The sequence below is a fragment of the Vibrio genomosp. F6 genome (genome assembly GCF_005146325.1).
Lineage (GTDB): Bacteria > Pseudomonadota > Gammaproteobacteria > Enterobacterales > Vibrionaceae > Vibrio > Vibrio cortegadensis.
The window spans coordinates 1-57277 of the sequence record NZ_SYUT01000037.1 but is presented as its reverse complement, the minus strand read 5'-3'; the positions used below and the strand labels follow the sequence as shown (position 1 = coordinate 57277).

Here is a 57277-nt window from a genome sequence, read left to right as displayed (position 1 = left end):
TATGTATGTATGTATGTATAAAATAATATTATAGATACATCACCATTTGTAATTTAATCTATTTCGAACAATAGTATATATTCGTCAATTTCCCACTAAACTAATTTACCATGTCACTTATAAATTTAAAGACTACATTATTAATAATATCTATCTCAGCTTTATTATCAGGTTGTGGAAGCGAAGATAGCCCCTCCCCCCCTTCATCTAACCCTGATATGTCAGATGTAAATAATGATATCGACCTTGACCCAGATCATACCACTGATTCTATTGCTTTTCCATATTCAGGTGAGTGTAAAGCACAAGAGCTTATTGAGAATATTTCAACTATAAATTCTCAGGTTGCAAATGGGACTTATGACTGTATGCGTACTTGGTTTTCACCTTCAAAAAATCAAGTTGAACAGTTATTTACCACGCAGGTTTTACATCAAATCAATCAATCGCTTTTGCAAGTTACCAATAATTACCAAGGAAAAGAAGAACAAGCAGAACATATCTATTATCTTGGTGAGTTTATCAAGGCCGCTTACAAAAATCGGCATGATACTTTTTCTAGAGAGCTAGAGCCATTCCCTGATAGTACTGCGATTGCAATCTCAAGTACTATTAAACAATTTCTACGTTCTTCTTTTGCTCTGACAAAAGGACAGATACAACAAGAAGCATTAGGTTCTATGATAATTGTTATCGATAGTACTCGGCAACTCTCAGTGGCTGCTCCCGAAGTATTTTCGATGCTAGATAGTTTCACTCAAGATCTGAGTGAAAGTTATTATTATAGAAAAGCTATCAATAATATTTTTATTTCGATGGCTGGCCACTCCCAAAACAAATCATTTTATGGTGTCGTAGAATCCGATCCAGTATACATAAATAAGCTACAATCATTCATTTTAAATAATTCTTGGGCAATAGGAACTGACTCTGAAGCTCTACTTGGAAATGCCGCACGTGAACTATCAAGACTAGTTAAAACTCATGATGTGATTACAAAAAAAATTGTAATAGATACACTTCAAATTCTTTTACAAGATTACCCATTAGGTGGAAAGTCAGATCGTGTTTGGGTCGGAATCGCAGAGATGGTTAATGCTTATGCTCCTGAGTATAATTCACAATTAGGCTTAGAAAATTCCACAGATAGATTAATGAAAATTGTCATGCCTTTTAGTTATGACTGTCAAGGACCTGCTCAAATTATTGCTCAAGAAATGACAGATAAACAAGCCCAAAAAAGTTGCCAAATCCTAAAAGATGTAGAAACAGATTTTCATATTGTTGCCGCAACTGGCTATCAACCTGTCGCAGATGATTACAGTGAAAATGTCGACGTCATTGCTTTTAAAACGAAAGATGAGTACTCAACCTACTCTAGTTTTTTATTCGGTAATTCAACCAATAATGGGGGGCAGTTCCTCGAACGCGACCCATCAAAGTATGGGAATACTCCTCGATTTGTTGCTTATCAAAATGGATGGGGAGATGAATTTTCCATATTGAATTTAGAACATGAATATGTTCACTATCTAGATGGCCGTTTTAATCAATATGGTGATTTCAGAACCACAATGAAAGAAGGAAGTATTGTGTGGTGGCTGGAAGGCTTCGCGGAATACATGCATTATAAAGACAGCTATTATGCTGCACTATCTTTAGGAAAACAAAAAACTTATTCCCTACTTGATGTTTTTACTACGAGCTATAATGATGATACCAACAGGATTTATCGTTGGGGCTACCTCGCCGTAAGGTTTATGCTTGAAGAGCACCCAGCTGAAGCCACTCAGTTAATGAACCTCGCTCGCTTAGGCCAATACAAAGATTGGGTAACCCTACTAAACCAACTAGGCCCTTTATACAATGATGAGTTCCAAACTTGGTTAGATATAGTTACCGAAAACATTAACGATACTGATACATCAACACCTAAGCCTGCTGCGGATCCAATTTTAATGAATTTAAATAGTAGTCTCGAAGTTAGTGGGGAGCAGCACTCAGAAAAACTATATTACTTAAAGATTCCTGAAGGTTTAACAAGTCTTGAGCTATCAATTACAGGGCGCGGTGATGCCGATATGTATGCATGCTACGGCAAAACATGTCATTACTATGATTATGAGTGGACAAATTTCACAACAGGAAGCAATGAAATAATAGCCATACCAAAAGATGCCAATGGCTATATTAAGTCAGGAAATTACTATATAAGCATTAGTGGGCGTGAGTCTTTTAACGTAAACCTAGAAGCCACGTCCTTTTAGTCCCCCCCTGGTACGAGTTCGAAAAATATTTTCGGACTCGTCATTACTATATAGTCAAGATAATGTTATCTAGATAGCATTATCTTGACTAAAAACCATTACCTTAAGGCCTAAAGCTGGATTTATATCCAAAAACTCCGGTGGATTATTCAACCTAGTGCTGTGCTTAATTAATGGAGCCTCTTCCTTCATAGAATTAATTAAAAAATCAGGGCTGACCGCTGGCGAGTTAACACAAGCTAAAACTTGCCCATTTTCGGTCAATAATTCAGGTAAACGTCGTAATATTTTTTTATAATCTTTTGTTAATGCGAAGCTTCCTTTCTGAAAAGATGGTGGATCAATTACGATTAATTCGTATGGCCCTGCCTTTTTTATTTTTCCCCACGACTTAAAAATATCATGACCTAAGAAGCTAACCTTGCTTGTGTCATGTCCATTTACTCGGTGATTTTCACGTCCTTTATTCAGTGAGCCTTTTGCCATATCTACATTAACCACTTTATTTGCACCACCAGCAATAGCCGCGACTGAGAAGCCACAGGTATATGAAAATAAATTTAATACCTTCTTCTCTTCAGCATTATTTCTTACCCAGTCACGCCCAAAACGCATGTCTAGAAACAAACCAAAGTTCTGGTTTCTGCCTATATCTAGCTGGTATTTTAAACCGCTTTCAATAACCACTGGATTTGCGTTTAATTCACCAAAGATCACCTCAGATGGAGCACCGTCACTATAACGGTGTTGAATTAGAATCGACTTACCTTCTCTTTTATTCCAAATTTCACTCTTTGTTAAAGCAAGTAAACCAGATTTCAGCGCATTAAAAAATTTGTCTTCAACTGGTTTAAAAATGTTCACTACCATCTGGCCTTGTAGCCAATCACATGTCAGTTGCTCTAATCCTTCCCAGTGCTGCCCTCGCCCATGAAAAATACGTCGGATTTCATCAGGGGCGGTATGAAGTTGTTGCTCTATATGTTCAAAAAATACGGGTAGTGCGATTGTTTGCATCTGAAAATCTCTATTACTTATCATTTAGTCGTTAACTTAGGCCAGTTCATCGTCCAAGGCGTCAGCCACTCATCTATATTGCTACTTGTCGGTTGTTCATGCCACTTGGCTCCAAGGTTTATCTGCTCTCTAGGATCGCAAAGGCATTCAAACTCTTCTTGCTGGTATTTGAAACGAATAGCAAAAGCGTGTAAATAACCACGGTCTGATGGCTCACCACAATTATAAATAGGGTCACCAACAATCGCAGAACCTACAGATTTTAATGCCACTCTTATTTGATGGGTACGCCCTGTATACGGCTTACAAAGGAATAACCGCTCACCTGGTAGGGCCGCTTGCGATAAGAATTGAGTGATTGCAGGGTTAACCTGAGTAGTCATTAGCTTCCATGAAGATCGTCTAGAGCGCTCCATATCCCCTTTTACCAACCCCTGTTTCTTCTTCGGTTTTTTGGCTCCGATTGCTAAGTAGTATTTTTCCACTTCGCGATTGGCAAATGCTTGAGATAACGCACTTGCGGCCGTGTGGTGTTTTGCTAATAGAAGAATACCAGAGGTCATTTTGTCTAGGCGGTGGACCAGATAGAGTTTGTCGTCTCCAGTCACTTTAGCCACTTCTTGGAGCAGCATGGTATCACCGTCATCTTTGTGGACGCTGACGTTAGGGTGTTTGTTAATGATTACAAAGTCGGAATGACTAAAGAGTATGTCGAACATGACTGCGCTCCTATAATAGGCGCTTGATTATAGCGATTCCTTGCAGAGATACCACACGAAAAAGCCCCGCAATGGCGAGGCTTTCATTAGAAGTATCGTGTATAAATGGACGCTTTATGCAAAGAAGACCATCAGCATCAGTACTGGGCATACAACACGAACATATAGTGGCCATACTTTCCAGAATAAGCCGCTTTCAATTTCTGGGTAACCTTGCTTAAGCTCTTCTAATACACTGTTACGGTGCCAAATCCAGCCCGCAATCAGCGTTATGAATAGGCCGATAATCGGTTGTGCGTACACAGTCGTTAGCTGAATTACAAAGCCGAACAGATCGCCAAAGTTTAAAACAATCACTGACGATACCACTGTTATTACGGTACCAATCCACGCCACTGCGACTGTTCTGCTCTGTTTAAGCTCCTCAGTCGCACATGCAACTGGCACTTCAAGCATTGAAATAGATGATGTTAAAGCCGCAATAATCATTAGCAGGAAGAACACAAGACTAACAAAGATACCCATTGTGCCCATTGTATCGAACATCGCTGGTAGAACTGCAAACACGAGTGTATCTGAACTTAGTAATGCGCCTGATTCTGAGAAAATTTCTACGCCATTGTTTTTCGCCACAAACATTGCAGGAAGAATCAGCAACCCAGCACCAAATGCAACACCAGTATCAACCAATGCAACCTGCGCTGCGGTTTTAGGTAAGTTCGTATCTTTTTTCAGGTAAGAGCCGTATACCATCATGGTACAAACACCAAGTGATAATGAGAAGAAGGCTTGACCCATTGCACTAACGACAAGATCAGCACTGAAATGTGAGAAATCAGGAACAAGGTACATTTTCAGACCTTCGACAGCACCATCTTGCGTAAAGATGTAGATGATCATCAATCCGAACAGACCAAAAAGCACAGGCATTAAACGAGTTGACCAACGTTCGATACCATCAGCAACGCCACTACGTACTACATACATAGTTAGCAGCATAAATATAACCATCAAAATCAGGTTTCGAGCCGTACCAAAACCCGTTAGCCAATCCGCAGCGTCATTCATACCAAGCAGGTCAAGACCGCTTCCGGCAAAAGAACCAATTAACCAACCAGCAACGATGGCATAAAAGCTTAAAATTAAAGATACCGCTGTCATGCCAGCTAAGCCGACAGCAATCGCACCTGCTTTACCTTTTGGCCATACTGCTTTTAATGATGCAATTGGGTTAGATTGACCGTAACGACCGATAGTCAGTTCAGCGACCAGCATCGGAAATGCAAGCAAGAACACCATCAATAGATAAACAATTAAAAATACCGCGCCACCATTGCTCGCAGCTTGTGTGGGAAATCCCCAAATATTACCTAAACCAACAGCGGAACCCGCTGCGGCCATTATAAAACCAAACTTCGAAGAGAATTGGCCTCTAGAACTACTCGCCATAATAAATGTACCAAAGTTGTGTGTGCGTATTAAGGCGCCTATAGGGTGGTGTAAATTTTAATTTACACTCTAATAAAAATGGATTGGCGCTTGATGTCTAGCAAGTAAACCAGTTTGAGATTAAAATTGGAAGTCCGAACAGTATATTTTTCGGATTACACTCAAGTTTTCACTTTTAAATGTTGGTTTTTTAATCAATCTTTCTTTTTACCTCGCCATTTAACACTTTTCTAACAACAATCCACTGGTAAGAGGTTTCATATCTTCTTGCAATTTTGATCGCATAGAAAATTCCCATTCAAGTAGTTTCGCATTACTATCAGAACTATCTAAACCTACAGAACTTATCTCATGGAACAGCTTTATCATTATCTTACGATCATTGGCGTTGTCCTTTACTGGGTGCTTGTCGCAGGTGTGACCTTGCGTGTGGTTCTAAAACGGAGAGCAGTGAGTGTTTCGTTATCTTGGTTGATGATTATTTACATCATTCCTATTGTTGGTGTGTTCTGTTATTTCCTTTTTGGGGAGCTTAATTTAGGCAGAACACGGGCAGAGCGAGCTCATAAAATGTTCACCCCTTTTGGTAATTGGTTTAATCAGTTAAACGACTGCCAAGCTCACCTTCCTGAGCACATGAGCGTTCATATCACCAAAATTGATGAGCTATGTAATAACCGAATGGGGATCCCAGCTTTGAGTGGTAACTCACTTTCATTGCAAGACTCCCCCGACAAAATATTACGCTCGATAATTCAAGATATTGAAAACGCTCAATCAAGTATTCGGATGGTTTTCTACATTTGGCATCCCGGAGGGTTAGCAGATTCTGTCGCCTCTGCATTGATACAGGCATCTAAGCGAGGGGTGAATGTAAAGCTGTTACTGGATTCAGCCGGAAGCCCGCGATTTTTCCGAAGTCATTGGTTCGGCATGATGAAATCTTCTGGTATTGAGGTAAAGCAAGCACTTGCAGTAAGCCCTATGCGTATATTTTTGCGTCGCTTAGATTTACGTCAACACAGAAAAATTATTGTTATCGATGATAGCATTGCCTATACAGGCTCAATGAACCTGGTTGACCCTGAACATTTCAAACAAGATTCAGGCGTCGGTCAGTGGATTGACATTATGGTGAGGGTCACAGGCCCAACGGTCAATGTTCTTTCCGCGATTCATTGCTGGGATTGGGAAGTGGAGACTGGTGAACGAGTCTTTCCTCAATTACCTGAGTGTACAATTAATACCAATGAGAGCCTTCACCCTATCCAAGTCGTGCCTTCCGGGCCGGGGATGCCTGAAAACCTCATTTTACAAGTCCTCAGTATCGCCATGCATCAAGCCAATGAATCTATTCGAATCACTACACCCTATTTTGTTCCCAGTGCTGATCTATTAGAAACGCTAAAAATGACGGCTCAGCGGGGCGTGAACGTTGAGTTAATCATTCCGCACAAAAACGATTCACTGATGGTCAAGTGGGCATCTCGTGCTTTTTATAGCGAACTATTAGAAGCCGGAGTGAAGATATATGAATTTTATGGCGGTCTATTGCACACCAAATCTGTGGTGATTGATGAGAAGTTTTGCTTAGTCGGAACAGTAAACGTTGATATGCGCAGCTTGTGGCTCAATTTTGAAGTCACTCTCGCTGTGGATGATGAGGCGTTTACTAAAGAACTGTATTGGTTACAGCAGACTTATATTGATAGTTCGCACAGCATATTATTACCGGAATGGAACAAACGATCTGTTTACAACCGCTTTTTTGAACGTGCATTTTATTTATTCAACCCATTGCTCTAATTTCAATTGGTAATAACGCATAACGAATCGTAGCTTGCATTATTCAACCTCAACGTGCTTTATATAAGCATTAACATCACTATGTAAGCTCTCACAGCATTGACTCTGACAAGGAATTCAAATGGCAGAAAAGAAAAAAACTCAATTGATTACCGCTGGCCGCGACAAAAAGTGGACCAATGGCGTGGTAAATCCTCCTATTCAGCGCGCATCTACGATTGTGTTTGATACCGTAGCCGAGAAAAACCACGCAACGATCAATCGAGCGAATAAGACTCTGTTTTATGGTCGCCGTGGCACCAATACTCACTTTGCTTTTCAAGATGCCATGGTTGATGTTGAAGGTGGAGCCGGCTGCGCCCTATTCCCTTGCGGCACCGCTGCTATTTCAAATGCCATTTTATCTTTTGTTGAAACCGGTGATCATATTTTGATGGTAGACACCTGTTACGAACCGACTCGAGATTTCTGTAATACAATAATGAAAAAAATGGGGGTCGAAACCACGTATTACGATCCTCAAATAGGCGAAGATATAAGAACATTGATCAGGCCGAATACCAAAGTTCTGTTCACCGAATCTCCAGGCTCCATCACCATGGAAGTTCAAGATGTTCCGACCCTCGCTCGAATTGCTCATGAGCACGATATTGTCGTTATGCTGGACAATACCTGGGCCGCTGGTGTCAATTTCTCACCATTTGATCATGGTGTCGATATCTCAATTCAAGCCGCAACAAAATACATTGTTGGTCACTCCGATGTCATGCTTGGTACTGCTGTCGCTAATGAGAAATGTTGGGACCAACTTCGAGAGCAGAGTTACCTCATGGGACAATGCGTATCCCCTGATGATGCATACCTCGGACTAAGAGGTATCCGAACTCTTGATGTGCGGATGCGCCAACATGCTAAAAATAGCCTTAAGGTCGCTCAATGGCTTGCAACACGCCCTGAAGTCGATCATGTCCGTCATCCCGCTCTGGAAACATGCCCAGGGCACGAATTCTATGAGCGCGATTTTACTGGTGGAAACGGATTGTTTTCTTTTGTATTGAAAACATCTTACCCACGAGCAACCACCGCGTTACTCGATGGCATGACTCATTTCAGCATGGGTTATTCATGGGGAGGATTCGAAAGTCTGATTTTGGCGAATGAACCTAAAAGTTTCGATAGCTTAAGAACCATTGCGAACCCAAATTTTTCAGGCACACTCATTCGTTTGCACATAGGTTTAGAAGATGTTGAGGACCTCATTGCCGATCTAGAATCAGGGCTTGAACGCTACAACGCTCTTATATCTTAACTCTCTTACATCTTAACCCATTGATATAATATATTTAATTGCGTAAGTGTTGCATTTGAAATCAACACTTACCTTTCTCTATTGTATTCTCATCAGACTGTATTCCTAGCGAGCATCCAAATGATACTTGGGACATGTCACTAAATGATCATTGACCATTCCAGTCGCCTGCATAAATGCATAACAAATGGTCTCACCGACAAATTTAAACCCTTTCTTTTTAAGAAACTTACTCATCGCTTTTGATTGTTCTGTGAACGCTGGAACCTCATCTTGAGAACGCCACTGATTGACGATTGGCTTTCCATCGACAAATTGCCATAACGCTATCTCAAGAGATCCATACTCTTGCTGCAAAGCCAACGCCGCTCTCGCATTACTGTAAACGGATGCAATTTTTCCTTTATGGCGAACCACATCAAAATTTTCAATAATGTAGGGCACATGATCTTCATCGTATTGAGCCAATTTCTCAATGTTATAAGCTTCAAAGGCAGCACGATACCCTTCACGCTTTTTCAGAATCGTAATCCAACTCAACCCTGCTTGCGCCCCTTCTAAGGTAATAAATTCAAATAGCTTGATGTCATCATAAACAGGGACACCCCATTCGGCATCATGATACTCACGGTCTAATTCATGAGTCATCGCCCAAGGGCAAGTATGATCTTCTATATCACTCATATCGTCACCTAACATGATTTAAATTCTTGTTTTATTGTGCACATATACACATGGATAAATATCAAAAAAATGCCTTTAAATGGGTCATTTAAAGGCATAGTCATATAGTAGCGCACCTACTTAGCCAGTGATCTTAATTCGATGAAATAATCGATAGAAAACAGGTACCGCAATCAATGTTAATACCGTTGCAAATCCCAAACCGAACATGATCGTCACCGCCATTGGCTTAAAGAATGTATCCGGCAGCAGCGGAATCATCCCTAAAATAGTGGTTATCGCGGCCATACAAACAGGGCGAACACGGCTTAAAGCGGCATCAACTACCGCGAGATAAGGATCTTTCCCTGAGTGCATTTCAATCTCAATTTGATCGAGTAAAACAATACCGTTTTTCAGCAACATTCCGGATAAGCTTAAGAACCCAAGCAGCGCCATAAAGCCAAATGGTGTATCGAGTAATAGTAGTCCCGTACTTACCCCAATCACTGCCAGAGGAACGGTCAACCATACGATCAGTGGCTCTTTTACAGAATTGAATAAGAATACCGTAATCAAGAACATGAATAGGTAGCCCATTGGCATGGTTTGAAATAGCGAAGCTTGTGCGTCACTAGAGGACTCATACTCTCCTCCCCACTCCAATGAATAGCCCGCGGGCATCTCAATGGCTTCGATTTGTGGTTGCAGCCGCTTCTGTAACGTTGAAGCCGTTTCTTCTCCTAAAATATCGGGATCTGCCATCACCGTTAGCATACGCTTACGATTCTTACGCACAATCAGTGGGTCTTCCCAGCGCATTTCATAACCTTGAGTGATCTGTTGCAGTGGTATGAATTCGCTTAACACTGGGCTCCAAATTTTCATCCCCTCAATGTTTCTGATATCCACCCGTTCATCTTCAGGTAAACGCGCGATAATCGGCATCAGCGTTGTGCCATCACGGTACACACCCACTGATTTACCCGAGAACGACATCATTAAGAATTCATCAACATCAGATTTACTGATCCCGTAACGACGAGCTTGGCTCTCATTAAATTGCGGCTCAAGAACTTTTGTACGTTCACGCCAGTCATGACGAATATTATGCGCACCGCTATCGGCATACATAACATCCATTACCTGCTCTGCCAGTTTACGTAATATTGTCGGATCAGAACCAACTAAACGTGCTTCAATTTTCGCGCCGCCACCGGGACCTAGCTCTACCTGCTTCAACTTAAAGTTAATTTCAGGGAACTGAGATTGTATATGCTCTCTGAAGCGAGCCATTAAGGGTGCCAACACCTCATAACTCTTCACTCTAGTCACAATTTCACCGTATGCGGCATAACTTTTTTCCGAAGCATAAGTCAGCATAAAACGTTGCAGACCTTTACCCGCCGTTGTAGTGACATGAGACACTTCATCTTGCTCTGCTAACCAAGCTTCCAAAACCTTCAATTTTGTATTCGTCGCTCGAATGTCAGTCCCTTCCGGCATCCAAATATCAACCATAAACATCGGAGTAGTTGATGAAGGGAAAAAGGATTGTTTAACCTGTGTAAAGCCATACAAACTCGCAGCTAAGCCAATGACTAACACAGCAACCGTGAGCCACGCTTTATGCATACAAAATTCAAGAAAGTTCTTATAAACAACAAACACCATGCCGTTATATGGGTCAGAATCCTCTCCCTGTTCTGGTGTTTTCTGGCCTTTAAAAAAGATATCGGCAAAGAATGGCGTTAATGATATGGCAGTGAACCAACTTAACATCAATGAGATAAGCAAAACGGTAAACAGTGTTCCACAGTATTCACCTGTAGAATCCTGTGACAAACCAATCGGAGCAAACGCGGTTACGGCGATCACTGTCGCCCCCAATAATGGCCACTTGGTTTGAGTCACGATATCGGTTGCCGCTTGTAATCGAGTTCGTCCTTTTTGCGTACCAATGAGTATCCCTTCTACCACCACAATGGCATTATCCACCAGCATCCCAAGGGCGATAACCAACGCACCTAACGAGATCCTTTGCAGATCGATTTTGAAATACTGCATAAAGACAAACGTACCCAGAACCGTAAGCAACAGTATCAAACCGATCAATAGACCAGAGCGAAGCCCCATAAAGAAGAGCAGAACAATAATAACGATTGCAACGGCTTGCCCAAGACTGATCACAAAACCACTAACGGATTTGTCGACTTCTTTAGGTTGGCTGTAAATTTCACCAATCTCAATCCCTACAGGCTGTTGGAATTTCAGTTCCGCAAGACGACGGTCGAAAGCTTTACCAATTTCAACCACGTTCACTCCAGCAGTAAACGAAACACCAACATTCAGTGCCAACTTTCCGTTGAAATTAATGATATTGCTTGGCACTTCCACATAACCACGCTTCACTTCGGCAACATCGCGTAAGTAGATTAGCCCATCACTGCCGCCATCCGTTAAAATTAAGTCGCCTAACTGGTCTACATCGTCAAATTCACCCGTGGGATGGATACGAATGTACTCATCACCGATGCGGATAGCACCAGCATCGGACACGACATTTTGTGTCGAAAGCAGATTAAAAACAGTGTTTGGTGATAACCCAAGTGAGCTAATTTTCTTCATTGAGATTTCAATAAAGACTTGTTCTTGCTGTTGACCTGACACCGAAACTTTACTCACACCATCAACCAGCTCCAACTCACGTCGTAAATAATCGATATAATCAAGCAGCTCTTTGTAACTGTAGCCTTCACCACTTACCGCCAATAAAATCCCATACACATCACCAAAATCATCAATCACACTTGGGTCATTCACGCCCGGCGGAAGTTGTGATTTGAGATCATTCACTTTACGACGTAATTCATCCCATATTTGCGGAAGATCATCCGGACCATAGCTATTTTTCATGCTTACCGTTATCTGTGATAAGCCGCGACTGGAGAGCGAATTGACTTCATCTACATACGACAACTGCTGGATGGCTTTTTCAAGCGGATAAGTCACCTCTTCTTCCACTTGCTGAGGTGTTGCGCCAGGGTAGGATGTCACGACCATTGCATCTTTAATGGTAAAGGCGGGATCTTCTAAACGTCCAAGTTCAAAAAATGCGGCGACACCACCAATGAGGAAAATCAAAGAGAGCATCCAGCTAATCACTTTATTACGAATAAAATAAGCCGCAACGCCAGTGACATCAGAATCATCTTGTAGTGAAGATGATTGAGGCTTAGGCATGTTTTTTTCTGTTAGATTGCTCATTGATTCACCTCTTGCTGTATCACTTTAACCGCCATTCCATCTCGCAATCGGCTGATACCAGCCATCACTATCTGATCTGAGCCTATTAATCCATCCGTGACTTGAATATGATCTTGGATTGCCTTACCTGTCACCACCTTCTGTTTTCTCACCGTAGAGTCTTCATTTAAAACCCAAACATACATATTTTCACGCTGTAATCCCCCAGCATTGAATATGGCTTCTATCGGAATATTCACCCCTGCGTTCAGGTCGATTTCAATCGACTCCCCTTTTGTTGTCACTTCTACAGCCATGCCATCTAAAATGAACTCTTCTTGAGGCATTGGGAGTGTCAAAGTAACGGTATATGACGCCGTTTTTGGATCAGGTTCCGTGGTGAACTCTTTGATTGAAGCCAAATATTCATTACCACTTGGAACTCGTACAGTGGCTCTCACCTTGGCCAATTTCTCAGGATCAGGTTGCTTCACATAGATTTGGTCTGGAAGTAGTATCATCACCTCCACATCCTTAACGCTATGAATATTAACCACCTGTTGGCCTACTTGAATATTTTCAAATTGATCCACGTTCACTCGTGAAATCATGCCATCAATAGGAGCGCGTAATTTTGTAAATGACAATCGGAGCTTTGCTAACTCAAATTCAGATAATGCGATTTGTCTTTGCGCCGCAAGCTCATCAAATTGTGACTTCGCTAAAAGCCCCTTTTTGACCAAAGGTTTTGAACGTTCAAACTGACTGTTTGCTACCGAGTATTTTGCGCTCGCATTATCGACATCTAACTGATAATCCGTCGGATCAATTTCAGCTAAAATATCGCCTTTTTTTACTCGGTCTCCTTCACGAACATTAAGCTTATTTATTTCTCCTGAAACTCGAAAACTTAAATGCGCTCGTTCGGCAGCATTTGCGACAGCAGGGAAGTACAGGTTATCTTGCATTTCATGGCTACCCGCATCGACCACCTTCACAAGTGGCGTACTAACGACGTCAACCGTTGTGGGTTCTCCACAACCATAAAGTAGTGGCAGCGTGCATAACGCGAATGTCTTGATCAAAATTTTCATATTATAGACCTCGCTCCTTGATCCATTCTCGAACTTTAATGCCCGCTTCAATCTGACTCACTCCAGACGTCACTATCTGATCACCGTCAGTTAAACCAGAAAGTACTTGCCTCTTTTCATTCAACGTTACTTGTACTTTTTCAACAATCCCCTCATCGGAAACACGCCAAACACACGTTTCTCCTTGTTCTTCAAAAATGGCATCTTGTGGAATTCTTGTCGCATTACCTCTCGCAGCAATAGCCGTAACGGAGCCAGACATCCCCGGCAAGATCCCAATATCTTTAGGGCGGTCCATAACCATAGTCACTTTATAAGAGCCTGTTGTTGAATCAGCTTCTGTATCAACCTCTTGAAACGTTAATGGGAAAGACCGTTCTGGGAAAGCATCAAAAACCATAGTGACACTTACTTGGTTGCCGTTAGCAAAGCGATTTAATAATTTATCAGAAATCTGAAAAACGACTTTAAGCACTTCATTGGTTTGAATATTCATCACGCCCTGTTTTGCATCGATGAACTCATTCGTTTTCGCAGGTATGATAGAAATGGTGCCTTTATAGGGCGCGATAAGTCGCGTGTAGCGTAAATTGGCTTGAGCTTGCTCTAAAAGGGCTTTGGCAGAGTTATGGTTGGCTTTTGATTGGTCAAAATCTTGTTCAGACACCACCTTATCAACACGCAACTTTTTCATACGCTGATATTGGACATCCGCAAGTTTAAAGTTGGCTTTAGCTTGCTGCTCTAAAAGGGTGTATTCATCAGGATTAAGCGTCGCAAGAAGTGCGCCTTTTTCAACGGGTTGCCCAGCAAGAACATCAATGGTTTGGAGCTGGCCCGGAACACGAAATGCTAATACCGCTTTATCACCAGCGTCACTGGTGGCAGGAAAGCTTCGTTCAAATTGTGTATTTCCAACCGAGACACGAAACAACTTAGCAGGTCGAGAGTCAGGTTCTGGAACAGGAGGAAGATCTCTTCCACAGCCCGATAGCCCCAACAAAGCTCCAAACAGGAGCAATATCGCTTTGTGCATGATTTATCATCCTTGTTAATGTTCGTAGTATTAACTATTTTTTCTACTTATTAACATAGATGAATCGACGATTGGCTTCCAGTAAATAGCTTGAGAACTATATAAAAAAGAATAAGTTGAGGAGTAGCGCACTCTTCAACTTATTTCGAAGGTTCATTTAATTACAATTGGCCGCTACAACTTATTAAATTCGCGGTTAACTTTAAAAGTGTCAGAAGTCACATATGCTTCCATGTCTCGCACTTTAGTTTCGATTTGATTAAATTCTTGCTCCAACGTTTTCAGCAGAGCATCCGCCGTTTTTCCTTGCTGCCAAGGTTTGCTTTTCAAGGTATGTTCTTGCTGAGATTTTAAGCTTTCGACATATTGCACTGGTTGTTTTTCCAGCATCAACGTCATGGCAATATAAGCTAATAACACTAAGAAACTACCACCAAGCAGAGCGGCTGAAATGACTAGGATTCGAATCAACCATACTTCTGAACCGAAATAGTTCGCCAAACCCGCACATACACCCGATATTTTCCCATTTTCAGTATCTCGGTAGAGCTCTCGCTTAGTCATAATTTCGTCTCCAATTAGGTGACTCCGCATCAAGGATACGCTCTAGCGTTTCGACTCTAGATTGCATCGACTCCGCTTTTTCAGACAAGGTTTGTAACCTTTGATAATCTTCGCTCGATAAGCCATTTTCCGATTTTCGCTTACCTCTGTAATGTAAAAACAGCCATAGCGGAGCAACAAAAATCAGAAAAACAATTAATGGGCCTGCTATAAAAAATGATGACATAATCCACTCCTAACCTTTTATTATTCAAAGCTATCTAGCTGCTTTCTTGTTTAAAGCAGCCAAGTGATGAACCGCTTTAAATTATTTGTTTTGTTGCTCAACTTGTTGCTTCAGTTTCGCTAATTCTTTCTCTATTTCATCATTAGCTTGCAACTCAGCAAACTCTTGGTCAAGTGACTTCGCAGTACCCGATTTTGCATACACATCAGCCTCCGCCTCTAACTCATCCACTTTACGCGAGTATTGCTCAAACTTTGCCATCGCTTCATGACTTCGGCTTGAATGCAGATGTTTTTGTACATCACGACGATTTGACGCCGCTTGATTACGAATAGCTAACGCTTGTTGCTTCGCTCGTGTTTCGGTAATTTTAGTCTCAAGCTTACCAATTTCATCGGTAAGTTTGGTGATGGTTTCTTCGACGAGTGTCTGCTCAGTGTGTAAACCCTTAATAATATCTTCGAGTTTCTGCTTTTCAATCAGCGCTGCACGAGCAAGATCTTCACGCTGTTTCGTTAATGCTAATGTGGCTTTTTGTTGCCAATCATTAATTTGATCGGCCATTGCTTCCACTCGACGCGCTAACTCTTTTTTATCAGCAATGGCTTTTGCTGAGTTAGTTCTCACTTCTACTAAAGTGTCTTCCATCTCTTGGATAATAAGGCGAATCATTTTTTCAGGATCTTCAGCCTTATCCAGCAATGCGCCAATGTTTGAATTTACGATATCTGCAAAACGAGAAAAAATACCCATGGTGGTTCCCCTTATTAATGTTAAATCTTCAATACACCTGTTTATGTATATTGTTATATAACCAATAACCATGCCAATATTATAGTTATTTAAAAACAATAAGTTACAAGAAAGCAAGGAATGCACCCAATCCATGCTATGATGAATTTAACCTATTGTTGGTAAATTTAGCCACACAGGAGCCAAGCTCAAATGAAACAGAACTTAATCGGTGAATCACCTGCTTTTCTCGCGGTGTTGGACAAAGTATCGAAACTGGCTCCAATCCAAAGACCAATACTGATTATTGGTGAGCGAGGAACAGGCAAAGAACTCATTGCTCAGCGACTACACTATCTCTCTAAACGCTGGGATCAACCGCTAGTTTCGCTCAATTGTTCAACATTAAGCGAAGGGTTAATTGACTCGGAACTTTTTGGACATGAGTCTGGAGCATTTACTGGGGCAAAAGGCCGTCATCAAGGCCGATTTGAACGGGCAGAAGGTGGTACTCTATTTTTAGATGAACTCGCTACTGCGCCACTTTCCGTACAAGAGAAACTTTTACGGGTAATTGAATATGGTCAGTATGAACGAGTCGGTGGCCAAAAAGTCCTGAGTGCAGATGTCAGATTGGTGTGTGCGACGAATGCCAACTTACCCCAACTCGCAAGGACTGGCGAATTTAGAGCCGATTTATTAGATAGGCTAGCCTTTGATGTTATCAATTTACCACCACTGCGAGAGCGTAAAGAGGATATATTGCTTCTGGCTGAATACTACGCGATAAAAATGTGTAGAGAACTCCAACTGGAGCTATTTTCAGGGTTCACTGAAAGCGCTGTCAATGAGTTACTCGCTTACCCTTGGCCCGGTAATGTTCGAGAACTGAAAAATGTTATCGAACGAGCGGTATATCAAAATGGGACCTCACAATATGCCATTGATGAGTTGATATTTGACCCATTCATACCTCATTGGGATAGCCAAGAATCAGATGTTATCGATGACAGTTCGACAGATGAACAGGCTTTTTCTTTCCCATTAAACTACAAGTTATGGCAAGAACAGCAAGATAAAGTACTGCTGAATCAGGTCCTCAAGCAGAGTAAATTTAATCAACGTCAAGCCGCAGAGTTACTGGGATTAAGCTATCATCAGTTAAGAGGCATGATCCGAAAATATGGGCTCAATGGCTCTTCAGGTGAGTAATCTGGCTAAAATCCCATCAAAAATAGTCGAAGTAAAACAAAACCGAATAACTGCTTGCTATATATGATTATTGTGATTGGTGCAGCTTGCTTAAAAATGGTAAATTAGTGGGATCTTGAAGTATGAGATCGTATCTCCAATAACTTCGTTCATTAAAAAATTTCTTTCTATGAAAGCACTCTTAAAACTTACCTTTGGATTATTCACTTTAAGCCTACTTTCTGGCTGTGGTGAAGAGATTGACCACAACGAAATTCGTCAGAACGGATTCGTATTTTGTGGCCAAGGTAACCCTAGTACCTTTAATCCACAACTGATCGACAGTGGCATCACTGCCGATGCACTTAGCCCACAGATATTTGATACTCTGCTTCAGCTTGATCCTGAAACACTTCAACCTACGCCAAACATCGCAACCAGTTGGACAACCAATGACGATGGCACTGAGTATACGTTTACCTTACGTAATAATGTTTGGTTCCAAACAACAGATTGGTTTACTCCTACTCGTGCTATGAATGCCAATGATGTGGTATTCAGTTTTCGACGTATTATTGATCCTAACCACCCTTTTCACCTTGTTGGTCAGAGTGCGTATCCTTGGTTCACTAGTCTTGATTTCCAAAATCTTCTTGTTGATGTACAAGCGCTCGATGAACACACGGTTAAATTTACGCTAAGCCGTGCTGATAATTCATTTTTATCCAATATCTCGACCAGCCATTCCGTTATTCTTTCCGCCGAATATGGGCGTGAATTGGCTGCAAAAGATGAGAAAAACCAGATAGATTCGCACCCTATTGGAAGTGGGCCATTCTATTTAGATGAATACCAAGTCAATGATTTGATCCGTCTTAAAAAGCACGATAATTATTGGCGTGGTGAGGTAAAAATGGATCAAGTGGTGTTTGACATCTCCCATAGAGGCACAGGAACTCTCGCCAAATTACTGCGTAAAGAGTGCGATGTTTTAAGCTCGCCGATTTCAAGCCAGATCCCTATTATCCAAAAGCAAGCGGATTTAGAGTTGACCGCAAAGCCCGCAATGAATGTCTCTTTTATAGCGTTAAATACCACTCATGAAGCATTGAATGATCCTCGCGTAAGAAAAGCGTTAAATCTGGCTATCAACCGTCAAAATATTTTAGATTCAGTGTATTACGGAACAGGTAGCAAGGCATACACTCTACTACCACCGAACTCTTGGGCTTACCAAAAAGATACCGTCCAAATTCGCTACGATAAGAATTACGCACTGGCTTTACTGCGAGAAGCGGGGGTTGACTCTGGCCTTGAACTCTCTATGTGGGTTCCTCTAGAACCGAGAGCATACAACCCTAGCCCACGTAAGACGTCCGAGTTGATACAGGCTAATTTTGCCGATATTGGCATTAAGCTTAATCTGTTAACGGATGATCGTTTTAATCGAACAGAATTAACCAACATTTCGGATTTCGACTTGCTTTTAACTGGCTGGATTGGTGACACGGGTGATCCTGATAACTTTTTACGCCCTCTTCTTTCATGCGGCTCGGAACGTGCTGGGCTGAATGTTTCAATGTGGTGTAATTCTGATTTTGACTTTTTACTCGATCTAGCTTTAGAGGCAAATGAACAGCGTTATCGCTTTAATCTATATAAACAGGCTCAAAATATTTTGAATGAAGAATTCCCAGTCATTCCTCTCGCTCACGGTGTTCAATTCCAAGTGCATGATAAATCGTTATCTGGCTTTCGCGTCAATCCTTTTAACGTTCAACCATTTGATTTAGTCGAGAGGAGCGAATAGATGTTTTGGTATACGGTTCGTAGGCTTAATCTCTTTATCATTACTTTAGCAATATTAACCATCGTGGGTTATTCACTCCTTCGTCTAGATACAACGTCTCACTGGGCGCTACAAGAATTTTGGCTAGGTTGGTTCTCCTACATTCAAGAACTCATCCAACTCAACTTTGGCGTGAATAAAAGCGGTGTTTTAATCAGCACGGAATTAGCGGTTGTTTTCCCTGCAACTCTGGAATTATGCTTAGTCGCCTTTATTCTTTCACTGTTTGTGGGTATTCCACTTGGGACGTTAGCAGGAATGCGTCAAGGCAAGTGGATTGATACCGCAATCTCATTCACCTCTATGTCTGGTTACTCTGCGCCTATTTTTTGGGTTGCCCTACTCATGATCATGGTTTTTTCTCTTCACTTTGAAATGTTTCCTGTCGCTGGGCGTTACGATTTACTTTACGAAATTGACCATGTTACAGGTTTCGCCATCATCGATGCATTCATGGCAAAAGGTAATTACCGTGCTCATGCCTTGCAAAGTGTTTTAGAGCATATGATTTTGCCTTGCTTGGTTTTGGCATTAGCGCCGACAACGCAAGTTATTCGTCTTATGCGCGCATCGGTCGCGGAAGTGATGACTCAAAACTATATTCGAGCCGCACGTATCAAAGGTCTAACAAGCCACGAAATCGTTACTCAACATGTACTCAGAAACGCCATTCCACCAATCATTCCTAAATTTGGTGTGCAACTATCAAGTATGCTGACGCTGGCGATTATTACTGAATCCATTTTTAATTGGCCCGGAATTGGTCGTTGGCTGCTTGATGCTTTATCCAATCAAGATTATGTCTCTATTCAGGCGGGCGTGATCGTCGTGGCAACTCTAGTTCTCACTGCAAATATTCTGTCAGATCTTGTGGGTGCGATGATCAACCCTCTAGTAAGGAAAGAGTGGTATGCTAACAAGTAGTGTTTATCAAGAAGAACAGATTCCAACGCAATTTGAGCGTTTTTGGCGCAGCTACAAAGCCAACAGTTTGGCGATGTTTGGTCTATGGTGCCTGCTATTTTTAATCTTAGTCACTCTTTTATCTCCTTGGCTAGCCCCTCATGATGCACAAGCTCAAACGGGGGAATTGCTCATTCCACCATCTTGGAACCCTGCTGGAACCGTTGAATATTTTCTAGGTACAGACGATCTAGGGCGAGATATTTTGTCGCGACTGATCATCGGTTCTCAGCTTACATTTGGCGCAGCTATCATCATTACCACCATTGCCGGAGTCATCGGCTGCATTGTTGGTGTGTTTGCCGGTATGACTAAAGGGTTACTTTCAAGTACGCTCAATCACCTACTTGATACCGTGATGTCTATACCGTCTCTGTTACTTGCGATTATTTTTGTAGCTTTCCTTGGTTTTGGTGAGTTCAACATTCTGCTTGCGATAGGTTTAGCTCTTGTTCCGCGGTTTATTCGCTCAATCTATATTGCTGTACATAACGAAGTTGAAAAAGATTACATCATGGCAGCCCGACTCGACGGTGCAAACGACTTTTACCTATTGTGGAACTCCATTTTACCTAACGTATTAACTGTCATCGCCGCCGAAAGTACGTTGGCACTTTCCATCGCAATTTTAGACATTACCGCTCTAGGATTCTTAGGTTTAGGCGCTCAAGCCCCAAGCACAGAATGGGGGGCAATTTTAGGTGACTCTGTTGAACTCATCTACCTTGCACCTTGGACTGTCACGCTTCCAGGTCTTGCGATCATGTTTGCGGTTATTATCATTAACTTAGTTGGTGAAGGTGTCCGACAAGCTCTTAATGCAGGAATCGAATAATGCCATTACTAGATATTCGACATTTAACGATCGAAATTGAAACGCCTCAAGGAACCGTTAAGGCGGTTGATCGTATGAGTTTAACCTTGAATGAAGGTGAAATTCGTGGGCTTGTGGGAGAGTCAGGTTCAGGAAAAAGCTTAGTCGCAAAAGCCATTGTTGGTGTATGTAAAGATAATTGGAAAGTGACGGCTGACCGCATGCGCATGGGCAGTATTGATCTATTGCAACTCACCCCAAGAGAGCGTCGAAGAGTCATTTCACGAGATATTGCGATGATATTCCAAGAGCCCTCAACATGCCTAGACCCTTCCGAAGAAGTTGGCAAGCAATTGATCGAATCGATCCCTTCAAAGTCATTTGATGGCAAATGGTGGGAGCGTTTCAAATGGCGTAAAAAGCAAGCCATTGCACTGCTGCATAAAGTGGGCATAAAAGAACATACTCGAATTATGGGCAGCTACCCATATGAATTGACGGATGGTGAGTGTCAGAAAATCATGATTGCGATGGCGATTGCAACCAAGCCAAAATTATTGATTGCTGATGAACCAACCAACGACTTAGATCCAATCACTCAATCTCAGATTTTGCGTTTGCTGAGCCGTATGAACCAAATTAATAACACAACGATTGTTCTTATTGGCCATGATTTAACGACCATCACCCAATGGGCCAACCGCATTACGGTTATGTATTGTGGGCAATCGGTTGAGTCTGCCGATACAAGAAAAATCCTTGATGTACCGAAACATCCTTATACGGTTGCTTTACTTAAGGCGATGCCCGATTTTGGAGAGTGGATCCCACACAAAGAGAAACTTCAATCTCTTCCTGGTTCAATACCACCCCTTCAGCACTTGCCTATTGGTTGCCGACTCGGGCCTCGTTGTCCATACGCACAAAGACAATGTGTTGAAATCCCTTATGCAAGACGAATCAAAAATCATAAGTTCAGTTGCCACTTCCCACTCAACATGGATAAAAAATCATGAGTGCATTACTTGAAGTTGACGGTCTTTCAAAAGATTTCGTAACGCGTTCAGGCCTATTTCGAAAGAAAATACATCAGGCTGTTAAACCCGTAAGTTTTAGCTTAGAAGCGGGTCAAACGATAGGTTTTATCGGTCAAAATGGCTCGGGTAAATCGACAATTGCAAGAATGCTTTCGGGAATGATTGAACCAACCTCAGGCGAAATTCGTGTCAATGGCGAAAAGTTAGAACACAAAGATTATTCAACGCGCTGCAAGCTTATACGAATGATCTTCCAAGATCCGAATACGTCGTTGAACCCAAGAATTCAAATTGGTCGAATTCTTGAGGGGCCTCTGAAGCGAAATACCAATATGCCTCCTGAAGCGAGAATGCGCCGCGTGAAAGACACGTTGCTAAGAGTTGGTCTACTGCCAGAGCATGCTTATTTCTATCCGCAAATGCTCGCAACAGGCCAGAAGCAGAGAGTATGCTTGGCAAGAGCGTTAATCCTTCAACCTTCCATTATTGTTGCAGATGAAGCTCTTAATGGTTTGGACATGGCGATGCGTTCGCAGATCATTAACCTATTTCTTGAACTTCAAGAAGAGATGGGCGTCTCTTTTATTTATGTCTCTCAACATATTGGGATCGTGAAACATATTACCGACCAAATTATGGTAATGGATAAAGGTGAAGTTGTTGAATCTGGCGACACTCACGAGGTATTGACCAACCCAAGCCACCAAATTACCCAACGTTTGGTTGAAAGCCATTTCTATAAAGCGCCAAATCATTAACGCCAAAATCTCTGTATTAAGATCTAGGTTTAGGTTTAGGTTATCAATAGTAAAAACCCCTGTTAGCTTGCCAACAGGGGTTTATCAGTTAATGAATACTTTCTATAGGTATCGGAAAGTTACCGTTCAGTAAGCCTATTCAAATACCTCAATTTCATTCACTTCAATATTTTTGCTATCCGTTCGGAATTTAACGTAGTAGACGTTTGCCAATGGCGCAGCAAAGTTATAAACAAACACTTGTTCATCCCCTTCTTGCACTGCCATTGGTTCAGATTGCCAAATCAAATTATGGCTTTCATCGTACGCACTAACTACGGCACCATTCATTCTGTGCTTGTAGCGCTCTCTCTCTACACCATGTACGACAATTGATCTTACCGCTGTTTCTTTTGTCAGATCAATCGTTAGCTCTTGATTTTGATTCCTACTAGAGATAAATCGTGTCGATGTATCACCATCCACTGAATTCACTACAGGGCTATGACTACGGGCAGTCGTTGCACTTACTGGCTTATTTAGCGCCACATTGGTAAGTGTCCGCTCACCAAACTGAGTATATTTACCTTGGCGTTGGAAATCAGATAACTCCGTTTTTGGGGCACCTTCTGGGTGATATTTAACATCTTGGTTAAATGGAAGTGTTTTCAAGTACTCCAAGCCTTTCCCTTCATTATGGGCTTCAACATACTTCCTAAATAATTCAATATAGTTCGAATCTATATCCATTGTTTTGTTTGGATATGGTAGCTCTATATTGTGATGCCCCCATATACCACCCCATTCTATTGGCTGCCATGAGTTATTAAATGGAGCGGCTGAATTCGGTCGTTTATCTTTTCTATTGGACTCCCAAAGCAAATTACGTTCAATGATATTGTCTTCATTGATTAACATTTTCCCATCTTTAATAAAGCCAGCTAAGAAAATTTTGGTTAGTGGGTTTATACCCCAATCACTGTATTCGTTGCAGAAGTTATCATAGTGACCACCACCGATTGTATGACCCGCTTCGTGTGAGTAGATCTCCATGCCATGATTAAATATTGTTGTGTTTGTCCCATTTTGATCGGGTAAGCCATACCATTTTTTTGCGTCATAATGTTCAGCAGCTCGTTCATCATACAAGAAATGTCCATTAAAAAAGCCTCTTGCTGCACTGACACCTAGCGTGGCACCGCCTCCCCAGCCTCCGCCGCCAGTTTCTGTGTAGTTATAATACCGTGAACGCAGCGTGTTCAAACGCCATTCTTTTGTATCATTTGAATAGAATTTGCCATAGTCATGATCATAACGAGAAAAAGCCTCGTCATAGTATTCTCGCCCTTTCTCGCTTAACTCGGCATAATCAGTTTCAGTATTCCATTTATATGCAGGGTTAGCCGCTTTCACATTTAAGAATGGGGTATCCATCCATGCTTGCTCAAATTCTTCTGAACCTACAATTTTCGACCAATTAATAATAGCCCCAAGCATATATCTCATCGCATTGGGCGTTTCTGGACGCCATTTAACACTAGAAGTTAATTTGAAGTCCTCCTGATGAAATAATCGAGATCTAAATTTAAATGAGATAGTCGATAAGTTAGGACGAGCATTTTGCTGATCTTTATCTTGTGGAATGTAGTCATACGTAGCATCAATAAAATCATCTGCTGTTAGCGTGACCAACTCTTCAGTGCCTGTTATTTGGTACTCTAAGAATCCAGAATGAATAGGGTGTGTAAAACGGAGTTCTGAAATCGCAGGCAGTGAAGAGACATTTAAAAGATCAACGGTAGTACCATTGGCCAGTTTTGCAACATACACCATATTAGTGAACACAAGTGGCGCATCATTGAACAGAGTTAGATAGTCATCTGTTGCTGTAATTCTTAGTACATTTGAAGGATAAAAGGTTTTGCTAGTAAAGTGGTTTAGTCTGTCATTATCACGCAACCATACGTCATGAATATAGTTTTCAGGCTGGTCAATCGTCATCACATCTTGTGCGTAAGTGGCATTCGCAATAAGGGTGCAACTGGTCAATCCTATTGTCGTGATCAAGTTTTTTGACCATCTTTTAATTTGGCGGGGATTTTTCTTCATATTATTATTCCTGCTGTAAAAAGTAGCTTAAGATCAATACTGAGTTGAACTTCAATCTGATGCTTCACAGTGATATTAGCGGCAATAATAATAGGCGATGAAAATATGTTTACAGAATGGAATTAGGATCTAACTTATTGATTTTAATTTATTTTATTAAATATCACTAATGATATAAAACTTAATTAACGCAATGTAATCCAATAAATAGAGACGCATCTCCACCTATTGGATCTAAACAATCGACAACAATAATATCTTGTTTTGACTCATGTTTAACTAGCGACGTGACGCTTGTTTTTTAAGTTCAAAATCAAATTCATCAGGGAACAAAATTACCCCTTCTTCTTTTTCATTTGGAAAAACAACAACAGCCAGTTCGTCATCTTCTAATCCGACGGTCCAGCGACTGTGCCATTTGTTAAGTGAAATAGCTTCTGCTTTGCAAGCCTCCCATTCACCAGTGGCCCACGCTTGAGCGAATTCTTGATTTGGCCATACTGGCACACAATCTTCTTCTTCTGTATTTAGCATCACACAACCGTGCTCATCCGTTAGAATCCAAACTTCACGGTTTGCAACGATCTCTTTAACACAGTATTTAAAACGCTTTTCTTCGTCGTATTTATTAATGGCATCAATTTGTGAAGCATCTAAAGACTTTGACATAACGAGTTCTCGATTGAAGATTTAAAAAATAAAAGGGCTGACGATTACGCCAACCCCTTTCTAATCTCTAATAGTAGTTTGTAATTAAACTAGCTCACCTTGAAGCCAAGGCCAGCCTTGCTTTTTACGGCTAAGAGTATTTTCCATCATTAGCATGCCGTTAACTTCGTGCTTCGCTAATTTTTCAGCCCACTCACCTTTGTAGATAAGTCGAGTTTGAGCCGTGGTGATATCCGTCAGCATCACAGCAGCAAAAGCCAATTTGTCTTCTTCGCAACGACGAACAAGGTCAGCTTCAAGCGCTTCAATCATACCGTCTACTTGCTCAAGTGTTGCAAGCTCAACTTGACCAACGACAACGTCACGGCCGTTAAACGGGTAACCTTTTAAATCTTTCTCTACCAATTCAGCCGCTGAAAGGCCTTCGATGTTTGTTTTCGCAATCAATAGATCTTTGATAAACGCATCAACATCTTGAACGTCTGCAATTTCTGCAAGTTCAGCAACCGCATCTTTATCTTTTTGCGTGCATGTTGGAGACGCAAAGCCTACTGTGTCAGAAAGAATCGCAGACATCATTAATTTTGCAATTTGTTGAGAAATAGCATGTCCTTCAATTTTGAACATATTGAATAGAACGGTGTTAGTACAACCTACAGGCCAGATCCAAGCTTCCATTGGGTTTACCGTCATCACATCGCCTAAACGGTGGTGATCGACAATGCCTAGGATTTCTGCGTCAGCCACATCATCCGGTGCTTGAGCAAGATCTGAATAATCGACTAACCAGATTTTTTCACCCGCCACTGAAGTACGAAGCTCAGGAGACGTCGCTCCAGCCACTTCAAGAATGTGCTGTGTTTCACGGTTGATTTCACCCTGACGGATTGGTTGCGCTTCAAGACCACGAGCTTTAAGCAGCTCTGTCGCTACTAGTGCACTACAAATACTATCGCTATCTGGGTTTTTATGACCAACAACTAGAATCATTTCTCTTCCTATCAATATCTATTTTTATAACCTACCTACAATGTAGATAAGCAAATTCTCACAATGGGCGATACTTTACCTGATTTTTTGGATCAGATCATGAGTTTGGGCGAATTAATCATGTAAAAAAATGTTCAAAAAACAAACAGAGAATCTCTTAAGATCCATCTTATTAATCGGTTGATTGCCGAAACATACTTATTCTCACTAATAAGTGTAGGGCTGTTTCTCCAAATTTGACAATTAATATTGATAACCATTCTCATTCGTATATAGTAATTACAGTCTCATTTGAATTGGTCAGTATTATGGAATTACTCAAGCATCTATCATCAACAAGACTGTTTTCTGTCTCTCAGTTTAAAATCTCTCATAAGCGATTGATTCTGCCCATTGCCCTGATCACTTTACTCTCAGTTGAGAATACACGAGATATTACTGTTGCAACACTATCTGATGCTTTCTGGGCGGTATCTTGCTATGTGGCATTGACTCTTGCTATTTATCACTACATTTCTCAATTTATCAGTAAAACCAATAAGATTACTAAACTATATCAAGGCTCTAGACACTATCAGATTTTTTTCTCTGCGCTGCTAGGGGCGTTACCTGGGTGTGGTGGCGCTATTGTTGTCACCACTCAATTTGTCAGTGGTCGCGTAGGGTTTGGCGCTATTGTTGCGGTGTTAACCTCTACAATGGGAGATGCGGCATTTCTCCTGCTTGCTAGCCAACCTTCAACAGGGTTCGGCATTATTATATTAGGGGTGATTGTCGGAACCATTTCAGGTTTAGTCGTAAACCATTTTCACGCCGATGATTTTTTACGTCCCGAACTCCAAAAGAAACTAAGCAGCACGCTGTCTACCTGCTCGAAAAAACTCAAGCCATCTCCACTGCAACAAAGGGCAATTAACCTGCAAGGAGCATTTTGGAAATGGTTATTGGTTCCCGCGAGCATAATTGCGGTTTTAGGCTCATTTCAAGTTGATATCAACGCTCTGCTTTCTCTACCTGACCTTTCCATCGAGTGGATTGGAGCCATGCTATCAGTGACAACAATGAGTCTTTGGGCTTTGACAGAAGAACTTCATGATTATGAGTCGACAGTTTCGGAAGACAAAAAATGTATCACCTCCCACCCAATTCAAAAGGCTGCACAAGACACTAACTTTGTAAGTGCATGGGTGATTATCGCCTTCCTAGTTTTTGAATTAACGACGTACTTTACGCAAGTTGATCTCCATAGCGCATTTTCTGGTTGGGGAGCTTTTATGCCTCTAATCGGACTCGCGGTTGGAATGTTACCCGGATGTGGGCCTCAAATCTTAATTACTAGCATGTACATTTCAGGAGCAGTCCCCTTCTCCACCCAAATTGCTAATGCGATTTCAAATGATGGCGATGCGCTGTTTCCAGCGATAGCTCTCGCTCCAAAAGCAGCCATGGTCGCCACTCTATATTCCGCTATACCCGCTCTCATTGTTGGCTATGGATACTACTTTTTGTTCGAGATTTAAGGCCAACTCTGTTTTAGAAATTGGTTCCAAGTTCGAGATTCAATATCTAAAATTTCGTTCTTGCGATAAAAAAGCAGCCACTGATATGGCTGCTATTCGCTTTTTCAATATTAACTATTTCAACATTAATTATTTCCGATTCACTAAGGAACCGAAAAGTAATAGGTCTTTAGGCCATCGTTACTCTGCCGTGACAATTGCCAGGCTCGTCAATCCTGCGGGTAACGTAAATTGGAAAATCTGAGTCGGTTGCTCACTCAGTTTTTCACCTGTCCAATAGTGATACCAATGCACTGGATGATCAGAAGCCAATGTGAACTCTTTCTCATCACCATGATAGTTAAATAAGCAATGAAGATGATTATGCTCTGTTAAATTCAGTACGGCGTGATTTAATGATAATGAGGAGAACTCGGCCGCTTGCTGGCTATGTTTATGCCTTATTATCAGCTTACTCAACGAACGCTGAGCATAGGGAGTTAATTCTGGCAGTGGATCACCAGACAGCAGTAAACCACCACTTGCGAGGCAAACATCTCGATGAAAATTATAACTTTTGCGATCTGTCGTTTGGTTCGGTAAAGAGGTTAATGTGACGCAATCTGGATCTATCTGCCAGAGTTTGCGATGCTGCCAACTTCGATAAAAGGTCTCTTTCGCTATTTGTTCAAACCGATGAGGGTGTCGCTCTACATCATCAGAAACCCTCATGGCATCGACTAAACCTAACGATGGCCACATTGGTGCATTACACCCAAGCAACCAAGCATCACCAGCCCCTTTAGCAATCGCTTCCATCCCCATTCGGTAAGCTTGAACACCTGTTACGCCGGGTTGATAACGCTTACCTTTCAACGTTCCCCAGTAGTTAGCATCAAGCTTGAATAATTCAACGCCCCACTCTTCACGCATCGTTTTTACGATATGAGTCAAATGTGCTTTCACTTCTGGATGAGAAGTATCCAAAATATACCAAGGTGTGCATCTCCAGCCACCATAAGTGACATCTTCAGCTTTTAGTAAGTTGCCTTGCTCATCTTTCACAAACCAGTTTGGATGATTACGGAAAACCTCAGATTCTGGCTGAGCAATAAAGGGCGCCATCCAGATCGCAGGTTTCTTTCCTTTTTCTTTAATACTTTGAATCAGCTCTTTTACACCATTAGTGAATTTGTCTGATGGCGTTAACCAATCCCCCATAAAGGCTTGGTAACCATCATCGAGCAACACCCATTCAAGATTGTCTAAATCACCCTTCATATGATCAACATTAAGCTGAATATTCTGTTCAGTGACCTCAGCATAATAGGCATACCAAGAACACCACCCGACCGGCGCTTTCTGATTGACACCTAAACGCGGCTTATGGTGCTGCGCAATCAGTTCACCATATTCAGTGTACAGATCGGCTAAGGATGACCCAGTTAGGATGGTGATGGATTCGAGATTGTTATTTTCCCATGTTTGCGGTTGGCTGCCTTCACCATCGATACTGGCTATTATTTCCAGCCCATTTTCTCCCTCGATGATTTCAAAAAAACCGGCGAAACGTTGGCAACTTGTAAAACCAAACAGGGTATAGCCATTCGACTCTTCAAGAACCAAATAATTGTAATACCGCTTGGCTGCATTTTGAGGGTAGATTCGGTAACTGGCATCGTTATCAGGGCAACGACCAATATCAATCGGTTGGTCAACGGTACCACCAGTTTGAGCCAACATCTGAAATCCATCGCCAATAACTGTCGCACTGCGTTCAAAATTGCAGCTGGTCTGGATCAGGGGAAAATAGGTAGGTAGTGGTGAGTTATGAATTCCTATGTATTTAAACCAAATTTGTTTGTCTTCATGTCGACAATTGACATCAGACTGAATCGGCTCAAGTTCACGTGAGCAAGGTAACGTAATAATTTCTCTCATAGGTACACCAAATAGCGTAAACGCCCAAAATACAACTGCATATGCATGAATTAAGATTCGATTAGAGCATGTAAGATTGATCTTTGTCTAATTGAACAAATGCACTAAATACTAACTTGATCACGCTTTGAGTTAAGATTTGCCAAACTTCTAATGAGTATAAATCTAATGAGGATACTTGCCGATAATTTAGTCAATATGATGTCAAATATGTAGGGTCTTTATGCCTTCGAACTGAATATTTGGTATAAAAAAGCCACTTTGAAAAAGATCCAAAATGGCTAAATGTGTCTGCTGTCCGTGATGCTAGTTCACGTAAATACTGTTGGCTGCGATTATGCGCGGCTCATGTATTTGTGATCGGCAGTGTTAACTTTGATTTTATCGCCGTTCGCAATGTACTCAGGAACTTGTACTGTTAGACCTGTTGTTAGAGTCGCAGGTTTTGTGCGTGCACTTGCAGACGCGCCCTTGATTGAAGGGTCTGTTTCAACAATTAAAAGTTCAACTGCAGAAGGTAGTTCGATAGCTACAGGGCTATCGTTAACCATAAGCACCTGAAGACCTTGAACTTCTTCAGTGATGAATAAAAGCTCTTCTTCAATTGAATCTTTGTTGAAGTTGTATGGTGTGTAGTCTTCATTGTCCATGAACACGTATTCATCACCATCAATGTAAGAGAACGATACTTGGCGACGGCTAAAGTCAGCAAGATTAATCATCTCATCGGCTTTAAAGCTCTCATCAGCTTTTGCACCTGTTGTTACATCATAAAGGCGCATTCTGTAAAGGCTTGCACCCGCACGGCCACTTGGCGTTAACTTGTTGATTTCTTTAACAAGAAAAACTTTACCATTATGTTCGATTGCGGCGAACTTTTTAATATCACTTGCCTTTGGCATATCAAATAATCCTAAAAATGAATGTGGGACAAAATTACCATGATCTCAATTATTGACAAGCTTTTGCTGCATAAACTCACGCATATTTCGCGGAAAAAATACGGTTTTCGTCAACTTGACTAAAAATAGAACAATCACAGGTTCACTGACACTTTTACTTTTTGACACATAAACAAAAAGCCCGCCACGCTCTATTGATAGAGCTAGACGGACTTTCGCTTGTTACTTACTACTTATGACTTACTAATCGAGAACGGCTTATGCCACTTCGATTGGACCACCAAATGATGTTACTGGCGGTACTTTACCTTTGAATTTCTCAAAGTCTACGATACAAGTATTCGCAGATGTCGCTTGAGCAAGTTCAGATGAGCCTAAGTCTAGCGTCAGCGTATTTGGATCACCGTAAGTACAAATTGCACCTGGTTTCTCATTTAGAGGACCGTACCATGCACCCTCTTCAATACGAATCACACCACGAGGGAAAGACTCAGAAATTACCGCACCTGCCATCAACTGACCACGGTCGTTAAATACGCGAACTAAATCGCCATCTTTAATGCCTTTCGCTTTCGCATCAACTGGGTTGATGTAAACAGGCTCACGACCTTGTACAGAATACGTTGCACGGAAATCTTCTGATTCACACATTTGTGAGTGAAGACGTTTGTCTGGGTGACAAGATTGCAACCAGAATGGGTGCTTCTTAGAACCTGGACCACCGTGTGAACGTTCTGTTTTCTCGAACCACATTGGGTGGCCTTGACAGTGCTCATAACCCATACGATCGATAGTACGGCTTGAGATTTCGATGAAACCTGAAGGTGTACCTAGTGCATTAATCTCAGGATCTTGACGGAAATCAGCATGGCGAACCCAAGGTTTGCCTGTACCAAAGTCTAGTACGCCTTTTTCCCAGAACTCATCAAACTCAGGCATATCAAACTTACCTTTGTTTGCATCACGGCAATCAGAGTAAAGTGAACGTACCCACTCCATCTCATCCATTCCACGAGTGTACTCTTTATGACGACCAAAGCGGCGAGATAGCTCTGTGAAGATCTCGAAGTCTGTACGAGATTGGAACAGAGGATCGACAAGCTTATGCATAGCTAATAGGCCACGACCAGAGTAAGAACCGTAAACATCAATATCGTTACGCTCAAATTGAGTACATGCTGGCAATACGATGTCAGAGAAGCGACATGTTGCTGTCCATGCAAAATCAACCGTCACAACCGTTTGAAGTTTTTGGAATGCTTGCTTCATACGGTTACGATCTTGGTGGTGATGCCAAGGGTTGTTACCTGAAATTACCATCATTTTGTAATCTGGCAGTTTCACTTTAGAGCCGTTGTAGCGGATCTCTTTTCCAGGTTCGAGTAGACAGTCGATCCAACGAGCAACAGGGATTGTTTTGCTGTAGCCGTTAAAATCGTTGTTATCCCACTTAGGTTTTTGACCTTGGTCCACGTTACGTGGGAAACCACCAGGAGCCGCAAAACCAGTAGAAGGAACACCGATACCTGAATAGTGGTGACCGTAAGAGATACCGCCGCCAGGTAGGCCAATTTGACCAACCATAGCCGCTACTACCGCACCTGCCCAATAAGGTTGCTCACCGTGCTCTTGACGTTGAATACACCAACCAAATAGCAATTGAGTACGACCGTTAACCAGCATGCGTGCAAATTCGCGGATCTTATCAGCATCAACACCACAGATTTCAGCCGCCCATTCTGGCGTTTTTTCAATCTTATCTTTGGTTTCGCCTTTCACGTAGGCGATGAAATCATCAAAACCTAAACAGTAAGTTTCAATAAATTTCTTATCGTAAAGATCTTCATTATAAAGAACATGCGCCACTGCCATCATGAACGCCACATCAGTTTGTGGGTTAATGTACATATGGTCGTTGTTCAAGTAACGCTGTGTTTTGTTTTTCACAGGGTCAACAGAAAGAACATTAATTTCGCCTTTCGCGACTTTATCTTTCAATTGCTCTAAGTAAGGGAATGCTTCGTGAGTCGCACAGTTCCAACCTACTTGTAGGTTTTTCACTGGATCGGTAGCCCAAAGAACAATGTTGTCACTGTTTTCTAGGATTTCAGACCAAGATGTACCTTGTGCGTATACTTCTGTAGAACCTAATACGTACGGCAGAATCGTTTGACCTGCGCCCGTAGAGTAATCCCCTACTTTAGTAATGAAGTTACCGTGCATACCCACTGAGCGTTGCATGTGGCTGGTACAGCTGTGGAACTGACCAGTTTGACGCCAACCAGTTTGACCAGCGTGCAGAGCCCAAGGACCGTAGTCTTTTTGAACGCGCTCTAGCTCACGGTAGAACAAATCTAACGCTTCATCCCAAGTCACACGTACGAAACGGTTGTTACCGCGAGTTTCGCCGCTGTATTTATGCTTCTTCAACCAATCTAGACGTACCATTGGGTAACGAACACGTGACGGGCTGTAAATGATGCCTTTGATACCATTCAACATTTCTGTCGGATGTGAATCAAGTTCTAGCGGTTTGATCTCTTGAACTTTACCAGCATAGATGTGAGCACGGAACGCGCCCCAGTGAGAACCTGAAACCTTCCACGTTCCTGTTGTTTCTGCTGCGTGTGCTGTTGATGCCAATAAGCTTGGACCAATAACAGATGCGGCACTTGTCGTCGCTACACCTTTAAGAAAACTTCTGCGTGTAATAGCCATGTTTTAATACTCCATCCAACGCTTATTAGTGGCCTTCAGAAAAATCTGAAGAGTGCTTCTGAAGATACTTCAAGACAAGAGCTTCGCTGTCTCTGTCGAAGTTTACGAACGCTAGCATGCCGTCAAACATACCTGGCCAACCGTTAGCAGTGAAGTGAGCTTCATCTGGCTGTGTGTGACATACAGAACAGTTCGTTTTGTAAGCTTGCTCTGCTTTTTCCCAGATAGGAGTAATATCACCTAGCATCGCTTCTTTCTTCATCCAAACTTTCGCAGTAACACGTTGCCATGGAAGACCAGTCATATCGTCTTCTTTTCTTTCGAATGTTTCTACAATTTCATCGCTAAGTGCCGCATCTTTTAGAAGAGAAGCAACCGCAATGTTCAGACCGAAGTCTTCTTGAATTACACGACCAAAGCCTTTCGCTTTACGCCAACCAGCAATCTCAACTTGGATCATGTCGCCTTTATCAGCAATCACTTTCACGTTTGATGCTGGGTTTAGAAGACCAGCTTCTACTGTCATCTCTGCATCTTCGTAAACAGGTAGGTGACGAACACTCACAATGTCTTTGCCTGTTGAGTAATCCGTATTTGACGCTAATGCTTCAAGCTCATTGATCATACCGCCTGAACTGTCCATATCCTTAGGAAGGTTGTGAGCAATACCTTTGTGACAATCAATACAGCTTTGGTCACGCTCTGCCGCATTCTTCATTTGAATACGAGCGGTAGGGCGCATGTTTTCAAAATCCATAGAATCGTAGTTGTGACAGTTTTTACACTCTAGAGATTTGTTTGCAGAGAAACGATCCCATTCGTGTTTTGCTAATTCGATACGACGCTCTTCAAATTTTTCTGGCGTATCTAAATCGCCAAAAATCTGAGCAAATACTTCTTTAGAAGCTTGCATCTTACGAGCGATTTTAGAGGTCCATTCGTGAGGAACGTGACAGTCAGGACAAGTGGCACGAACACCAGATGTGTTTTTCCAGTGTACCGTCTCTTGTAGTTCTACATAAACGTTATCACGCATGGTGTGGCAACTTACACAGAACTCTTCTGTATTGGTTGCTTCAAGAGCAGTATTAAAACCACCCCAGAAGATCACGCCAGCAATGAAGCCGCCCATGGTCAGCACACCTAAGCTGATGTGCACAGCTGGACGAGTCATTGTCGTCCAAAGTTTAGAAATTAAGGATTTCATGATTTGCTCTCTTAAAAATTGGTTGCATTAAAAGGTCGGGCAGATTTAACCGTGAACACCAGGAGGACCCATCACGAACACTTGAAGTGCCCATACTAGGAAGCCGTAACCACCAACAAATGCAACACTCAATACTGGAAAGAGAACCACAGCAATGAAAAGGAAAGATTTCCATTCCAACGAAGGTTTTTCGCTACTTTCGATTTTATTAACATCACTCATACATTTTGCCTATTTTGTATTTAGTAATTTCGGAAGGCTCTATGGATGAGCCAAACTTTTTTCTATTTCTAGTGAAAATTTTAGACCATACAAATGGTAAGGTTCAATGAATTACCGCTGATAAACCTTGTTATTCCGTACTTTTTTGACGTCATACCGAGTTGTGTATTTTTACTTTTTTATGTGTAAATATGTGAACAAATATATCAATTTAATATTGTTGCAAAGTCATTAAGTATTTACACAAATGCCACACTTAAATATGCAACAAAGACCACCTAACACTTAAGGATTAGCAATAATCAACCTGTAAATAGAGTAGGCATTGACCGGGAAATGTTCAATTTTCATCCTTAAATGAATTTTAAATCAATGAATTTTCGCTGAAGAATTTAACAAGTATTGTATGATAACTGCGGGAAAAATGGAGATGAATAATGGAAGGAATTGTGGCAATTTCATGGTGGGATTTAAGCTTATTTTGTACAACATTAAGCATTCCTTTGGCAATCAACCGTTACTTTCAACTCGGGCTTGGCAAAGAAGCCGGGATCAGCATCATCAGGATGGTAGTGCAGCTAGTTCTGATAGGATTTTATTTAGAATACCTATTCCATTTGAATAACGTTATTGTTAATACCGCATGGGTCATATTGATGATTTTAATTGGTTCAAGTGCGATATTGAGTAAGTCCTCGCTACCTAAACGGCCACTGTTTCTGCCGGTATGCTTAGGTCTAACGGTTGGGTTAGGCCCCCTAATGATCTTATTATGCCTAGTCATTATCCAACCGACACCGCTCTATAGTGCACAGTTTGTCATTCCAATTGCGGGTATGCTTTTAGGAAACTCACTTAGTGGAAACATTGTCGCTTTACAGAATTTTTTCACCTCATTGAATGAACGTAAGAGTGAATATGAAGCAGCGATCTCACTGGGTGCACATCCCTACTATGCGTCTAATGGTTTTATACGCTCAGCCATGCAAAAATCGCTAGCTCCCATTATGGCTTCTATGGCAACAACAGGGCTGGTCACACTTCCAGGAATGATGACAGGTCAGATTTTAGGAGGGGCAAGTCCAATGGTCGCCATTAAGTATCAACTGATGATTATGATTGCCATCTTCGTCATGATGTCGATCTCCATCACTCTCACTTTACAGCTTTGCTTACGCCAAACCTTTACGCAGCAAGGACGAATAAAGATCCAATTTATCCATCAACAAGATCAAAATTAGAGTTACTCACCTAATTTTAATGCTTTTATCCACAGCTTTTGTGGATAAGATTAGAAAAAACATCCAAAAATCATATTGCTACACTGTTCATATAATAAAAAACCCGCAGTTAATGCGGGTTGCTCATATCGTGTAAGGGTTAATCTCTTAAATAGATCAGCCAATAGCCCATTCCAACGAAAATCCCACCCCCAATAATATTACCAAGGGTAACAGGAATTAGGTTGTTGATAATAAAACCAATCATATTCAAATCTGCAAAATCAGCGGGGTTCATCCCCGTCATTTGCCAAAATTCTGGAGAAGCAAAATTCTTAATTCCAATCGCCATTGGAACCTGAAACATATTGGCGATACAGTGCTCGAAACCCGCTGAGACAAACATAGCGACAGGTAAAACCATAACGATGATTTTATCCGTTAAGGTGCGCCCACTGAATGTCATCCACACCGCCACGCAAACCAATACATTACACATGATGCCTAGAGCCACTGCCTGCCAAAAACCATGGTGAAGCTTATGTTGAGAGATCAGCATAGTATTGAGACCAACTTGACCATGGTCGAACATGTATTGTTTAGAAGTAAGCATAATGCCCACCAGCAAAAGAGCACCAATCAAGTTACCAGCGTAAACCACAACCCAGTTTTTAAATAAACTTGCCCATGAGATCTTGCCACTCGCTCTTGCGACTAATGTTAAAACGGAACTGGTGAATAGCTCGCCACCCGTGATTATCACCAAAACCAAACCTAAGCTGAACGCTACGCCACCCATGAAACGAGTTAACCCCCAAGGAAGATCGCCAGCACCAGTCGTGATCGTGGTATAAAACACAAAAGCAATACCAATATGCAAACCCGCGGTGATAGCCAGTAAAAAAGATTTAATGGGATCTTTCGTAGCTTTACCGACACCAACTTCTGCAGCTCGTTCTGCCATTTGTGGAGGTAATAAAGAGTCAAATTGATTCATTTCAAACACCGGTTACATATTGATACAAATAGAGGGATTCGGATAATCCTCTTATTTTCGTCGAACATCAAGACGTAATTCGCATGTTTACTAAAAATGTTTATTTTCGGTCTTATATCTCATTTTAAATATTATAAAAATATCTCAATAGAAATAAAAACGGCACCATAAAGGTGCCGTAATCAATTGATCAATAACAAGATGTTATATTGAAGGTGCCACTATATCTTTAGCCACCTTTGATGTTTTAGGCAACAGATCAACATTAGGCGTCACAGCAACCTCTTCACTAAGAGGCGTTTCTACAATTTGTTGAGCTTCTGTTTCAAGTGGCGCATCTTCTTGAGCGTTCACTGCACTGTCTGCCGGTATCGCTTCCGGTTCAGGCTTTGTTTGTGCCGCTTGGCTCTTAAAATTCGCCACAAGCTCTTCTAAACTCTGTATATGAGCTTCACTGCGAGACACTTGTGATGTTAATAGATCTTTCTGTTTCACTTGCTCTGCTAAGAGAGTGACGTTACGTTCATTTTGTAACTTAGCTTCCGCTAACTCGCTCGTTAACACTTTAAGTTGTTTTTGTAATGATTCTGTCTGATCTTCATTATGCAAGTTTTCTATACTTGCAACAATCTTCTTAGCCTGAACACGTAAAACCTGATCTCTATAATCAGAACCATCCACAGCCTTAGATATTGCCAGTAAACGATTTTCTATTTCCAGAACGGCGGGTTCAAAATGTTCATCTTCAACACTCGCCAATAATTTAACTTGGTGAGCCACATTTTTTACATGCTCTAACTCAAAGTTTGCTGCCGCAACTGCGCCTTCAATGCTTTTTAAATCTCTTGGATTTGCCGTCACTGTGCTTTCAGCAAGCTTTATTTGAGCAGTCGCAGTAGCAAAGCTGGTGACAGCAATGTCGTTCAAGTCATTTTTTCTTAATTGAACTAAGCGCACTTTTAATGGTTGAATAAATTTTTTCTGTACCACTTTAATTTCAAGTGATTTAGCTTGATTCAGAAACTCAACTTGGGCCTCTTGAGCTTCTTCTAACTCATCAACTACAACGTATTCAAATAACGCCTTATATTTACGATAAAGTGAATTAAATTGACGGTTGTAGATTTTATCCGCTTCGATTGTTTCAAGGTAATCCATCTGCGCTATTGCATCAGCTAAAATGGTATCCGCCTTTGCTTTCAGTGCCGTCAACGCTTGATAGCTAGCTTCAACAATAGATAGCTGTTCAGTTAAAGCTTCAGCATAAGTTTCACTCGAAAACATTGAATAGCTTTTATTTATTTTACTTGGTTCAACTCGTAATTCTTGATAAATCTCGCTCGCTTCTTTCCATGCAGAATTAAGTTCAGAAAAATTTTCTGGTGCATAGATTTTTAAGCCTTCGAAACCTTGAAGCTCTGTTTCCCACTTTTGGTATTGGGCTTGTGATACTTCAAATGCCGATGTAAACAGCTCGACACCTTCTTGGTTAGTTTCACTCTTACTTCCAACTGATTCTGATGTACTTTGGCATCCCGAAACACCCAGAATCATACAAAGAGCGACTGCTGTTTTTGTGATTTTCATTATTATTCCTAACTACTGCTACGTTTAGATACTATCCTTGTTCCGACTCCGTTGGGTAGATCTTATTTATTATTGGAGTGATTACTAAACCATAATAATATAAGCAGGCTCACGACCACAACCGTTCATAAGTTGCATGAATAATATTTAACCACATCATGGTCTATTTATACTCATCGACCGTTCAATTCTGCGCCAATTTAGCGTTATGTGGCATTTTTTCGATATTATGATTGCAGATATATATCGCTGCACTTATTGTGACGGAAGTAGAAAATCAATAATAAAGGTATTCAGATGAAATTCTCAGAACAGCACATCGCAGAACTAAACTTACTTCTTCAATTTGACCTAAGCAGCGCAGCAACTGGGATCAAAGTTCATGCCGAAGCATCTGACGAAGTAAAAGGCGCGGTAGCACGTCTTTACAGCAAAAACTTATGTACTTTGCCAGACGGTGGTTACCTAACTGACGAAGGCATTGAAGCAGCAGAGAGTGCAGATAAAGTTCTACGTATCTTAAGCGCATCGTAGAAAAAATAGTTAAACGCGAAACAGGGCAAACCTAACGGGCTGCCCTGTTTTTGTATCTGACCGATCCTCATTATTTAATGGCAAATGCCAATTTTTTAAAGGGTTGGAATTTATCGTATCCCCAATTGAACACCATAGTGTAAAAGAAAAAGAACACTAAGAATCCAGCTTCAAGCGCAAGTGCGTTCAATATGCTCATGTCTAAATACCATGCAATGGTTGGCACAGTGACAAAAATCAAACCACCTTCGAATGCAATGCTATGCCCGACTCTAATTCCTAAGCTCCTTTCTGCTCTGTTATTTCCAAACATTCGGTCAAACATTACATTAAAAATATAGTTCCACACGACGGTAAATAGGCTAAGAGCAACACCGACAATCGCTAAATCACCAGCTGCATTTCCAGTGGCGAGTGCTGCTCCTGGGATAATCAGCGCCAATGCGATACATTCAAATGTAACGGCATGAAAAATTCTTTCTTTATTTGTCATTCTCTTATTCCATTGATTTCAGTTGTTTCAATGCCTGTATTATCATCTATAATTCGGATAGTAGATAATTAGATACCATCTGGAAAAGCGATATGTTTAGTATTGAGCAACTTGAAGCCTTCCAAGCAACTATTGATACAGGCTCATTCTCTGCCGCAGCAAGAAAACTAGGAAAAGCACAATCTGCCGTCAGCCAACATGTCATTAATCTTGAGATTGATTGCGGTTGTGAGCTATTTGATCGATCTGGGCGCTACCCAATATTGACAGAAGAGGGTAAAAAGCTTGCTCCCTATGCCAGTGCCACTCTTATTCAGCATAAAAGGCTAATTGGGAAGATTGATACATTAACGGACCATTACTCATCTACTTTGGTAATCGCAGTAGATGAAGGGATCCCGTTGCAAAAAATCACAACGATTCTCAAAGATCTTCATCATGAATATCCTCAGCTTTCAGTTGAACTCTTAAGTGCGACCAGCATTGATATTATTGAAATGGTTCAATCAGGACAGGCGACAACAGGCATCATTTTTAGTGAATTATCAATGCCAAGTTGTATCGATTTTGAATCTGTCGGTTCGATTGCCTTTGATGTTTACGTCTCTAATACTCACCCTTTAGCTCAAGAGGTTGCACCTCATATAGATATGCTGCGGCTACATCGACAATTGCTGATTAGTTCAAGAGACTCTAAACAGAGCAGCTTCCACCAAGCACATAGCCCAGATATATGGTATACAGGCAATTACTATATGCTTTTTGAAATGGCAAAAAGTGGTTTGGGTTGGTGTTTACTCCCTTCTCATCTCGCTGAGGATCCATCTCTTAAATCAAACCTGATCCGAGTGCCTGTTGAATTTGAAAACTTAACTTGGTTTGCCAATGTAGACGTGATCCAGCATCAAAACAAAAGTAATGAACCAATGCACAAACGTGCGCGGCAAATGCTTCGAACATTACTTAAAAAGGAAGAAAAATGAGCACTATTTCTATACTCGGTGCAGGCTGGTTAGGCCAACCCCTTGCACTGCGCCTTAAACGACTAGGCCACCAAGTCTTCGCAAGTAAAACCCAGCAAACTGGAGTCGACACACTGGTCGAGAGTGACCTTCGTGGATTTGTTTGTTTGCTTCCTGAATCCAATTTATCTTCCGATTATAAACAACTGGTTCACCATCTACAGACGCAACAATGTGATATTTTGATCGGCAGTTTTCCTCCGGGGTTTCGTTCTGGTAACGGTGAGGAGTACGCTCTACGCTGGAAGTATTTAACCCAAGCAGCGAAAGAGGCGAATGTACAAAAGATCATCATGATTAGCTCAACCACGGTTTACCCGGCAACTCATACCACGATGACAGAGGAGGATGCGTCGCTAAAACTGTCTCAAACCGCCCCACACTTCTCCAATTCAGCGTTGATCATGCTGCAAGCTGAGCAGTATGTGATTGATTCTGGCATTGAATTCGACATTGTTCGATGCAGCGGTTTAATCGGACCGAATCGTCATCCTTCACGTTTTGCCAGCAAACTTAAACAGGTCAGCCAAGCCGCTCCAGCTAATATGCTTCACCTTGAGGATGCTATTGATAGCGTAATATTCACTTTGACTCATTTAAGTAATCAGATCGTTAATGCAACCTGCCCAGAAACCGTCAGCAAAGCTGAATTCTACCAAGCTGCACTCAATGCTGTTGGCTCAACCGAAAAGCTGCCGAACATTGTGAATACTGCCGATAAAAGAATTTCATCGAAGAAATTGATGGATTTGGGCTATCAATTCCATTTCAACCACACCCTTGATGCGTTGTGATCTGCACAGTGGTTGAGGTCGAGCGTTTATATCGTCAGTGAGAGGAAACAGAAGCGGGAATTTAAAATTTAAAGACTAGAATCTGAAGCATAATTTTGCATCGCGTATTTTAGCTAGAGAGTAGGAATAAACTCTCTAGCTAAATAGAGATTGAAGCATGTCACCTAACGTTGTGTTCTAGCGACCCAAAGCTTCTTTGTAGTGCTGGCGACAAACTGACACATACTTGTCATTCCCACCTATGGCTACTTGATCTCCTTCGGCTATCGCGACACCGTGTTCATCGGTACGAATAACCATGTTTGCTTTACGACCACAGTGACAAATTGTTTTCAATTCAACTAACTTATCAGCCCAAGATAGTAAATACTTACTTCCTTCAAAGAGTTCACCTAAAAAGTCAGTTCTTAACCCGTAACATAAAACGGGGATATGCAATTTATCCACGACCTCAGTGAGCTGATAAACTTGCTCTTTAGAAAGGAATTGACACTCATCGATCAGCACACAATGGCGCTTCTCTTCACTATTCAATAATTGAATGGCATCAAAGAGGTTGGTGTCCGCTTGAAATAGCTGAGCTTCTGATTGAAGTCCAATTCGTGAGCTGACTTTACCTACACCATAGCGATTATCGAGAGCAGCAGTAAAAATGACTGGATTCATTCCGCGTTCTTGATAATTAAATGAAGATTGTAGAAGTGTTGTTGATTTACCCGCGTTCATTGCCGAGTAGTAAAAATACATCTGAGCCACAGAGATATTCCTGTCTAATAATTAAAAAATTTATTTATAAAAAAGGGCTGAAAAACAGCCCTTTTTAAATTGTTTATTACTTACGTCGCCAAGTGGTGCCATCCGCACCATCTTCTAGCTCAATGCCCATCTCATTAAGCTTATCACGCGCCATATCAGCATTCGCCCAATCTTTTGAAGCGCGAGAATCATTACGTAGCTTAATTAATGCTTCAATTTCCGCTACTTCATCATCACTTCCAGCATCACCCTTTAAGAATGCTTCAGGCTCTTGATGAAGAATGCCGATCACATCCGCAAGTTCACGCATCAATGCGCCCAAACCACTTGCTTTCTCAACACTCTCCGCTTTGATACGGTTAATATCGCGAGCCATGTCGAATAGCACAGAATAAGCTTCAGGTGTATTAAAGTCATCATTCATAGCTGCAGAGAAACGAGTTACGTACTCTTCACCACCAGCAGGAGCCGCTGATAAATCTAAACCACGTAAAGCTGTATATAGGCGTTCAAGTGAAGCACGTGCTTGGTTTAAGTTCTCTTCGCTGTAGTTCAACTGACTACGGTAATGACCAGACATTAAGAAGTAACGAACAGTCTCAGGATCATAGTGATTTAGCACGTCACGAATGGTAAAGAAATTGCCTAGTGACTTTGACATTTTTTCACGGTCAACCATCACCATGCCGCTATGCATCCAAGTATTCACATATTGAGTACCATGGGCGCAGCATGACTGTGCAATCTCATTTTCGTGATGCGGGAACTGTAGATCAGAGCCACCACCGTGAATGTCGAAGTGATTACCTAAAATCGATGAGTTCATTGCAGAACATTCAATGTGCCAACCTGGACGGCCTGGTCCCCATGGTGATTCCCATGTTGGTTCACCCGGTTTAGACATTTTCCACAAAACAAAGTCAAGTGGGCTACGTTTCGCACTTTCGATGTCAACACGAGCACCCGCTTGTAATTGATCAAGATCTTGCTTTGATAGCTTGCCGTATTCATCGTATTTTTTTACTTCAAACATCACGTCGCCATTACTAGCAACGTATGCAAAACCACGCTCGATAAGCTTTTCAACTAATGCAACAATCTCTTGAATAAAGTCCGTTGCTCGTGGCTCAACATCCGGACGCTTCATGTTCAATGAATCGAAATCTTGATGCATCTCACCAATCAGTCGCTCTGTTAAAGAATCGCAAGACTCTCCGTTTTCAGCTGCACGCTTAATGATCTTGTCATCAATGTCAGTGATATTACGAACGAACGTTAGGTCGTAACCCAAGTAACGAAGGTAACGAGAAACAACATCAAATGAAACGAATGTACGACCATGGCCAATGTGACAGAGATCGTAGATGGTTACCCCACAGACATACATGCCGATTTTGCCAGCAGTAATTGGTTTGAATTCCTCTTTTTGTCTTGTGAGTGTGTTATATATTTTTAGCATGATCTCTATCTATAATTAGTATGTGAAACAGTACATGGAACATAATAAGCTCGCAGTATATCAACTCCGTCCTTATTAGGTAACACCAATTTCCGCGATCCTAAGCACTTAACGTGACATTTCACCATTTGAATGTGGCTCGACTTAGGCTAGAATCCCGACCTCATATTAAAAAACACAGTAAGGTAACAATCATGATCATCCTTCACACAAATTTTGGTGACATCAAAGTTCAACTAAACGAAGAAAAAGCACCAGAAACTAGCGCAAACTTTCTACAGTACTGCCGTGATGGTTTTTACGACAACACGCTTTTCCACCGTGTTATCGATGGTTTCATGATCCAAGGCGGCGGCATGACTTCTGGCCTTAAAGAAAAAACAACTCGTGCGACTATCAAGAACGAAGCAAATAACGGCCTTGCAAACAAAGTTGGTACGTTAGCAATGGCTCGTACGATGGAACCACATTCTGCAAGCTCTCAGTTCTTCATCAACGTAAACGACAACGCTTTCCTAAACTTCCGCTCAGAGAGCCGTGATGGTTGGGGCTACTGTGTATTCGCTGAAGTTGTTGAAGGCATGGATATTGTTAACAAGATCAAAGGTGTTAGCACTGGTACTATGGGTATGCACCAAGATGTTCCACTAGAAGAAGTGATCATCACTGGTACAACAATCGAAGCGTAATTCGATTTAATACATTCGATACAAAACAATAGGAACTGGGGCGTATTTATTACTCCCCTTTTTTATACTATGAATACTCTATTTATCTCCGATCTTCACCTTACTCCCCAGCGTCCAGATATCACTGAATGTTTCTATACCTTTATGCGTGAGGAAGCGATCCATGCCGATGCCCTCTATGTCTTAGGTGATCTATTCGAGTTTTGGGTGGGTGACGATGATACTTCGACATTCGCATCGGATATTCGCGCAGCGTTTCGACAGTTAGTCGACTCTGGCGTACCTTGCTACTTCACTCAAGGAAATCGAGATTTTTTAGTCGGTAAGCGATTTGCTAAACAGACGGGTGTCACACTATTAGATGAAGTCTCCGTGATTGATCTTTATGGAAATAAGGCTGTGGTACTGCATGGTGATACCCTTTGTACTGAAGATGTGAAATATCTCGCTTTTCGGGAAAAAGTACATCAACCGTGGTTACAGTTTGTTTTCAATAGAATCCCATTTTTTATTAAGAAAAAAATCGTCGCGAAGGTGCAGTCCGATATCAAAGGAGATAAGCAGACTAAGTCTTTGGATATCATGGATGTGACGCAAAGCGAAGTTGAAAAAGTGCTCGATCATAATAATGTTGATTTGATGATTCATGGGCATACCCACAGACCAAATATTCATTCCTTGCAAACATCACAAGGTACAAAAACTCGTATTGTTCTTGGTGATTGGTATACCCAGGGCTCAGTTCTTGTACTAAACGCGCAGGGTTTTGAACTACAAGAAAGACCCTTTTCAGGTTAATTAGTTAAGATTGCGCTTTTTATTTTATTTTCCTCGACTGAAACATAGAATTTTTACTAAAAAACGCTATCATAAATCATTATAATCTTAACCGAACGCGATTCGACATTGAAGTATACCTACGTAGCACGCCAGCCTATCTTAGACATAGATAAGAAAACGATCGGTTATGAACTGCTGTTTAGAGACGGTCCTAAAAATACCTTTCCTGAAATCGACCCTAACCTCGCAACCAGCAGGTTATTGTCTGATCATTTTTTAACGACTCACTACAGCATGTTGGGCACGAAACTTGGATTCGTAAATTTTCCATATCAAAGTTTAGTGAACCTGGTTCCTTCTCTTTTTCCAAATCACAACTTAATTGTTGAGATCCTTGAAGACTGTGAGCCTGATGATGAACTATTTGAAGCCATTAAGAAGCTGGCTTCAATGGGGTACAAGCTCGCACTTGATGATTTTATTCCAAGTAAAGCTTGGGTTCGATTTTTACCTTACATCTCTATTATCAAATTCGATATTCGCCAAGTTTCAATTGAGAAGTCAGCGGTTTTCATCCAGCGACTTGCCAATACTAAAATCAAATTTTTAGCTGAAAAAGTGGAAACCTACGAAGAGTATGAAGAGGCAAAAAAAGCTGGATTCCATTACTTTCAAGGTTATTTCTTCAGTAAGCCGGAGATGATTCAGCGTAAAGCGATGAATCCAAATTTCATTACGATTGTTCAGTTATGTAAAGAGATCGCGGTTGAGCCCATTAACTTTGCTGAAGTAGAACGATTACTATCGTGTGATGTGACGTTATCGTTTAAATTGCTCACTTACGTAAACTCAAATCATATGATTACTACGAGTATCAAGTCTTTTAGACAAGCACTCGTCTATTTGGGTGAACAGAAACTGAGACAGTTTGTCTCTTTCGTTGCCATTGCGTCAACTCAAGAGCGTAAACCCGATTCTCTTTATGGACTCGCGATTCAACGCGCCAGATTGTGTGAGTTGTTATCACTAAAACTAGACACACAAAATGACGATCTTCGTGGGCAAGCGTTTCTAACGGGTATGTTTTCGTTGCTTGATTCTCTGCTCGATCACCCGCTGGATCAATTAATAGATTCTATCCCAATTGACGATGAGATAAGACTCGCCCTCACGAAGCAAGAAGGTTTGCTGGGTAACCTCTTATCCTTGATCACTGCGTATGAAAAAGCACAGTGGGATAAGACACTGCTCTTGCGAGAACAACTCGGTATCAGCGAAGAGCAACTTGCCCAATGCTGTGATGAAGTGGTCGCATGGTCACAAGATTTAATGTCCCCCATGCAGCATTAACCAACGCACTCAGTACAACTACACCACTCACATATTTTAGATGACCTCTGTTGAGGTCATTTTATTATCAGGAATAAATCATGTCTTCATGCCCATGTGGAACGAATAAACCTTATTCAAGCTGCTGTGAAATTGCTCATAAGCATCATGCTGATGTCACAACGCCAGAACAGTTAATGCGTTCACGTTACTCGGCTCATGTGTTGGGTCTCGTCGATTACGTCGTCGATACTTATCACCCAAGTTGCAACGCTCAAGAGCAACGCGAAGGCATTGCAGATTCAATTGATAGTGACTGGTGTAAACTTGAAGTAATTTCAACTTCAATGGGTAAGGATGAAAATGAGGGCTTTGTAGAATTTAAAGCTTACCTAAACGAAGATGGTGAACAGCTCTGTTTATCAGAAAAGTCTCGCTTTTTAAAAGAGAACGACCTTTGGTATTACATTGATGGGGAATTTCCAGAAGTCCAAGATCAGCCCCATGAGCCTAATAACACAGAGCCCCAGCAGCCTAGCGATCCACGTTTAAATCAGACGGTTGAAAATTTCAAGATCGGACGAAATGATCCATGCATCTGTGGCAGTGGTAAAAAGTTTAAGAAGTGTTGCGGTTAGCCCTCCTCAACAAACAAAAAATTCGCTCCGAATAGAAAAACGGAGCGAATCAGTACGAATAAAAATGAGATTCAAGCCTGAAAAATTATTTGTGTCGCTCTTTTAATTTATTAATCACATCATTCATCGATAAACCTTGATCTTGAAGTAAAACAAGCAAGTGATAAATCAAATCAGCCGATTCACACACTAACTCCGCCTTATCACCCGACGTCGCCGCAAGCGCGACTTCAACACCTTCTTCCCCCACTTTCTGCGAAATACGCTTGGTGCCACGGGCATAAAGGCTGGCAGTATAAGAAGAGTCAGGATCGGCGTCCTTGCGGGCAGCCAATAACTGCTCAAGTTGATGAAGCCAAACCATTTGGGATTCTTCTTGTTTGTCTGAATCCCAACAGGTTGTCGTGCCTGTATGGCAAGTAGGGCCAATTGGTGAAACTTTCACAAGTAGAGTATCGTTGTCACAATCTAATGAGATATTCTTCAATTGCAGTACGTTGCCAGACGTTTCACCTTTGGTCCATAAACGCTCTTTCGTTCGAGAAAAGAAGGTGACCTGACCCGTTTGCCCAGTTTTAGCCAATGCTTCAGTGTTCATGTAACCCATCATAAGCACTTGGCTTGAGGTAAAGTCCTGCACAATCGCGGGAACCAACCCTCCAACTTTTTCCCAATCGATACGATCCGAAAGCGATGCTACGTCCTGTTGTTGCCACTGTTGCTGAAATTGATCGCTCATAAACGTATCTCCACGCCTTGTTGTTTCAAATACTGTTTCAATTCGCCAATGTTGATGACTTGCTTATGAAAGACTGAGGCTGCAAGTGCCCCATCCACATTGGCCTTTTTGTACGCTTGTGCAAAGTGTTCCATCGCTCCAGCTCCGCCAGAAGCAATAAGCGGCACGCCACAAACTTCACGAACCATATTAAGTTGTTCGATATCATAACCGTTACGAACACCATCTTGGTTCATCATATTCAATACGATTTCACCTGCTCCACGCTTTTGAACTTCTTGTACCCAATCACGGGTTTCCCAGTTAGTAGCCTTAGTTCGAGCTTCATCTCCGGTAAATTGATATACCTGATATTTTCCCGTCTCTTTGTCAAAATAGGAGTCGATACCAACCACGATACACTGAACGCCAAACTTATCGGCAAGCTTGGTAATCAGCTCTGGGTTCGCTAACGCAGGCGAGTTGATAGAGACTTTGTCCGCACCAAACTCTAAAATGCGAGATGCGTCTTCAGCCGATTTAATGCCACCCGCGACACAGAATGGAATATCAATCACTTCCGCGACACGTGCCACCCAGCTTTTATCAACCACTCGGCCGTCACTCGATGCGGTAATATCGTAGAAGACCAACTCATCCGCCCCCTCTTCAGCGTATCGCTGCGCCAAAGGAACAATATCACCAATAATTTCATGATTTCGGAACTGAACACCCTTTACCACTTGTCCATCTCGGACATCGAGACACGGTACTATTCGCTTTGCCAACATGAGAACGCCTCCTCTGCGGTAAACTTACCATCCAAAAGCGCACGGCCAACAATCACGCCAGCGACACCACTTCCTTTTAAAGCTTCAATGTCCGCTAAGCATCCAATGCCGCCTGATGATTGAAATTGCACTTGTGGATATTGCTTACAAAGATCAACATACAGTTCGACATTCGAGCCTTCTAAGGTCCCGTCTCTTGAAATATCCGTGCACAGCACATGCTTCAAACCAACCGTTAAATAATCATCGATCAACGCTTCGATCGTCACGCCTGAATCTTCTTGCCAGCCTGAAATTGCAACTTTACGTACGCCTTGCTGATCAATATTGATATCGAGAGCGAGTACGATCTTCTCGGCTCCGTATTTTGTCATCCAACCTTTAACTAATTCAGGCTGTTTAACGGCCGTTGAACCCACCACGACTCGTTGTGCGCCTGCTTCAAGTAAATCCACCACATCTTGCTCGTTGCGAACGCCACCACCAATTTGAATACTCGCTGGGGTACTGGCTAACAAGGTGGCGATCAAATCAAGCTGGCGGGCAGTGGTATCTTTTGCGCCGGTAAGATCGACAAGATGAAGCCAGTTCGCTCCCGCTTGGTGATACAGATTAAACTGCTCAGCCGGATCCACTTTGTATTCTGTTACTTGACCATAGTCCCCTTGGAACAAACGAACGACTTGGCCTTCTATTAAATCTAATGCTGGAATGATCAATGTAAATTCCTTTTTTTTCTCATAGATGCGGTATGACTACAGCTCTAGAAACTTAGCTCTAAAAACTCATCTCTAAAAACTCAGCTCTAAAAAGTTTTGTATCAGCTTCGAACCTGCTTTTGAAGAACGCTCTGGGTGAAATTGAACCCCATAGTAATTATCACTTTGCAAAGCAGCGGTAAATGGGTTGCCATATTCACATCGAGCGATGGTGTAATCACCAACCGGCATGGCGAAGCTATGCACAAAGTAAAAGTATTCGCCTTCTTCAATATCTTTGAATAAAGGGTGCCCTTGAGATGCTGACACGGTATTCCACCCCATATGTGGCAATGGCAAATCGCCCGTTTCCATCAAACGAACTTCACCAGAACACAAACCTAAACACTCAACTTGAGCATCCGCTTTCTGGCCTTTCTCTTGAGAGAGACGCCCTAACAGCTGCATTCCTAAACAGATCCCAAGCAGCGGTTTTTCGACTTGTTTGACTAAACTAATTAGATCTCGCTGCTCAAGGTTTTTCATTGCTTCGCTTGCGGTACCGACTCCTGGCAAAAACAACTTATCTGCGGCTAAGACCACTTCAGGATCTTTCGAAATCACCACTTCATACCCCAAACGTTGTATCGCAAATTTCACTGAGGATACGTTGGCACAACCAGTATCGATAATGACAATGTTCTGATTAAGCATGATTCATTCCCTCGTTAAAGCACGCCTTTGCTGCTAGGTAATTCATTCCCTTCGACCTTAATCGCCTGGCGAAGTGTACGGCCAAATGCTTTAAATAAGCTCTCAATGATGTGGTGATCGTTGTCACCCGTCGATGATAGGTGCAGAGTGCAAGCTAAGGTATCAGTTAACGACCGGAAAAAGTGCACCACCATTTCGGTAGAAAGATCGCCAACTTGCTCACGGCTAAATTTTGCGTCAAATTTAAGATAAGGGCGTCCAGACAAGTCTAAAGCACACTGAGCCAAGCACTCATCCATTGGCAAACTAAAGCCAAATCGACCAATGCCACGCTTGCTTCCGAGCGCTTCTTTTAACGCTTCACCAAGCGCTAATGCTGTATCTTCAATTGTGTGGTGATCATCAATGTGCAAATCACCTTTCACATTGAGCTTTAACTGGAATCCACCGTGAGTCGCGATTTGATCAAGCATGTGATCAAAAAAGCCCATTCCCGTTTCGATCTGATTACCACCAGATTCATCCAAATTGACCGCAACACGAATATCCGTCTCTTTAGTGGTTCTAATGACTTCAGCGGTTCTCGCGTTCACCGTGAGGTCTTTTAAGATATCTTTCCAGTTCATCGACTCTGGATTGTATTGGATCCCTCGGATCGCCATATTTTCTGCTAGGGCTAAATCCGTGGCGCGATCTCCAATCACGACTGAATGTTTAAAATCGACTTTGCCACCTTGAAGGTACTCTTTAACCATACCCAATTTCGGCTTACGGCAAGAGCAGTTATCTTCATCAAAGTGCGGGCAGATTAAAACATCGTCAAACTTAACGCCTTGAGACTCAAATATTTCCATCATCATATCTTGAGGGGCATCAAAATCCGCTTTAGGGTAACTGTCTGTCCCTAAGCCATCTTGATTTGTCACCATCACTAATCGATAACCCGCCTCCTGCAATGAAAGCAGGCTAGGAATCACGAAGGGCTCAAGTTTTAATTTATCTAAACGGTCAACTTGAAAATCGATCGGCGGCTCAACAATTAAGGTGCCATCTCGATCAATAAATAGAATTTTTTGTTGATTGCTCACTGGAACTTCCTTTTAAATATAAAGCTAAAGGTTAAAAATCTAACCTCAATAATCATGAAACGAGCGATATCGCCACTTTCTTAAATCATCATCTAGACAGCGTAATAGTTACGAATAAATCCAACCGTTTTCTCACACTCTTCTCGATTGCCAATACTAATGCGAACACAGTCTTTAATTGGGGAGTTTCTTAAAATGATCCCTTTTTCCCATGCTGCTTTAAATAACGCATCACCATCACTAAATTTCACTAATAAGTAATTGCCCCACCCTTCGAAAATTTCGATACCCGCGATAGTCATCAGCCCTGCTTGTAAATAAGCTCGGTTTGCATTCAAATCCAATACTTGAAATTTTGCACGGGCCAACCCTGATTCAGATAAAGCTTGAATGGCTATCTCAGCAACCGGAACTGGAACTGGGTATGGCGCAATGACTTTCAATAAAACATCGATGATCTCTTTGTTCGCGAGGGTGAACCCACAACGTAACCCCGCTAAAGCAAAAGCTTTGGAAAGCGTACGCAAAATCGCTAAATTCGGGTATTGCTCAAGTAAGTCAACCGTTGAGACTTCAGGACAAAAATCGATATACGCTTCATCCATGACCACGATAGCTTTATCTTTTGTCATATCAAGGAGACGAACGATATCAGCGCGCTTAATCACGTTTCCAGTTGGATTATTAGGGCTACAAACAAACACTAATTTAACTGACTCTAAATTAGATTCGATACCGTTAATATCCAGTTGCCAATCTTGCGTAAGCGGTACTGTTTTTTGTTCAACACCAGATGTTTCCGCACTGATCGCGTACATTCCATACGTTGGTGGGCAGAACAGAATCGCATCCTCACCCGGCTCACAAAAAGCACGAATCAAAAGCTCAATGCCTTCATCGGCCCCACGTGAGGTCAGTGTTTGCTCAGGTTTAACACCTGCATAAGCCGCATATGCTTCGATAAGAGCCTTAGGCTGACATTCACTATAACGATTCAAGCGTGAAAAGTCGGTTTTGTATTCGTTATCAAACGGGGATTCATTTGCGTTTAACCACACATCCCCACTGCCGCCAATTCGACGCGCAGATAAGTAAGGAGTCAATGACTGCACTTGTTTACGTGCAAGCTTTTCCATAACTAAACTCCCTTCCCTGCTTGGTCGCTTATCTCTATTTTTGCAAGCTTTTCAATACGAATGGTTACCGCGCGTTTATGCGCATCTAGCCCTTCAGCATCTGCCATTGTCACGACAGTGGGAGCTAGAACTTTCAGCCCATCCGCTGTGAGTTCTTGTACTGTCATTCGTTTAGAAAAATCAGCTAGTCCAAGGCTAGAGTATGTTTTCGTATAACCATATGTCGGCAACACGTGGTTGGTACCCGATGCGTAATCACCAGCAGACTCAGGAGACCAATCACCTAAGAAAATTGAACCCGCATTGTCTAACAAAGGAAGCAATTCACGAGGGTTTTTAGTTTGAACAATTAAGTGCTCAGGACCATAGTAATTTGAAATCGAAATACTTTGGGTTAATGATTCAGCAATAATAACCAAACTTGATGACAGTGCTTTTTGAGCAATATCTGCACGAGAGAGTTGCTGTAGTTGCGCTTGCACTGCATCCGTCACCTGGTCGGCAATCATGGGTGAAGGCGTAACTAATACAACTTGTGAATCTGGCCCGTGCTCTGCTTGGCTCAATAGATCAGCCGCTATAAAGTCTGGGTCAGCGTTTTCATCGGCAATGACCAGTACTTCAGAAGGACCCGCAGGCATATCTATCGCCGCGCCTCGGAAATCATTGCTCACCTGACGCTTGGCTTCTGTGACATAAGCATTCCCCGGGCCAAATATTTTATCTACTTTAGCAACTGATTCAGTCCCATAAGCCATTGCCGCAACAGCCTGACCACCACCGACGTTATACACTTCATCTATGTTACATAACTTCGCTACATATAAGATTTCATCTGCAATAGGAGGTGGAGAACAGAGTACGACTTTTCGACAACCTGCAATTTGCGATGGAACGCCAAGCATCAATACGGTTGAAGGGAGCGGCGCACTTCCTCCTGGAATATATAGACCAACGGTATTGATCGGGCGAGTGACTTGCTCACACACAACGCCGGGTTGAGTCTCCACACGTAAAGGTTGAGGCTTTTGGGCTTTATGAAACTTTGCAATATTGTCGTACGCTTGATTCAATGCTTCTTTCATCGAATCACTCAGTCGCGCAGAGGCATCTTCTATCTCTTGGTTTGAGACGCGGATAGACTCAGGGACAACACGATCAAACTTTTCAGTTAACTCGATTAATGCTTTATCGCCGCCTGCACGAACTTGACGAATAACATCAGCGACAGCAGAGGTAATATTCGCGCCTTCAGTAATAGCTGGACGTTCTAGAATCGCATCTTGCTGCGATTCACTTAATGATTGCCAAACAACCGTTCTCATCTCAATCACCCCATCATTTTTTCAATAGGAAGCACTAGAATTGAACTCGCACCGAGCTCTTTAAGCTGCTCCATCGTTTCCCAGAATAAATTCTCTGTACTCACTAGGTGTACAGCCACTTTATCCGTATCAGATGATAGAGGGAGTACGGTAGGATCTTCAGCGCCCGGTAACAGTGATTTGATCTGCTCAAGCTTATCGGTAGGGGCGTGCAGCATAATGTATTTTGACTCTTTTGCTTGCTGTACACCTTGCATGCGAGTCAGCAGTTTTTCGATCAGCGCCACTTTGTCAGTATCAAACTCACCGGTTCTCTGAATAAGGGTCGCTTTAGATTGGAAAATGACTTCCGCCTCTTTTAAGCCGTTCGCTTCCAAGGTTGCACCTGTCGAGACTAAATCTGCAATCGCATCCGCTAACCCAGCACGAGGAGCGACTTCAACGGAACCTGTTAGCATACATGTGCTGAAATCAACGCCCTGTTCATCCATATAGCTCTTTAGCAATTGAGGGTATGTTGTCGCAATTCGTTTGCCGGCCAAATCTTGCGGACCGTTATATTCTTCATCTTTATTAATCGCGATAGACAGTCGACAACCGCCAAAGTCTAATCGGCGTAATGCGATAAATTCACTTGGTTCATTCAGTGCTTTACGGTCTAGGCGAACCTCTTCTAATTCATTCTCACCGATGAAACCAAGATCTACCACACCGTCCATGATAAGACCTGGAATATCGTCATCGCGAACGAGTAATAGATCAATTGGCATATTTTCGGAGTGAACAACTAAACGTTCACCCATTATGCTGAATTTAACACCGCACTTTTTAAGTAGGTCTTGGCACTCTTTACTTAAGCGGCCTTTTTTTTGAATTGCGATTCTTAGTCGTTGTGATTGCATTGCTTTATCCCTGTGCAAATTATTGAATATTTATTAAGTCGTTATAAAAATAATGAATTCTGTAAGCATAAAAAAACCCTCGGAAGTTTCTCTCCCGAGGGTTTAAATCTAAATACTTTGACTTAACCTCCGGGAGTTTTCCTGCCTCCCGGGTATGCGCGTATCTCCCGAAAGACTAAACTGGGTGATGATGGTGATGAATGTTCATTACGAATTTGCGCATAGTTATTTACTCTTGTTGGCTTACTGTCTTGTCATTCACACTAACTAAGCTAGTGATGATTTTCAACAACTAATTTAAAAAAATTTAACTGGCTAACCATTTATTTGTTACGCGCACAAAAAAAGGAAGACGAATCTTCCTTTTTTATCACAGATAATCAATGAATTAAGCTTTCTGAGCATTCGCCATTTTTGATTTTGATAACGCGGCTAATACACAACAAACGGCCACAAAAGCCACCGATGCTGCAACAAAAGAAAGCGCAACAGATGATGTAAAACCTAGCACGATGAAGCCAACACAAGAGACTAACGCAACAGAAACGGCATAAGGCAATTGAGTCGCAACGTGATCGATATGATTACAACGAGCACCAGTAGATGACAATATCGTTGTATCGGAAATTGGAGAGCAGTGGTCACCAAATACTGAACCAGCCAGTACAGCACCGAGCATTGGTAGCATTAATGCAATATCCGTTGCGGCGGCCATATCACCTGCAATCGGTAACATGATGCCGAATGTTCCCCACGATGTACCTGTTGAGAATGCCATTACACCCGCAAGCAAGAACAGAATTACAGGTAGCCAATGCGTACCGATATTGCCTTGTGCAAGCGATGATAAGTAAGTACCCGTTTTCATATCACCGATGACAGAACCGATTGTCCATGCAAAAACAAGGATCAGAATGGCTCCGAACATTGAACGAGCGCCAATCCACATAGTGCGCACGATTTCAATCGCTGGCAGTTTTTGACGCACAACCGTCACTATAGCCAACACTAGACCAACACTGCCGCCATAGATAAGTGCTTTACCTACATCGGTATTTTCAAAAGCACCTAAGACGTTAAATGCAATTCCGTCCGCAGCCAGTGCTTGGCTACCGGTATAAAGCATTGCCGCCACAGTGGCTGCAATAAGAGCCAGAATAGGTAGCACTAGATCCAATACAGAACCGTTGCTGCTCTCTTTTATATCCAACTCTTCATTAAGATCATGCGCATCTTGGCTATCATTATCTTCATCAAAACCGCGACCTTGAGAAGCGTTAATCTCATGCTCTCGCATTTTGCCCACATCAAGTCCAAACCAAGCAACAGCGAATACCATCAACAGAGCAAATACCGCATAAAAGTTCATTGGAATAAGACGGACATATGCGCCCAATGCAGAATACTCAGTCACACCATGAGTCACTAGGATGCCACCAATGATTGTCATGATATATGCGCCCCAGCTAGAAGCAGGCATAATCACACACATCGGTGCTGCTGTAGAATCAAGGATGTACGCCAGTTTTGCGCGAGAAACGTAAAAACGATCCGTCACTGGACGAGAAATCGCACCTACAGCTAAACTGTTAAAGTAGTCATCGACAAAAATAAACACGCCAAGAAATGCAGCAAGCAGTTTTGAACCACGTTTACTTTTAACTCTTGATTGTGCCCATTCAGCGAACGCACGAGTACCACCAGAAAGCGTAAGCAGAGCTGTCATCATGCCTAATAGTAGTAAGAAACCAACAATACTCATGTTCCAAGAGTTGATGCCACCATCTTCAATAAATACACCAGACACTTTCGTTCCGACGTAACTGACTGCGCTACCTACTGAATAATCAGCAAGCAAAATAGCGCCCATGGCGATACCGACACCTAAAGAGACTAAAACTCGACGAGTAATAATAGCAAGACTCAATGCCACGATTGCGGGCAAGAGAGAGAGAGGAGATGTTGCAAAATCGATTAAATTCATGATCTTCAAAAACCAGTTATTTTGGTTAGAGATCTACTGCAGATAAGTGACGATTCACTATTAAATCGGACTTATATGTAACTTAACGGAAGGACAGCAATTGCCTAACCCAACCCTACAGTAGCGCTCCATAGTTTAAAAAATAAGACTATGGCAGTGTTGTCCCTATTTGATGACAACCCCAGCAAGCCGTTTTAATTTACAGACTTACTTCGGCAACTACACCTTTCACTGTTATTCATTGGCATCACCCCAATAACAGATACTGATTGTAATTGCACCTCTACGGCAAGAATACAATTTGACTATTGCGTGAATAAAAAAGCAACAAAAAAACTGCATACCTGCATCAGGTAAAACTCATTGTACTTATCTATAGCACCATTGCAACACATCATTCCATGGTTAAAAACATATGTGACATACCATATTCAATACAAATAAGTATGCAGTTGCACAGCACTATGTGTCAAAAGTCACATCTTTTTGACCTACGCTGCCAAATGTATTTTCTTTATTGCATTTATAAATCAAATATCAATTACTTTATTTAACGTCAATATGAAATTAGTCTATTGTTCAAACTATCTATTTTTCTAATAATTCCTAAATTTTAATCATATAAACAATTTAAATAATAATTAATA

General features: G+C 41.8%; 50 protein-coding genes, 1 riboswitch and 1 other annotated feature. Of the genes, 18 read left to right on the top strand and 32 right to left on the bottom strand.

Features of this window, described 5'->3' with window-relative positions:
• Positions 1-110 precede the first annotated feature (110 nt).
• Complete coding sequence (locus FCV43_RS15035) at positions 111-2267, top strand: M9 family metallopeptidase (protein WP_170961670.1); 2157 nt, start codon at positions 111-113, stop codon at positions 2265-2267.
• 69 nt (positions 2268-2336) lie between these two features.
• Here the strand turns inward: FCV43_RS15035 and FCV43_RS15030 are convergent, their stop codons facing one another.
• The 3 genes from FCV43_RS15030 to FCV43_RS15020 all read right to left on the bottom strand — a co-directional run bounded on the left by FCV43_RS15030 (position 2337) and on the right by FCV43_RS15020 (position 5452).
• Positions 2337-3284: a class I SAM-dependent methyltransferase gene (locus FCV43_RS15030; protein WP_136995660.1), complete on the bottom strand. Its 948-nt coding sequence runs from the start codon at positions 3282-3284 to the stop codon at positions 2337-2339.
• 20 nt (positions 3285-3304) lie between these two features.
• A complete protein-coding gene (locus tag FCV43_RS15025) occupies positions 3305-4003 on the bottom strand; it encodes a TIGR01621 family pseudouridine synthase (protein ID WP_136995659.1) in 699 nt (232 codons plus the stop codon).
• 114 nt (positions 4004-4117) lie between these two features.
• Positions 4118-5452, bottom strand: a complete 1335-nt coding sequence (locus FCV43_RS15020; protein WP_113795968.1) for a sodium-dependent transporter — start codon at positions 5450-5452, stop codon at positions 4118-4120.
• 351 nt (positions 5453-5803) lie between these two features.
• Here FCV43_RS15020 and cls point away from each other — a divergent pair, with 351 nt between their 5' ends.
• Entirely contained in the window at positions 5804-7258 is a 1455-nt protein-coding gene (gene cls / locus FCV43_RS15015; RefSeq protein WP_113795967.1) for a cardiolipin synthase, read from the top strand.
• A gap of 121 nt (positions 7259-7379) precedes the next feature.
• On the top strand, positions 7380-8567 hold the full coding sequence (locus tag FCV43_RS15010) for a cystathionine beta-lyase (RefSeq protein ID WP_136995658.1): 1188 nt from the start codon (positions 7380-7382) through the stop codon (positions 8565-8567).
• A 105-nt stretch (positions 8568-8672) separates the two neighbouring features.
• Here FCV43_RS15010 and FCV43_RS15005 read toward each other — a convergent pair whose 3' ends face one another.
• From FCV43_RS15005 to pspA, 7 genes are all read right to left on the bottom strand, one after another.
• Positions 8673-9251: a DNA-3-methyladenine glycosylase I gene (locus FCV43_RS15005; RefSeq protein ID WP_136995657.1), complete on the bottom strand. Its 579-nt coding sequence runs from the start codon at positions 9249-9251 to the stop codon at positions 8673-8675.
• Positions 9252-9371: 120 nt separating this feature from the next.
• Positions 9372-12473, bottom strand: coding sequence for an efflux RND transporter permease subunit (locus tag FCV43_RS15000; RefSeq protein ID WP_136995661.1), 3102 nt, complete (start codon positions 12471-12473; stop codon positions 9372-9374).
• A 20-nt stretch (positions 12474-12493) separates the two neighbouring features.
• A complete protein-coding gene (locus FCV43_RS14995; protein ID WP_136995656.1) occupies positions 12494-13570 on the bottom strand; it encodes an efflux RND transporter periplasmic adaptor subunit in 1077 nt (358 codons plus the stop codon).
• A 1-nt stretch (position 13571) separates the two neighbouring features.
• Positions 13572-14606 carry an efflux RND transporter periplasmic adaptor subunit gene (locus FCV43_RS14990; protein WP_136995655.1) on the bottom strand — a complete coding sequence of 345 codons (1035 nt, stop codon included), beginning with the start codon at positions 14604-14606 and terminating at the stop codon, positions 13572-13574.
• 174 nt (positions 14607-14780) lie between these two features.
• Entirely contained in the window at positions 14781-15170 is a 390-nt protein-coding gene (gene pspC, locus FCV43_RS14985; protein ID WP_017054737.1) for an envelope stress response membrane protein PspC, read from the bottom strand.
• Positions 15163-15396 carry an envelope stress response membrane protein PspB gene (pspB, locus tag FCV43_RS14980; protein WP_017054736.1) on the bottom strand — a complete coding sequence of 78 codons (234 nt, stop codon included), beginning with the start codon at positions 15394-15396 and terminating at the stop codon, positions 15163-15165. Before pspB ends, pspC begins: the two co-directional genes overlap by 8 nt.
• A gap of 81 nt (positions 15397-15477) precedes the next feature.
• A complete protein-coding gene (gene pspA / locus FCV43_RS14975; protein ID WP_017054735.1) occupies positions 15478-16149 on the bottom strand; it encodes a phage shock protein PspA in 672 nt (223 codons plus the stop codon).
• A gap of 192 nt (positions 16150-16341) precedes the next feature.
• Here pspA and pspF point away from each other — a divergent pair, with 192 nt between their 5' ends.
• The 6 genes from pspF (at position 16342) to FCV43_RS14945 (ending at position 22740) form a co-directional block, all read left to right on the top strand.
• Positions 16342-17340 carry a phage shock protein operon transcriptional activator gene (pspF, locus tag FCV43_RS14970; protein WP_136995654.1) on the top strand — a complete coding sequence of 333 codons (999 nt, stop codon included), beginning with the start codon at positions 16342-16344 and terminating at the stop codon, positions 17338-17340.
• Positions 17341-17509: 169 nt separating this feature from the next.
• The gene (gene sapA / locus FCV43_RS14965; protein WP_029203576.1) at positions 17510-19129 is read left to right on the top strand and encodes an ABC transporter substrate-binding protein SapA; all 1620 of its coding nucleotides are present in this window, start codon (positions 17510-17512) and stop codon (positions 19127-19129) included.
• Complete coding sequence (locus FCV43_RS14960) at positions 19130-20092, top strand: ABC transporter permease (RefSeq protein ID WP_017054732.1); 963 nt, start codon at positions 19130-19132, stop codon at positions 20090-20092.
• Positions 20079-20966 (top strand): putrescine export ABC transporter permease SapC, encoded by an 888-nt coding sequence (sapC, locus tag FCV43_RS14955; protein ID WP_017054731.1) that lies wholly within the window; start codon positions 20079-20081, stop codon positions 20964-20966. The genes FCV43_RS14960 and sapC overlap by 14 nt, the downstream gene beginning before the upstream one ends.
• Positions 20966-21961 carry an oligopeptide/dipeptide ABC transporter ATP-binding protein gene (locus FCV43_RS14950; protein ID WP_017054730.1) on the top strand — a complete coding sequence of 332 codons (996 nt, stop codon included), beginning with the start codon at positions 20966-20968 and terminating at the stop codon, positions 21959-21961. The genes sapC and FCV43_RS14950 overlap by 1 nt, the downstream gene beginning before the upstream one ends.
• On the top strand, positions 21958-22740 hold the full coding sequence (locus FCV43_RS14945; protein ID WP_017054729.1) for a peptide ABC transporter ATP-binding protein: 783 nt from the start codon (positions 21958-21960) through the stop codon (positions 22738-22740). Before FCV43_RS14950 ends, FCV43_RS14945 begins: the two co-directional genes overlap by 4 nt.
• A gap of 135 nt (positions 22741-22875) precedes the next feature.
• On the opposite strand, the gene FCV43_RS14940 is transcribed toward FCV43_RS14945, so the two are convergent.
• The 3 genes from FCV43_RS14940 to FCV43_RS14930 form a co-directional block, all read right to left on the bottom strand.
• Positions 22876-24828 carry a hypothetical protein gene (locus tag FCV43_RS14940; protein WP_136995653.1) on the bottom strand — a complete coding sequence of 651 codons (1953 nt, stop codon included), beginning with the start codon at positions 24826-24828 and terminating at the stop codon, positions 22876-22878.
• Positions 24829-25107: 279 nt separating this feature from the next.
• Positions 25108-25497 carry a DUF2750 domain-containing protein gene (locus FCV43_RS14935; protein ID WP_113795963.1) on the bottom strand — a complete coding sequence of 130 codons (390 nt, stop codon included), beginning with the start codon at positions 25495-25497 and terminating at the stop codon, positions 25108-25110.
• An 84-nt stretch (positions 25498-25581) separates the two neighbouring features.
• Positions 25582-26487 carry a manganese-dependent inorganic pyrophosphatase gene (locus FCV43_RS14930; RefSeq protein WP_017054727.1) on the bottom strand — a complete coding sequence of 302 codons (906 nt, stop codon included), beginning with the start codon at positions 26485-26487 and terminating at the stop codon, positions 25582-25584.
• 308 nt (positions 26488-26795) lie between these two features.
• On the opposite strand from FCV43_RS14930, the gene FCV43_RS14925 reads away from it, so the two are divergent.
• Positions 26796-28007, top strand: coding sequence for a putative manganese transporter (locus FCV43_RS14925; RefSeq protein WP_136995652.1), 1212 nt, complete (start codon positions 26796-26798; stop codon positions 28005-28007).
• A 180-nt stretch (positions 28008-28187) separates the two neighbouring features.
• On the opposite strand, the gene FCV43_RS14920 is transcribed toward FCV43_RS14925, so the two are convergent.
• From FCV43_RS14920 to torE, 5 genes are all read right to left on the bottom strand, one after another.
• Positions 28188-29927 (bottom strand): glycoside hydrolase family 36 protein, encoded by a 1740-nt coding sequence (locus tag FCV43_RS14920; protein WP_136995651.1) that lies wholly within the window; start codon positions 29925-29927, stop codon positions 28188-28190.
• A gap of 335 nt (positions 29928-30262) precedes the next feature.
• Positions 30263-30829: an elongation factor P-like protein EfpL gene (gene efpL / locus FCV43_RS14915; RefSeq protein ID WP_017054724.1), complete on the bottom strand. Its 567-nt coding sequence runs from the start codon at positions 30827-30829 to the stop codon at positions 30263-30265.
• 258 nt (positions 30830-31087) lie between these two features.
• Positions 31088-33547 carry a trimethylamine-N-oxide reductase TorA gene (gene torA / locus FCV43_RS14910; protein ID WP_017054723.1) on the bottom strand — a complete coding sequence of 820 codons (2460 nt, stop codon included), beginning with the start codon at positions 33545-33547 and terminating at the stop codon, positions 31088-31090.
• A gap of 25 nt (positions 33548-33572) precedes the next feature.
• Positions 33573-34754, bottom strand: coding sequence for a pentaheme c-type cytochrome TorC (gene torC / locus FCV43_RS14905; protein WP_017054722.1), 1182 nt, complete (start codon positions 34752-34754; stop codon positions 33573-33575).
• Between the two features lie 45 nt (positions 34755-34799).
• Positions 34800-34976, bottom strand: coding sequence for a trimethylamine N-oxide reductase system protein TorE (gene torE, locus FCV43_RS14900; RefSeq protein ID WP_017054721.1), 177 nt, complete (start codon positions 34974-34976; stop codon positions 34800-34802).
• Positions 34977-35413: 437 nt separating this feature from the next.
• Between torE and FCV43_RS14895 the strand changes: the two genes are divergently transcribed.
• A complete protein-coding gene (locus FCV43_RS14895; protein WP_136995650.1) occupies positions 35414-36217 on the top strand; it encodes an ABC transporter permease in 804 nt (267 codons plus the stop codon).
• Positions 36218-36356: 139 nt separating this feature from the next.
• Here the strand turns inward: FCV43_RS14895 and focA are convergent, their stop codons facing one another.
• On the bottom strand, positions 36357-37193 hold the full coding sequence (gene focA, locus FCV43_RS14890; protein ID WP_017054719.1) for a formate transporter FocA: 837 nt from the start codon (positions 37191-37193) through the stop codon (positions 36357-36359).
• A 204-nt stretch (positions 37194-37397) separates the two neighbouring features.
• Positions 37398-38780 carry a hypothetical protein gene (locus FCV43_RS14885; RefSeq protein ID WP_136995649.1) on the bottom strand — a complete coding sequence of 461 codons (1383 nt, stop codon included), beginning with the start codon at positions 38778-38780 and terminating at the stop codon, positions 37398-37400.
• A 297-nt stretch (positions 38781-39077) separates the two neighbouring features.
• Between FCV43_RS14885 and FCV43_RS14880 the strand changes: the two genes are divergently transcribed.
• The gene (locus FCV43_RS14880) at positions 39078-39314 is read left to right on the top strand and encodes a TIGR02647 family protein (protein WP_017054717.1); all 237 of its coding nucleotides are present in this window, start codon (positions 39078-39080) and stop codon (positions 39312-39314) included.
• 70 nt (positions 39315-39384) lie between these two features.
• Here the strand turns inward: FCV43_RS14880 and FCV43_RS14875 are convergent, their stop codons facing one another.
• Positions 39385-39807, bottom strand: a complete 423-nt coding sequence (locus FCV43_RS14875) for a PACE efflux transporter (RefSeq protein ID WP_136995648.1) — start codon at positions 39805-39807, stop codon at positions 39385-39387.
• 92 nt (positions 39808-39899) lie between these two features.
• Here FCV43_RS14875 and FCV43_RS14870 point away from each other — a divergent pair, with 92 nt between their 5' ends.
• Both FCV43_RS14870 and FCV43_RS14865 read left to right on the top strand, forming a co-directional pair.
• On the top strand, positions 39900-40790 hold the full coding sequence (locus tag FCV43_RS14870; protein WP_136995647.1) for a LysR family transcriptional regulator: 891 nt from the start codon (positions 39900-39902) through the stop codon (positions 40788-40790).
• Positions 40787-41623, top strand: coding sequence for an NAD-dependent epimerase/dehydratase family protein (locus FCV43_RS14865; RefSeq protein WP_136995646.1), 837 nt, complete (start codon positions 40787-40789; stop codon positions 41621-41623). The genes FCV43_RS14870 and FCV43_RS14865 overlap by 4 nt, the downstream gene beginning before the upstream one ends.
• Positions 41624-41800: 177 nt before the next feature.
• Here FCV43_RS14865 and FCV43_RS14860 read toward each other — a convergent pair whose 3' ends face one another.
• On the bottom strand, positions 41801-42379 hold the full coding sequence (locus tag FCV43_RS14860; RefSeq protein ID WP_017054713.1) for a thymidine kinase: 579 nt from the start codon (positions 42377-42379) through the stop codon (positions 41801-41803).
• A gap of 76 nt (positions 42380-42455) precedes the next feature.
• Entirely contained in the window at positions 42456-43838 is a 1383-nt protein-coding gene (gene cysS, locus FCV43_RS14855; RefSeq protein ID WP_017054712.1) for a cysteine--tRNA ligase, read from the bottom strand.
• Positions 43839-44032: 194 nt separating this feature from the next.
• On the opposite strand from cysS, the gene FCV43_RS14850 reads away from it, so the two are divergent.
• From FCV43_RS14850 to FCV43_RS14835, 4 genes are all read left to right on the top strand, one after another.
• On the top strand, positions 44033-44527 hold the full coding sequence (locus FCV43_RS14850) for a peptidylprolyl isomerase (protein WP_017054711.1): 495 nt from the start codon (positions 44033-44035) through the stop codon (positions 44525-44527).
• 69 nt (positions 44528-44596) lie between these two features.
• Positions 44597-45325 (top strand): UDP-2,3-diacylglucosamine diphosphatase, encoded by a 729-nt coding sequence (lpxH, locus tag FCV43_RS14845; protein WP_136995645.1) that lies wholly within the window; start codon positions 44597-44599, stop codon positions 45323-45325.
• Positions 45326-45433: 108 nt separating this feature from the next.
• Positions 45434-46657, top strand: coding sequence for an EAL and HDOD domain-containing protein (locus tag FCV43_RS14840; RefSeq protein ID WP_136995644.1), 1224 nt, complete (start codon positions 45434-45436; stop codon positions 46655-46657).
• Positions 46658-46734: 77 nt separating this feature from the next.
• Entirely contained in the window at positions 46735-47274 is a 540-nt protein-coding gene (locus tag FCV43_RS14835) for a YchJ family protein (protein ID WP_136995643.1), read from the top strand.
• A gap of 85 nt (positions 47275-47359) precedes the next feature.
• Here FCV43_RS14835 and hisIE read toward each other — a convergent pair whose 3' ends face one another.
• The 9 genes from hisIE to FCV43_RS14790 all read right to left on the bottom strand — a co-directional run bounded on the left by hisIE (position 47360) and on the right by FCV43_RS14790 (position 56630).
• A complete protein-coding gene (hisIE, locus tag FCV43_RS14830) occupies positions 47360-48013 on the bottom strand; it encodes a bifunctional phosphoribosyl-AMP cyclohydrolase/phosphoribosyl-ATP diphosphatase HisIE (RefSeq protein ID WP_017054707.1) in 654 nt (217 codons plus the stop codon).
• Positions 48010-48783: an imidazole glycerol phosphate synthase subunit HisF gene (hisF, locus tag FCV43_RS14825; RefSeq protein WP_017054706.1), complete on the bottom strand. Its 774-nt coding sequence runs from the start codon at positions 48781-48783 to the stop codon at positions 48010-48012. Before hisF ends, hisIE begins: the two co-directional genes overlap by 4 nt.
• Positions 48765-49502, bottom strand: coding sequence for a 1-(5-phosphoribosyl)-5-[(5-phosphoribosylamino)methylideneamino]imidazole-4-carboxamide isomerase (hisA, locus tag FCV43_RS14820; RefSeq protein ID WP_017054705.1), 738 nt, complete (start codon positions 49500-49502; stop codon positions 48765-48767). The genes hisF and hisA overlap by 19 nt, the downstream gene beginning before the upstream one ends.
• Positions 49503-49574: 72 nt before the next feature.
• Complete coding sequence (hisH, locus tag FCV43_RS14815) at positions 49575-50195, bottom strand: imidazole glycerol phosphate synthase subunit HisH (protein WP_136995642.1); 621 nt, start codon at positions 50193-50195, stop codon at positions 49575-49577.
• A 14-nt stretch (positions 50196-50209) separates the two neighbouring features.
• On the bottom strand, positions 50210-51283 hold the full coding sequence (gene hisB / locus FCV43_RS14810; protein WP_136995641.1) for a bifunctional histidinol-phosphatase/imidazoleglycerol-phosphate dehydratase HisB: 1074 nt from the start codon (positions 51281-51283) through the stop codon (positions 50210-50212).
• A gap of 92 nt (positions 51284-51375) precedes the next feature.
• On the bottom strand, positions 51376-52419 hold the full coding sequence (gene hisC, locus FCV43_RS14805) for a histidinol-phosphate transaminase (RefSeq protein WP_136995640.1): 1044 nt from the start codon (positions 52417-52419) through the stop codon (positions 51376-51378).
• 2 nt (positions 52420-52421) lie between these two features.
• The gene (gene hisD / locus FCV43_RS14800; RefSeq protein ID WP_136995639.1) at positions 52422-53744 is read right to left on the bottom strand and encodes a histidinol dehydrogenase; all 1323 of its coding nucleotides are present in this window, start codon (positions 53742-53744) and stop codon (positions 52422-52424) included.
• A gap of 5 nt (positions 53745-53749) precedes the next feature.
• The gene (gene hisG, locus FCV43_RS14795; RefSeq protein WP_017052219.1) at positions 53750-54646 is read right to left on the bottom strand and encodes an ATP phosphoribosyltransferase; all 897 of its coding nucleotides are present in this window, start codon (positions 54644-54646) and stop codon (positions 53750-53752) included.
• A 67-nt stretch (positions 54647-54713) separates the two neighbouring features.
• Positions 54714-54846: a sequence feature (His leader region), on the bottom strand.
• A 188-nt stretch (positions 54847-55034) separates the two neighbouring features.
• Positions 55035-56630 carry a Na+/H+ antiporter NhaC family protein gene (locus tag FCV43_RS14790; RefSeq protein WP_136995638.1) on the bottom strand — a complete coding sequence of 532 codons (1596 nt, stop codon included), beginning with the start codon at positions 56628-56630 and terminating at the stop codon, positions 55035-55037.
• Between the two features lie 113 nt (positions 56631-56743).
• Positions 56744-56924: riboswitch (Lysine riboswitch) on the bottom strand.
• Between the last annotated feature and the right edge of the window lie 353 nt (positions 56925-57277).

What these genes read in the sequence shown, in the direction of transcription:
- FCV43_RS15035 (WP_170961670.1), top strand. Translation starts at nt 111, where the DNA reads ATGTCACTTATAAATTTAAAGACTACATTATTAATAATATCTATCTCA.
- FCV43_RS15030 (WP_136995660.1), bottom strand. Translation starts at nt 3,284, where the DNA reads ATGCAAACAATCGCACTACCCGTATTTTTTGAACATATAGAGCAACAA.
- FCV43_RS15025 (WP_136995659.1), bottom strand. Translation starts at nt 4,003, where the DNA reads ATGTTCGACATACTCTTTAGTCATTCCGACTTTGTAATCATTAACAAA.
- FCV43_RS15020 (WP_113795968.1), bottom strand. Translation starts at nt 5,452, where the DNA reads ATGGCGAGTAGTTCTAGAGGCCAATTCTCTTCGAAGTTTGGTTTTATA.
- cls (WP_113795967.1), top strand. Translation starts at nt 5,804, where the DNA reads ATGGAACAGCTTTATCATTATCTTACGATCATTGGCGTTGTCCTTTAC.
- FCV43_RS15010 (WP_136995658.1), top strand. Translation starts at nt 7,380, where the DNA reads ATGGCAGAAAAGAAAAAAACTCAATTGATTACCGCTGGCCGCGACAAA.
- FCV43_RS15005 (WP_136995657.1), bottom strand. Translation starts at nt 9,251, where the DNA reads ATGAGTGATATAGAAGATCATACTTGCCCTTGGGCGATGACTCATGAA.
- FCV43_RS15000 (WP_136995661.1), bottom strand. Translation starts at nt 12,473, where the DNA reads ATGCCTAAGCCTCAATCATCTTCACTACAAGATGATTCTGATGTCACT.
- FCV43_RS14995 (WP_136995656.1), bottom strand. Translation starts at nt 13,570, where the DNA reads ATGAAAATTTTGATCAAGACATTCGCGTTATGCACGCTGCCACTACTT.
- FCV43_RS14990 (WP_136995655.1), bottom strand. Translation starts at nt 14,606, where the DNA reads ATGCACAAAGCGATATTGCTCCTGTTTGGAGCTTTGTTGGGGCTATCG.
- pspC (WP_017054737.1), bottom strand. Translation starts at nt 15,170, where the DNA reads ATGACTAAGCGAGAGCTCTACCGAGATACTGAAAATGGGAAAATATCG.
- pspB (WP_017054736.1), bottom strand. Translation starts at nt 15,396, where the DNA reads ATGTCATCATTTTTTATAGCAGGCCCATTAATTGTTTTTCTGATTTTT.
- pspA (WP_017054735.1), bottom strand. Translation starts at nt 16,149, where the DNA reads ATGGGTATTTTTTCTCGTTTTGCAGATATCGTAAATTCAAACATTGGC.
- pspF (WP_136995654.1), top strand. Translation starts at nt 16,342, where the DNA reads ATGAAACAGAACTTAATCGGTGAATCACCTGCTTTTCTCGCGGTGTTG.
- sapA (WP_029203576.1), top strand. Translation starts at nt 17,510, where the DNA reads ATGAAAGCACTCTTAAAACTTACCTTTGGATTATTCACTTTAAGCCTA.
- FCV43_RS14960 (WP_017054732.1), top strand. Translation starts at nt 19,130, where the DNA reads ATGTTTTGGTATACGGTTCGTAGGCTTAATCTCTTTATCATTACTTTA.
- sapC (WP_017054731.1), top strand. Translation starts at nt 20,079, where the DNA reads ATGCTAACAAGTAGTGTTTATCAAGAAGAACAGATTCCAACGCAATTT.
- FCV43_RS14950 (WP_017054730.1), top strand. Translation starts at nt 20,966, where the DNA reads ATGCCATTACTAGATATTCGACATTTAACGATCGAAATTGAAACGCCT.
- FCV43_RS14945 (WP_017054729.1), top strand. Translation starts at nt 21,958, where the DNA reads ATGAGTGCATTACTTGAAGTTGACGGTCTTTCAAAAGATTTCGTAACG.
- FCV43_RS14940 (WP_136995653.1), bottom strand. Translation starts at nt 24,828, where the DNA reads ATGAAGAAAAATCCCCGCCAAATTAAAAGATGGTCAAAAAACTTGATC.
- FCV43_RS14935 (WP_113795963.1), bottom strand. Translation starts at nt 25,497, where the DNA reads ATGTCAAAGTCTTTAGATGCTTCACAAATTGATGCCATTAATAAATAC.
- FCV43_RS14930 (WP_017054727.1), bottom strand. Translation starts at nt 26,487, where the DNA reads ATGATTCTAGTTGTTGGTCATAAAAACCCAGATAGCGATAGTATTTGT.
- FCV43_RS14925 (WP_136995652.1), top strand. Translation starts at nt 26,796, where the DNA reads ATGGAATTACTCAAGCATCTATCATCAACAAGACTGTTTTCTGTCTCT.
- FCV43_RS14920 (WP_136995651.1), bottom strand. Translation starts at nt 29,927, where the DNA reads ATGAGAGAAATTATTACGTTACCTTGCTCACGTGAACTTGAGCCGATT.
- efpL (WP_017054724.1), bottom strand. Translation starts at nt 30,829, where the DNA reads ATGCCAAAGGCAAGTGATATTAAAAAGTTCGCCGCAATCGAACATAAT.
- torA (WP_017054723.1), bottom strand. Translation starts at nt 33,547, where the DNA reads ATGGCTATTACACGCAGAAGTTTTCTTAAAGGTGTAGCGACGACAAGT.
- torC (WP_017054722.1), bottom strand. Translation starts at nt 34,754, where the DNA reads ATGAAATCCTTAATTTCTAAACTTTGGACGACAATGACTCGTCCAGCT.
- torE (WP_017054721.1), bottom strand. Translation starts at nt 34,976, where the DNA reads ATGAGTGATGTTAATAAAATCGAAAGTAGCGAAAAACCTTCGTTGGAA.
- FCV43_RS14895 (WP_136995650.1), top strand. Translation starts at nt 35,414, where the DNA reads ATGGAAGGAATTGTGGCAATTTCATGGTGGGATTTAAGCTTATTTTGT.
- focA (WP_017054719.1), bottom strand. Translation starts at nt 37,193, where the DNA reads ATGAATCAATTTGACTCTTTATTACCTCCACAAATGGCAGAACGAGCT.
- FCV43_RS14885 (WP_136995649.1), bottom strand. Translation starts at nt 38,780, where the DNA reads ATGAAAATCACAAAAACAGCAGTCGCTCTTTGTATGATTCTGGGTGTT.
- FCV43_RS14880 (WP_017054717.1), top strand. Translation starts at nt 39,078, where the DNA reads ATGAAATTCTCAGAACAGCACATCGCAGAACTAAACTTACTTCTTCAA.
- FCV43_RS14875 (WP_136995648.1), bottom strand. Translation starts at nt 39,807, where the DNA reads ATGACAAATAAAGAAAGAATTTTTCATGCCGTTACATTTGAATGTATC.
- FCV43_RS14870 (WP_136995647.1), top strand. Translation starts at nt 39,900, where the DNA reads ATGTTTAGTATTGAGCAACTTGAAGCCTTCCAAGCAACTATTGATACA.
- FCV43_RS14865 (WP_136995646.1), top strand. Translation starts at nt 40,787, where the DNA reads ATGAGCACTATTTCTATACTCGGTGCAGGCTGGTTAGGCCAACCCCTT.
- cysS (WP_017054712.1), bottom strand. Translation starts at nt 43,838, where the DNA reads ATGCTAAAAATATATAACACACTCACAAGACAAAAAGAGGAATTCAAA.
- FCV43_RS14850 (WP_017054711.1), top strand. Translation starts at nt 44,033, where the DNA reads ATGATCATCCTTCACACAAATTTTGGTGACATCAAAGTTCAACTAAAC.
- lpxH (WP_136995645.1), top strand. Translation starts at nt 44,597, where the DNA reads ATGAATACTCTATTTATCTCCGATCTTCACCTTACTCCCCAGCGTCCA.
- hisIE (WP_017054707.1), bottom strand. Translation starts at nt 48,013, where the DNA reads ATGAGCGATCAATTTCAGCAACAGTGGCAACAACAGGACGTAGCATCG.
- hisF (WP_017054706.1), bottom strand. Translation starts at nt 48,783, where the DNA reads ATGTTGGCAAAGCGAATAGTACCGTGTCTCGATGTCCGAGATGGACAA.
- hisH (WP_136995642.1), bottom strand. Translation starts at nt 50,195, where the DNA reads ATGCTTAATCAGAACATTGTCATTATCGATACTGGTTGTGCCAACGTA.
- hisC (WP_136995640.1), bottom strand. Translation starts at nt 52,419, where the DNA reads ATGGAAAAGCTTGCACGTAAACAAGTGCAGTCATTGACTCCTTACTTA.
- hisD (WP_136995639.1), bottom strand. Translation starts at nt 53,744, where the DNA reads ATGAGAACGGTTGTTTGGCAATCATTAAGTGAATCGCAGCAAGATGCG.
- hisG (WP_017052219.1), bottom strand. Translation starts at nt 54,646, where the DNA reads ATGCAATCACAACGACTAAGAATCGCAATTCAAAAAAAAGGCCGCTTA.
- FCV43_RS14790 (WP_136995638.1), bottom strand. Translation starts at nt 56,630, where the DNA reads ATGAATTTAATCGATTTTGCAACATCTCCTCTCTCTCTCTTGCCCGCA.